The sequence below is a fragment of the uncultured Pontibacter sp. genome (assembly GCF_947502515.1).
Lineage (GTDB): Bacteria > Bacteroidota > Bacteroidia > Cytophagales > Hymenobacteraceae > Pontibacter.
This window is the reverse complement of record NZ_CANNAI010000002.1, coordinates 173,015-230,685: the sequence shown is the minus strand read 5'-3', so window position 1 is coordinate 230,685 and position 57,671 is coordinate 173,015. Positions and strand designations below refer to the sequence as shown.

Below are 57,671 nucleotides of genomic sequence, written 5' to 3'. Positions count from 1 at the left end.
TCAAGAGCGGACAGAGCGGCTTTGGCTCCACCCGGCTCTGAGGCCATACCTCCCGGACCAGTTATATCAAAACCGTGTGAGCCGGCAAAGTACAAATTGTCAAGCTGCACGAGTTCCGCCACATTCTGCCGATCGCGGCCGCTCACCACGGCTACCTTCGTGACAGTAGCCAGCTCCTGCAGGGCCTGCCGCATGTCGTCTGACAACACAGCCATTTCAGGGCGCTGCACAATGGGTGTCAGACAGCCGTCGTAGTCAAGGAAGATGGCGGGCGTTTTGCCATGAAACTGTGCTTTGAGTTCATTCAGTTGGTTGAGAGCCGAGGGAAGTTCGTGGGCCTCACGTTTCTGTATCATAGTGTTGGATTAGGGATATCGAAAATGCGGTTTATACCTTGGGGAATTCTTTGATGACAATATCAGCGCCATTTGCCTTTAGACCTTCAGTATCGTGATGACGGTCTATACCTACCACCAGCGCAAAGCCACCGGCTTTACCAGCTTTTACACCTTTGCGGGCGTCTTCAAACACAGCCGCCTCCTCGGGCGCTATACCTAGCCGGCGGGCCGCCTCTAAAAAAATATCGGGTGCCGGCTTGCCTTTCAGTCCCAGCTCAGCCGACTGCAGTCCATCCACATGCTCTTCAAAAAGCCGCTCTATACCTGCGGCATGCAGCACATCCACACAGTTTTTGCTCGCCGATATCACAGCCGTCCGCATGCCTTGTTGCTTCTGTCGCTTCAGCCAGGCAATGGTGTCTTCATATACATCCACGCCTTCCTGCTTCAGCAATTCCTGAAAGTACATATTTTTCAGATTCCCGAGCCCTCCAATCGTCTCCTCGCCTTCTTCGTCTTCTGGTGTGCCCTCCGGCAAAGTAATACCGCGGGAAGTCAGAAAATTGCGCACTCCATCGTAGCGGGGGATGCCATCAATGTGTTCCCTGTAGTCGGTTTCAATATCGAGTGGTTCGTATCGTTTTCCTTCTTTCTCACCACGCTGTTTCAGATACGAATCAAACATTCGCTTCCAGGCCTGGGCATGTACCCGGGCTGTTTGTGTAATGACACCATCGAGATCCAGAATCAGCGCTTTTATATTTTTGTCCTGAAGTAATTGCTGGAGGGTACTCATAATTCATTGGTTAGTTTAAAAGAAAGAATACCAGGGAAGTGATAAGCTGCCTGAACTGAATTGCTCCATTGACAGGCTGAAACCGGCACGTGAACAATTCAGATCAGGCAGAATTTTTACCCCTACGGAATACCTTCTGTGCGTTCATGTGGTGGTACATCCGGGCCCTGCTCCGGCCGGGTCGAGAGATGCTGTCCGCCGGTTACATACTTCGCATGAGTGGGAGGTGTTCTTTTACCGTCATCCTCGCGCAGTATCTTTGCTTTAGGGGAATTTTTATCAGTGGGTTGACCCTTTTCATCTTTCATAATCTGTAAGTTAAAATGTGTAATTCAGATAAACCTGATGCGAAAACTATAAAGCCCCGCATCAGTCTTTCCAATCTTAAACCTACGCAGCTACAAGTTAAATGATGCCGATTGCGAGCCCAGCTCCCAAAATACTGTATCTTTAAGCCTTAAATCCTGCTCATTCAAACAACCTTGCAGGAGCTTTCAGAGTAGTTTCAGCCGTAACCATCATACAAAATAAAACATGCTACACACCGACAACCCGACCACCACCGATGCCTGGAAAAAACTGGAAGATCACTTCGCCCAGCTAAAAGATCAGCACCTGCGCGATCTGTTTAAAGCTGATCCGCAGCGCTTCGAAAAGTTTTCCTTTGAAGTGGACGGCACACTGTATGACTTCTCCAAAAACCGCATTACCGAAGAAACGCTGGACCTGCTTGCCCAGTTGGCTGAGGAAACAAAGGTGCCCGCCGCCATCGAAAGCATGCTGCGTGGCGAGAAGATCAACGCAACCGAAGGCCGCGCCGTGCTGCATACCGCCCTGCGAAACTTCACCGATCAGGAGCTGCTGGTAGATGGTGAAAATGTGCTGGAGGAAGTGCGGGATGTGCAGCGCCAGATGAAGGACTTTTGCGACCGCCTGCACAGCGGTGAGTGGACGGGCTATACCGGTAAAAAAGTGCGGCATGTAGTGAATATAGGTATAGGCGGTTCTCACTTGGGCCCTCAGATGGTAACAGAAGCGTTGAAGAAGTACCAAAAGCCGGACATTGAGGTGCATTTTATCTCCAATGTGGACGGCACTGATGCTGCAGAGGTGCTCCGCAAAGTAGACCCCGAGACGACACTTTTCATCATCGCCTCCAAAACGTTTACGACAAAAGAAACCATTGCCAATGCCCATACGGCTCGCAGTTGGTTTTTGGAGACCGCCAAGGACGAGGCGCATGTGAGCAAGCATTTTGTGGCGCTCTCCACTAACACCGAGGCCGTTTCTAAGTTCGGCATTGCACCTGAAAATACCTTCCGCTTCTGGGATTGGGTAGGCGGACGTTTCTCACTTTGGTCGGCCATTGGTTTGTCGGTGGCCTGCGCCTTGGGCTATGACAGGTTCGAGGAACTGCTCCGTGGTGCCGAAGCCATGGACAAGCACCTGAAAAATACACCGATGCGCCGGAACATACCCGTGCTGATGGCTTTGCTGAGCGTTTGGTACACGAATTTCTTTGAAGCACAGTCACATGCCGTGCTGCCTTACGACCAGTACCTGCGTCTGTTGCCAGAGTACCTGCAGCAACTGCAGATGGAAAGCAACGGCAAGACCGCCATGCGAAACGGTGAGTTTGTGAACTTCCAGACGCAGCCTGTGATCTGGGGTGCGGCTGGCACCAACGGACAGCACTCTTTCTTCCAGCTGATCCACCAGGGCACGGTGCTTATACCTTCTGATTTCCTGGCTCCAGTCAACAGCCACAACCCGATTAGTGAGCACCACCCAATGCTGCTTTCCAACTTCTTTGCCCAAACCGAGGCCCTCATGAAAGGAAAAACCGAGCAGGAAGTACGTGCTGAGCTGGAAAAGAAAGGTATGACTGGTGAAGATCTCGAGCAACTAGTGCCGCACAAGGTATTCGAAGGCAACAAACCCTCTACCTCCATTATGTTCGACCTGCTCACGCCGTACGCACTGGGCAGCCTGATCGCCATGTACGAGCACAAGACCTTTGTGCAAGGCGTGATCTGGAACGTGTACAGCTTCGATCAGTGGGGTGTGGAACTGGGTAAGCAACTGGCCGGTACGATTGAAGAGGAAATACTGGGCAACAAGGAGGCTAAGCATGACAGCTCCACCGCCGGTCTGATCAGCTACTACAGACAAAAACGAAAATAGCGAAAACCTTGTAACGGTGCTGCGTTTAAAGAGTGAATTCACACCTTATGCAGCACCTATACCTTAAAACGGCGCTCCTGCTGCTTCTTACTCTAATGCTGAGCAGTTGCGCCGACAATGATTTTTACCAAAAAGACGCGTTAGTGCAGCCGGGAGAGTATGATCTGCCCCCGGCTGGCACTGACAGCGTATGGGTCGTGGCAGGTCGCCATTACGAACGCGGCTGGCTGCACCGCCTCTTCTGGGGTCGCCACCACCGCGACAGCTGGACTACTCCTGTAAAACTTCCCGTGTTCGATCTGTCACGCGTCAACGGCGGGATGGAGGTCATTAAAAAAGGGGGCGGCTACCAGACCAGCAACTTTCACCTTCAGGACAGCCTTGGCCGCATCTACGCTTTCCGCTCCATCGACAAAGACCCGGTGCAGGTGCTGGCTAAGTTCTGGCGTCCCACATTTGTCACCAATATACTGCGCGATCAAACCTCCTCTGCCACTCCCTACGGTGCCCTGATCATACCTGACTTAGCCAGTGCCGCCGGCATCTACCATACCTCTCCTACCCTCTACTATGTACCTACCAAAGATACTTTGTTTGGAGAACATGCCGGGGCGGTGCAGGGCAAGGTTTACATGCTCGAAGAGAAGTTTGAAGGTATAGCCGACACGCTGGGTATGTTCGGAGACGTGGCAGGTTTTGAAGGTTCTGATGATGCCCTGCGCAACCGCTATGAAACCAACACACACCACTTCGACCAGAAGGCCTTTGCTCGCGCCCGACTGCTGGATGTGCTGGTCGGTGACTGGGACCGCCACAAGGGCCAGTGGAATTGGGCGGCTTATCAGGAAGGACCGGCGGATATCAGGTATAAACCCATACCCAAAGACCGGGACCAGGTGTTCCTGAAAATGAACGATGGGGCTATACCTTTTATCGCCACCAGCAAACTAATCGCCCGCAAATTCAACTCATTTGGATCCAAGATCAAAGATGTGAAAGCTCTGATGATCAATGCCGAGTTTATAGACGAGCGCCTGCTCCATGAACTTACCCGCACGGATTGGATGGAAATAGCAGAAGAATTGAAGCGTATGCTCACAGATCAAACCATCGAAAAAGCAGTCCGAAATCTGCCACCTCCCATTTTCGCCCTCAGGGGAGAAAGCACTATCCAGAGCCTGAAAAACCGGCGCGATCAATTGCCGGAGGTAGCCGAAGAAATGTACGAAATCCTTGCCAGGCATGTGACCATCGCCGGCACAGATGAGAGCGACAGGTTTCATGTTAAACGACTGGATGATGAACGAACAGAAGTCATCTTAATTCGTCCTGCTCGGAACGGTATACCTGAGAGAGTGCTGTACCAGCGCATATTCTATAGAAAAGAGACTGAAAAGATCACGCTGCACGGCCTTAGTGGAGAAGACGAATTTTTGTTGGAAGGCGACGTAGCAGAAGGTATATTGGTGGAAGTATACGGAGGATTAGGTGAAGACGAAATCACGGACAGATCATCTGTAAAAGGCTGGCGCAAAATGACCCACGTCTACGACACCGAGCGCGGCAACGAAATCGATTTCGGCACAGAAGCCAAAGACCGCACCACCCGAGACGTGAGAGTGCACGCCTACGACCGGGAAGGGAATTAGGTAATTCAAACTTGTAGGGACAGTTCGCTATTCAATGCCATCAAATTAAGCAAATGTCTCTTTCGGTTTTACCAATCCGAAAGTTTTATCGAGGCCCCCTACCCCCACTGCAGATAGGACTGTTAGGTTCTGTCGAAAACTATCCTTTTGAGGGGATTATAGGGGTGTTGATTGCGTTGTAAAAGACTTTAAATGACTATGCCTAGATTAGCCTACAGTTGGAAACACCCCGCTGAGAGCTTCGCTCGCAAGTTTCGACTCGCGTCTCATTTGTCCTCAAAGGGAGAATCTGCTAGAACTCGACGGCCCTGCCCACTGCAGGGGATTTCCTAATCCCCCATGTGTCGGCACCGGTGGGTCTGGAGACCCGCACCAGTTCGGATTCGGATTAATAAATCCGAATCAGCTTCCTCTGAATCTTTAAGTTGACGGCATTAAGCCGCGACCTGTCCCTACATATTAAACTTTCAAACTCTTCTCGAGCATTTTAAGCACAAACTCTTCCATGCTGCTAAGGTGTTGGACTTTAGATTTTGTGGGATCATGCTTTTTGAGGAAGCCCATTAGCTTGTCCTCCCGAAATAGATTTACTACCTCCGGGTGGATGTAGTATTTGCTGCAAACAGTCGGTGTGTTTCCCAAGCCCTTCGCCACTTCTTTCACGGCCTCTTTTATACCTTTCTCCTTGTCGATCTCCGGGTCCTCTTCAATCACCCGCTCCAGGCACTCCACCATGCGCACTGTGCCACCCCAGGTCCTGAAATCCTTTGCTGTGAAATCATGGGCGGTCACGTCTCGCAGGTATTCGTTCACGTCGCCGGACTCAAGTGTTTGCCGCTCCCCGTCTTCATCGTAATATTGAAACAGGTCGTAGCCCGGAATATCCTTGCACTTCTTCACCAATTGCGCCAGACGCCGGTCTTTCAGGTCAATCTTCTGCTCCACCCCTTTCTTGCCTACGAATGAGAAGGTGACGGTGCTGCCGTTAAAAGTCACATGCCGGTCACGCAGTGTGGTGAGGCCGTAAGACTTGTTAGACTTGGCGTAGGCACGGTTCCCGATCCGGATGAGCGCATTATCCATGATCGATACCACCAGCGCCGTCACCTTGCGTTTGTCCAGCTTACGGGACTGGATGTCCTGCTGTACCTGTTCGCGCAGGACTGGCAGTGACTTGCCAAACGTAATCATACGACCAAATTTTGTCAGGTTGCGGGCTGTTTGCCACTCCGGATGATAGATGTACTGCTTCCGGCCTTTGTCATCACGGCCGGTCGCCTGCAGATGTCCGCGGGGTGTGGTGGCAATCCAGACTTCAGTCCAGGCTGGCGGTATTACCAGTTTTTTTATGCGCTCAAGTATTTTTTCATCTGTTACTTTCTCTCCCTTGTTATTGAGGTAATAGAAACCGGTACCGGCTTTTTTGCGGGTGATGCCCGGCTTTTCGTCAGAGGTATAGCGCAGCCCCGCCCACTCTGCCGAGAGAGCCGGGTCTTTATATAAATTGTGTAGTTCTTTCTTAGTCATCTGCTGAGGCATTAGGCGCCTCCTGCCCATAATACTTCAAACTTGTGCAAAAGTTATTCGCCTTACAGACCGTGCAACAGCTTTTGCTTATACCTCCTCAACATTTACCCTTATATTTGCTTCGGATAATAACATACCCATGACCATACATAAACAGATCTCTTACCTCTACGCCTTCTTTGGCGTGTTCATGCTGGGCTGTGGCGCAGTGGCCGTAGACGTGGCTGGCGAGCAGGCCCGTACTGCGCTGATCACAGGTATAGCCGGTGGTTTGCTGGCTTTGGTGGCCGGGCACTTTCTGAACCGCCGCAAGCGCTGGGCCTTTTTGCTGGGTACTGGTGAGGCTGGTCTGCTGACGTTGCTACTCGGATGGCGATCCGGCACCTATTTTATCCGCTTGCTCGAGATGGTGCAGGAAGCGCCGGAACCTAACTCCACCCAAACGGCAGGCATGGCTTTCCTGCTCACTACCGCCATGCTGGTAGTCGCGCTTCTGACTCTGGCAGTGTCTGTTATGTTCGCTAAGCAAGTGTTTGCCGAGACAAAATAGGTGTTCGTCTATATTTTTCTATAGCATTAAACCTTTATGTGTTATATTGGTCCTAACATAAGACCAATCGTTCACCTAAAAAGACTAATATGCTTCAGAAAATCGGTTTGAGTATCGTGCTCACGGCCAGTGTGGTCAGTGCAGCCGAGGCGCAGACAAAACTCGTGGAAAAGGTAACCAAGAAAAGCGATGAGCTGGTTATACCTTACGAAAAATACAAGTTGGCCAATGGCCTGACCCTGATCGTGCACGAAGACCACTCCGATCCGGTAGTACATGTGGACGTAACTTATCACGTAGGCTCCGCCCGCGAAGAAGTTGGCAAGTCAGGTTTCGCCCACTTCTTTGAACACATGATGTTCCAGGGCTCCGACAACGTGGCCGATGAAGAGCACTTCAAAATCGTATCTGACGCCGGTGGTACCCTGAACGGTACGACTAACCGCGACCGCACCAACTATTTCGAGACTGTGCCTAGCAACCAGCTGGAGACAGCCCTGTGGCTGGAGGCTGACCGCATGGGCTTCCTGCTCGACGCCGTAACCCAGAAGAAATTTGAGGTACAGCGCGAAACCGTGAAAAACGAGCGCGGTCAGAACTACGATAACCGTCCTTACGGTCTGGTGTACGAGAAAACATCGCAGCACCTGTACCCGCACGGTCACCCTTACTCCTGGACTACGATTGGTTACATCGAGGACTTGAACCGCGTAAACGTAGATGACCTCAAGAACTTCTTCCTGCGCTGGTACGGACCTAACAATGCTACTGTAACAGTAGGCGGCGACGTGAACCCGGCTGATGTGGTGAAACTGGTGGAGAAATACTTTGGCTCTATACCTGCCGGCCCGGCTGTGCAGGACATGAAGCCAATGCTGGCTTCTCTTACTGCTGACCGCTACATCTCTTACGAAGACAACATACGCTTCCCGATGCTGCGCATGACGTACCCGGTGCCTGAAGCTGGTCACAAAGACGAGCACGCGCTGGACGTACTGGCAGAGATCCTAGGACAGGGCCGTAACTCTATTTTCTACAAAAACTTTGTAAAAGAGCAGAAAGCAATGCAGGCTTCTGCCTTTAACTCTACTTCTGAGCTGGCAGGCGAATTTGGCATCACCATCATGGCCTATCCAAACAGCACGCTGGCTCAGATGGAAGAACTCCTTCGCAAGTCGATCGCTGAGTTTGAAACCCGCGGTGTGACCGACGAAGACCTGCAGCGCTACAAAGCCTCTGCCGAGTCGAGCCTGATCAACCGCATGGCGAGCGTGAGTGGCAAAGTATCACAACTGGCTGCTTATGAAACTTTCCGCAACAACCCGAACTACCTGCAGGAGGAAATTCGCCGCATCAACGCGCTGACCAAAGACGACGTGAAGCGTGTGTACAACCAGTACATCAAAGGCAAGCACGCCGTTATCCTGAGTGTGGTGCCAAAAGGCAAGCCGGAGATGGTGGCGAAAGCCGACAACTATACGGTTGACACCAACACGTCTGTAGCACAGCCGCAGGATTACAGCGGCCTGAGCTATACCAAGGCAGTTGACTCGTTTGACCGCAGCAAGCGCCCGGTAGCAAGCCAGGCCAAAGCGGTGAGCGTACCGAACTTCTATACCGCTAAGTTCAAGAATGGCATGAAGGTGATCGGCACTAAGTCGGATGAGATTCCAACTGTTACGCTGCAGCTGACTATACCTGGCGGACACCGTTTAATGGCTAATAATCCTGGAAAAGCAGGTATAGCTTCACTTACAGCGTCCCTGTTGAACGAGGACACTGAGAACTACTCGTCAGAAGCATTCACCAACGAGCTCGACAAACTGGGTAGCTCTATCCGCATCGGCTCTGGTACTGAAGACACCTATATAACAGTACAGTCGCTGAAGAAGAACCTGGACAAGACACTGGTACTGCTAGAAGAGCGCCTGTTCCGTCCGAAGTTCGCCGCTGATGACTTTGAGCGTTTGAAAAAGCAGCAGCTGGAAGGTATAGCCAACCAGTCGACGCAGCCAACAGCTATTGCCAGCAGCGTTTACAATAAGCTGCTTTATGGCGAGAACCACATCATGGCGATCCCAACTTCTGGTACTACGGAGTCAGTGAGCAGTATTACCCTGGACGATGTGAAGCAGTTCTACACTGCCAACTTCACGCCTACAGGAGCTGAGTTGGTCATCGTAGGTGATATCGATGAAAAGGAGATTGTAGGCAAACTGGGATTCCTTAAAAACTGGAAGAAGAAAAACGTGAGCATCCCTGCTGATGTGAAAGCTCCAGCCATTGCGGGTACTAAAATCTACTTCGTGGACAAGCCAGACGCAGCACAGTCAGAGATCAGAATTGGTTACGTGGCCCAGCCTTATGACGCGACCGGTGAGTACTACAGAACATCACTGATGAACTTTGTGTTGGGTGGTGCTTTCAACAGCCGCATCAACCTGAACCTGCGTGAAGACAAAGGCTATACCTACGGTGCCCGTTCAGGCTTCGGTGGTAGCCGTTTCGCAGGTCCTTACACGGCTTCTGCCGGCGTTCGCGCCGATGCCACTGCCGCTTCTGTAGTTGAATTCATGAAAGAGATCAACGATTATAGAACAAAGGGCATCACAGAAGAAGAGCTTCAGTTCATGAAGAACTCCATCGGTCAGTCAGATGCACGCCAGTACGAGACGCCTGCTCAGAAGGCGAACTTCCTGGGCCGCATCCTGCGCTACAACCTGAAGAAGGATTACGTAAGCAAGCAGACGCAGATACTGAACAACATCACGAAGCAGGAGATCGACGCCCTGGCTGCCAAGCACCTGCCGTCAGACAAGATGCACATCGTGGTTGTAGGCGACAAGAAAACCGTGTTGCCTGAGCTGCAGAAGCTGAGCTACGACGTGGTGGAGCTGGATACCAATGGCAACCCCGTAGGTACCTCATCCGTAAAATAGACCATACTACACTTGGAAAAAGCCCCTGAAATTCAGGGGCTTTTTTATTTGCACTATTTAGAACCTCCAGCCCTCTACTCCCACCCTCAAACCAAGGCTAATTTTAATCCGTAAGCGCATACTAAAATCTAATATCGTTAGTTCTAAGCAAATCGCAGGGTACCTTTTCAGAGCTTATACCTGCACAGCCTAAAAACATAGTTTCAATTTAATTACATGATGAAGTATATCAATCGTACGGCACCCTGGCTACTTGTTTTCGTCAGCGTGTTTTTCATGAGCAGCTGCAAAGACAATGAAGGTGTGATCTTCTCCACCCAGGATGACATCCGGTTAGGTGAGCAGGTATCACGGCAAGTAGACTCCACTTTTCGTGCCCAGGGCAAACTGCTGGAGCGCAACTCTAACAACGCCAATGTGCAGAAAGCCTATACCCACCTCGACCGCATCGTGAACCGAGTGCTTAACTCCGGGGAGATCAAGTATCGAAATGAGTTTGTCTGGTCCGTGAAGATCATCGATGACCGCGAGACTCTGAATGCCTTTGCAGCACCGGGAGGCCACATTTATGTGTATACCGGCCTAATGAAGTTTCTGGACGACGAGGACCACTTTGCAGGCGTATTAGCTCATGAAATTGCCCATGCCGACAAGCGCCATAGTATTCAGCAATTACAGCGTGAGTACGGCATCGCTATTTTGCTCTCGGTAGCACTGGGCAACAATGCGGGCACCCTGCAGCAAATAGCCGGTCAGTTGGCGGGCACACTGGCAGGCCTGCGTTTTAGTCGCGGAGCCGAAACCGAGGCAGACAATGCCTCTGTGGTATACCTGGACGGCACCGATTATTACGCCTGTGATGGAGCAGCCGGCTTTTTTGTGAAGCTGAACGACCAGGCGCAGGGCAGCAACCCGCCAGAGTTCCTGAGCACGCACCCGAACCCGGACAACCGCATTGAAAACATACAGCAGCAGGCGCGGCAGCGCGGCTGCTCCACGGACGGGGCCGCAAACACAGACTTTAATGAACTGAAAAGAAGCCTAAACTTATAACCAGCAAAGGTCTGCCGCAGGGCAGGCCTTTCTGTTTAAGCACCATACCTAAGCACTATGAAAAAGATAAAGAACACTGCTGCAAAAGCTGTCTTAAAAGTTGAAGAGAAGTTTGACACCCTGACTTTTAACCTGCGTCGCAAACTCAATATGTTTGGTCCGCTGCATATCATGACTTACCGCAGCTATGGTACTCCCACCCGCCTGTATGTAAAGGGCCGCGTGCTGGTTGACAAAGGCATCACGGAGTCAGAAGCAAATGACACGCTCTGGGAGAACATCCTGAACATGTATAAGCGATTCAACAGCCGGGAAATACCGGGAGCACGCGTCGAGCTATGTCTCGAAGACCAGAAACACGAGATCACGACGGATATTGAAGGCTATTTTGTGATGAACCTCGCCCCCGAAAAACCACTGCAGCTGGAGGACATCTGGCACACGATCAATATAAACCTGACAGATTCCCCAGTGGCGTTTGATGGTCCGGTAAAGGCGCAGGCGCATGTGCTGGTACCGCCCCCTGATGCAGAGTATGGCATCATCAGTGACATAGATGACACCATTGTGCGAACCGGCGCCACGAGCATGTTGCAGACTGGCCGGAACGTACTGCTTAACAATGCCCACTCGCGTATACCTTTTCACGGCGTGTCGTCCTTTTACAAGTCGCTCCAACTAGGGCGAAACGGGAAGCGCAACAATCCCTTTTTCTACGTCTCCAGCAGCCCCTGGAATACCTATGACCTGCTCTATCATTTCCTGGAGCTGAACGAGATCCCACAAGGTCCGCTCTTACTGCGTGACTTTGGGATGGATGAAAGCAAGCTCGGGGCCTCCGACCACATGAGCCACAAGTACAAGGAAATCGAAAATATACTGATTACCTACCCGGAGCTCAAGTTTATTCTGATCGGCGACAGCGGGCAGCAGGATGCCGAGATTTACACCGAGGTCGTGCGCAACCATCCGGGCCGGGTACTGGCTATTTACATTCGGGATGTAAACATCGAAAAGCACACTAAAAAAGTGGTTACAATCTTCGACGAATTCAAGGACAGTAAAGAAGTGGAAATGGTACTCGTGAAAGAAACCCTGGAAGCCGCCAAACACGCTGCCCAGTGTGGCTATATCTTCAATGAGGAACTCTCCGAAATCGCCAGAGAAACAGAAGTGGACGCTGCGGGAGATGAGTAAATTGATTGAGTGAATGTGTGGTTGAGTGAGTTAGTGATTTTGGGATGAAAGGTTAATTATTGATTGAATAGAATTCGAACAAAATATCTATTTGAATTCGACGTATGACACTTAATTTGATCAATTATCAATTCAATAAATAAACCACTCATCCACTAACTCACTCATTCACTAAATTCCTAACTGGAATGGTCCGCTACGATCTTCCAGCCCTCCGGAAAGCGTTTAATAATGATGGAAAAATGACCTTGCAGGTCGCCTAGTTCAGCTTCGCGCTGGAGGTGCCACTTACCTACTACCAGCATGTGGCCGACAGCCAGGTGGCGCATCTCTTTCAAATCGAAGGTCAGCTTGCCCATAGCCGTCGAATCAGGGTAGCTCTTGCGGTAGTTGTCAAGGGTCTTTTGCCAGCCGTAAGTCAGGCCGCTCTTACCTACAAACAGCAGGGAGTCTGATTTCCAGTAGTCTTGCATAAAGCAGTCAAGGTCGCCCTGGCTCCAACAAGCCGACTGCGAGGCCAGCATGTCACGTACCTGAGCTTCAGCTACCGCCCTATCCTGTGTAACTGGAGAATCTGTGGTAAGCTCCACCTGTTTTTCCTCCTGCTGACAGGCTGTGCCTGATAGGCCTATACCTAGGACCAGTGCGCAGATAAACTTATTTCTTCTCATCTTTTTCGGGAAGTATGGTTTTGATGTAAGTTGTTCCGCCCAGTCGGCCCATGGCGCGGGCTATGCGGTACTGCCGGCCCATCACGTAGGCCGATGGTCGCCCGGCAGAATACCGGATCGGGTTTGGAAGAACCGCTGCCAGTCGAGCCGCCTGCTGACGACCAACCTCCGAGGCAGGTTTCTTAAAGTATTCCTGGGAAGCAGCCTCTACACCGAACACCCCGTCCCCCATCTCTGCTATGTTCAGGTATACCTCCATAATGCGCTGTTTGCCCCAAAGCAGTTCGATCAGAAACGTAAAATAAGCCTCTACCCCTTTGCGCAGGTAACTCCGGCCATGCCACAGAAACACGTTCTTGGCCACCTGCTGACTGATGGTGCTCCCGCCTCTGATGTTGGTCTCTTTCTGATTGCGCTTGAACGCATCGGCAATGGCATTGAAGTCAAAGCCGTGGTGCTCCAGGAAAAGCTGATCTTCAGATGCCACTACGGCAAGTGGCAACTGATCCGACATCTCTTCCAAAGAAACGAACTTATACCTGATCGCAGGTTCATCCTTGCCCGCTGTTCCAGCCTCGGCACGGCGTTGAATCATATGCAGCGTTACTGGTGGAGCCACCCAACGGTATACCAACACCCACAGCACACTCAGGAGCACGAGGCTCAGCAAAAGCTTTGTAGTGACGAGCCTGATCTCGCGAAAGCCCAGCCGTTTCTTCTTCATTTTAAGAGGTTGAAAATAAGTGCGCAAAGCTAAGTGTTTTGGCTTATAATGCAACAAAAGCAACCTGACTGAATTAAGATACTTAACACGGCTCTGATCATACCCGTATTTCATATACAAAACCTCTACTTGCTTGTTATTAAGCTAAAGAATAGACCATGCAAAAGTATCTGCCTTTGTTTCCGTTGAATATCGTGGTGTTTCCGGGCGAGAAGCTGAACCTGCACATCTTCGAGCCACGCTACAAGCAGCTGGTCCACGACTGCATCGAAAACGAGGGCACTTTTGGGATACCTGCCTTCATCAACAATGGTGTAGGACTGTATGGCACGGAGATCAAACTGCTGCACGTCGAGAAAAAATACGACACCGGGGAGATGGATATACGCACCCAGGGACTGGGCATATTCAAGATACTGGAGTTTGACAGGCAGGCGCCGGGCAGGCTGTATGCAGGCGGCAAAGTAGAGGAAGTAGAGAACCTGGAGGATGAGGATATCGTGACGAAGATGAAGATACGAGAGAAACTACAGGAACTGTATACCGCCTTAGGTATAAGCAGTATCCTGATGGATCTACCTGAGAACTTCAGTTCTTTTGACGTGGCCCACCATTTAGGTCTCAATACAGAACAGGAATATACCTTATTGCAGTGTAACAGTGAGGCACTGCGGCAAGAGATGATCCTGCAGCACCTTGAACAGGTACTACCTATCGTGGCCGAAACTGAAAAGCTGAAGGAACGTGTCAAGCTCAATGGGCATTTCAAAAACCTCACACCACCCAACTTCTGATGCTGCTATACTTTATTCTCATACCTACTGTGCTATTTTTGGTATTTGGGCTTTTCAGCTACTGGCAGGAGCTCAAATACCGGAACAAGCCCTTCTACAAACTATCGGATGTAGGCTGGCGCAAGTGCCTGCCCAAACCCGAGGCCCGGTTGGTGCACAGCATCGCTTTTATGGGGGACGTTGGCTATGTGGCGACCGATGGCACCGACCCTGTAATGAAGCTATTAGGTGAATGGCAGGATACTATAGGACCAGACGGAAGCGTCCTGTTTCTGGGCGATAACCTGTACCCAGTAGGGCTTCCTGCTGAAACCCACCGCCACTACCCTGCCGCAAAAGAGCGCCTGGACTTTCTGTTGCACCAAATGGGAGCGTATGCAGGACGCAAGATATTTCTGAGCGGCAACCATGACTGGAACAAAGGGCGCAAAAAAGGACTGGAATATGTGCTGCGACAGGAAAAGTATGTGGTGGATACGCTGCAGGATGAATGCAGTTACCTGCCACGCCATGGTTGTCCGGGCCCGGATGCCATACAATTAGCCGACGGGCTGTTGCTGGTGATCATCAACACACAGTGGTGGGTGCAGCGCGGCGAAAAGCCCATGGGTCGCAAACAAGGCTGTCCCTATGATGATATCGAGGATTTCTTCCTGCGCCTGAACAAGATTCTAAGGCGAAACAGGCACCAGCGCATTGTCGTGGCCGCGCATCATCCGCTTTACAGCAATGCCCTTCACGGTGGCAAGTTCACGATCAAGCAGCACATATTCCCGTTGACAGCCGCGCACAAGCGCTTTTATATCCCACTGCCGATCTTTGGCTCGCTATATCCATTTTACCGCAAAATGTTCGGCGCCTATGAAGACATGTCGCACCGCAAATACCGCAAAATGCGCAAACGCCTGCTTCGTATCTTCCATCAGTACAGCAACATCGTGTATGTGGCCGGGCATGACCATAACCTGCAGCACTTTGAGGTACGGGACAACCATTACATCGTCAGTGGGTCCGGGAGTAAAACATCATTTGTGAAGAAGGGCGGCAAAGCTACCTTTACGCTGGAGCAGCGGGGCTTTTTTGTTCTGAACTATTATGATACCGGTGAGGTATGGATAGAAGCTCTGGCGGTGACAGAGGGGGAAAATGTCTCAAAACCCGGAGCCGTAGTTTTCAGGAAAGAGCTAGGCTCTGTACTGCAGCCAAAAGAGCAGACGCAGGAGGTATAATTTTTTATTATACCTCCTCTTCAGGTATAGGCAGAATGACTTTCAGACTCTTGGGGTGCATCGTTACTTTGATCTCCTCTCCTAACTCAGCCGGCTCCCCATCGATGTGCACTACTTCATGGTCGACGTTGTACACAGTAGCTTTGTGGCAGCTGATACGGCGGGTATAGACCGATCCGTCGATATTGTCAGTGTACATGCGGAACAGCAGCGCCGGAGCTGCCGCCTTCGGAAAAGGCTCGATCAGGCAGATCTCAAAACGGCCGTCGTTCAGAATTCCACTCGGGTTGATGGCGGCATTGCTCCCAAAGGCATTGGCATTGGCAATCGTAACCATAAAAGCCTCTCCCTCAAAATTCTCCGTATCCGTTTCAATGCGGTAGAACTTTGGTTCGTAGTTCATGTATTCCTGCAAGGCTATCCAGGCATAAGCTCCCGGGCCTCGCTTGTCACCCTCGCAGAATCGCTTTACGACGAGCGCATTGAACCCCAGGTCACTCAGGTGAATGGAAGGCTGGCCGTTCAGGTCAATGGTGTCAATGTTGCGTACCACGTGTTCATGAATCAGCTGCAGCGCCTCCTCTGTGTCCTGCGGTATACCCAGGTCTTTTGAGAGTCCGTTGCCTGAGCCGAGAGGGATGATGCCCAGGGGCGTCTTACTACCTATTAGCAGCGCCCCTACCAGACTAACGGTACCATCGCCGCCAACAGCAAACACCGCATCGAAATGATGCAGCTCGATTTGTTTCTTTACATGATCCTGATCTCCTGCACCAGTAGTCCGGTAAATGGTGCAGTTCAGCTGATGCTCGGCACAGGTAGTCCTTATCTCTTCCTCCAGCTCACTTTTGTCTATGTCGCCTGCGATGGGGTTGATAACAAATAGCAGGTTTCTAATCTTATCCTCTTGTTGCATGCTGCTGTTGTGGTGTCTTTGGGTGGTTTCAGTCTGATGGCTTATTCGATCAAACCAGCGGGCAAGCCGTTTGGATATTCCTGTTGGATGGCACGCTCTATTTCAGCTATACGGTTACCTGGGTTTGGGTGGGTTTGAGTGAACTCAGGACCACTGGCTCCACCGCTGGCCTCCTCCAAAATTCGCATCACCTCTATCATGGCCCGCGGGTCATAACCAGCCTCACCTGTCAGGCGCACCGCCAGCTTGTCCGACTCAAGCTCATCCTCCCGGCCATAGCGCATGTTCATTAGTTTCCCAATCATAGCAGCTGCCACGGCACCGGTTTGCGAGGCAGGATTATTCGGATCATAAGTGGCAATGGCAGCAGCGCCGGTGAGGCCCTGGGTGAGCTTTGCCTTGGCCAGTTGCTGGGCAGAGTGCCGTCCAACCACATGCCCTATTTCATGGCCCAGCACTCCTGCCAGTTGGGCTTCTGAACTGAGGCGACGCAGCAAGCCAGCCGTTATAAAGATCTGTCCGCCAGGCAAGGCAAAGGCATTTACTGTATTTTCATCAGCCAGAAGGTGAAAGTCGAACTTATAAGGTGTTTCTCTGACACGGGTACTTTGAACAAGGCGCTGCCCTATTTCATTTACTTGCGCCCTCGCCTCTTCGTCAGGGTGCAACCCACCATATTGAGATGCCATTTTGGGAGCGGTCTGCAGTCCCAGGGCGATCTCTTGCTCTACGGTCATGTCTACGTGCTGCATCTGGCCGGTATACTCATTTTCCTGCCTGTTGCACCAGTAAGTGACCAGTGATACCGCCGCGATCAGAACGGCGACGATCAACTTCATGACTGCTCTCATCTTACGCTTCTCCTTAAATTTTTAACTACCATTCGAATCCTTAGCCAACTATCGCAAAAAAGTGTCTGAGTCAGTCGGGTATGCTGCCTCATCATATACTTTTATTGCACTAAAAAGTATACGCAAGCGCGCGGAAAAAAACGAGCAGAAGAAGACATGTATAGGTAGAAGAAGTATAAATAGCTACCCTATTTTATATGAAATTCGTAATACATTAAAATTGCTGCGAAAGCAGCTTCAACTAAAATGAAATATCATGAATATGAAACGAACATTCGGTGCCATTCTGACCATACTAGGTATAATCGGCATCATCTGGGGGGCATATGCTTTTGTGATGGGAGGCGATGGTGCGGCTATTGGCCAGTACACGGCTGCTGTACCCTTTGTAGTAGGCCTGATCTTTTTCTTTGCGGGTATCAACCTAGTTAAAACGACGAAGGACCAGACCTAAATATCTAAACTTATAAACAGAAAATGCCACGCCGGATTATCGGCGTGGCATTTTCTGTTTTATTCGGCTGGCTTACTTGCTATGCACTAACGGGCGATGTACCCTGTAGCGCAGCGAAGCCCTCAACGGCTCGTTCTAAGTTCAGATAGTCCGAGGTATAGGCCTTGTCTGCACTGTGAATGTACAGCACGGTATTGTCCTTAATCAACTCGATCACGTCACCCGAAATAGCCCGTGGCACAGCCGGGCATCCCAGGCTACGACCTAACCGGCCATACTGCTTTACAAAATCATCGCTTACGTAGTCAGCACCGTGCAGCACGATGGCTCGCTCCATGGCTTTGGAGTTATACTGCTCATCCATACCTGATAAGCGTAGGGAAAGCCCATGCTTGCCATAGTAAGTCTTGTTGGTGAGGTAGAAGCCCATGCTACTCATGTTGGAGTTAGGCTCGTTCGAAAACTTCTCTGCTCTTACATTGCCTGTATTGCGGCCATGGGCCACCAGGTTGTTATAAAGCACTTTATTTGCATCCAGATCAATAATCCACATGCGCTTCAGGTTGCTCGGCTTGGTGAAGTCAACAACTGTGAGTATCTGCCTGTCAGTTGCCGTCAGACCGTCCTGCTTAAAGTTATGGTAACCGGTATATGCCCGCTCAAACACACTGAAAGAAAGTCCGGCAGTCTTTAAACCCGATCTGTTGTACACCTCCTGCACATGCTCATCAAAGGCAAGTTTTTTCTCGGCTAAGGACAAGCGGGCAAGTGAAGTGGAAGTCAGAACGGTTTCAGCCGTGCGTTCCTTCGGATCCGACTCATCGTGTCGGGCCCCACCAGGAGTGGCAACAAGCATGAAACTAAGGGCAAAAGAGGTGACAATAGCTCTTATCATAGGGTTATTCTACTTATAGGGTTTTACGCAATTACAGTACTAACAGGGAAAAACACAACAATTGTTCCCTTTTACCTTGTTTATATCCCATACGCGGCCTATTGTACAGCTCGCTGGCCCCACATATATGCTAAACGCTTGTGGTCCTGCAGCTTAGTATGTGTGGCAAGTATATTATTTCGGCTTATGCCGTTTTCTATTTTATAAATTGGTGCTTTTACTTGTATGCCAAAGTCGGATGCTGCAATTTTGAGGTAAGAGAATCACAGATGAAAACGTACTACTTCTATACCCTATTACTGATGCTGCTGTTGGGTTGCGCTGACCCGGCCCGCATTGAAGGCTTTGACAGCGATAAATGGCAGCAGGACAAGAGAGGCTGCCAAGGGCAACGCAGTACGATGGTGAAAGAGTTTGATGGAATACGACGCGAGCTTTACGGACGCCCGGAGGAGGAAGTCAAAGATTTACTTGGGAAACCCGATGCGGAGCAGTTGATGCGCCGTGGGCAGCGTGTATTCATTTACTACTTTGAACCGGGATCACATTGCAGTGAGCGAAACAAGCTCTCCGAGGCAAACCGGGCTGAGGTTCGTTTGAATGCGCTCAGCAAGGTGAGTGAAATCACCTACCTACGACCGCTACCCGTATCTAACTAATGACAAAGCCCACTATATGGTGGGCTTTGTTTTTTCAGGAGCAGAGACTGTTATTCTTCCTCTTCATTACCAGTCAGTAAATTGACGTGTTGACGTCCTTCCAGTTCCAAAAACTGTTTCAGCTGTTTTTCGGTCAAGATGCCAGCCATCACCTTGTCCAGCTGGATCTGTATCTCTCTGTAAGTACGTTGCAGTTTCAGTGGATCTTCCAGATTCATTTCAGCTTCAGCCATCCGCTGGTACCGCTCCTCATGTAACAGTTCTACCTGCATCAGTTGCTCTTCGCTCAGATTCAGTTCGCGCTTCATTTCCAGGATCGCCATCTGGGGGCCAGTCAGGTTGATAGCCAGTACTTTTTTGTCCAGATCGTCGTCCGATTCCTTAAGCCGCTGCGCTTGTGCAGTGCTAAGGGTGAGTCCTAGTATAATCAGTATGGGTATAATTCTTTTCATGGTATTCGGGTATTTCGCCGGTAAACGGCTACTCTCTGTTGTTTAGTATTATGAACGGAATTACATTACATTAGTTCAGCTCAAAAAGGCATATTTTTTATATTTTTCTAATAGCATAGCTTGGTGCAAATATTACATAAATAGCAAGATTTCAAAATGATTTTAAACTATAAAAACAACTTGTATTCAAAATCAGCTATATCGTAACTAAGCCACCCGATAACAGTATAAAAAGAAAAACCCTCGAAATAGTATTTTTAACAGTGGCTCCCGGTTCCGCAAAGGCGGCTCCCTCCATATAAAGTGAAATAACCATGAAAACCAAATATTATAATCCCAGTTCGCTTGAGGTTAACTTCGCAAAAGCATTTCAAGACCTGACGCAACAGCTCGAAGACAGGCTGGACGCGGGTAAAGTTGTCAATATCACCCCCATACATGATGCAGACAACCCGATGGTCATTTATAAACTAAAAGATGAGGAAGGCGATTTACATGAAGTAGTTGTACAAATTATACAGCGGCCCGACAACCTGGTAAGTTGAGACGGCAGTAAAATCCAAAAAGAGAGGCGGCCCGGAATTTTCCGGGCCGCCTCTCTTTTTGGAAATATCTTGTCTGCTATAAGCTTACATCTATCACGGGCTGCCGGGTACTTTGTGGTCGCGGCGCTTAAACCATTGCATGGCAATGAAGGCCACCATAAAGCCGGATATCACCCCCTCCAGCATCAAGACCATGAAGATCACAATACCAGGTGTGATGGCCATACGCCCACCGAAGAACTGCTCGCCGGCCAGCACATTTAGCAGCGCATCATCAAAAGCTTTGATGTAGATGACCATAAACACTGCGAACAGTACTGTTGCCAGGGCGGATGTGATAATGCCTGTACCAAGGCCAGAGAAATATCCGATGTTGCCTTGTCGGCTTATCTTATAAGCTCGAATGGCCATGGTAACACCTATTGCCATGATCACACCGTTCAGAAAGCGCAGCTCAATGACCTGCTCCAGGCCAACAAGCTTCATCAGCAAAAAGTAAACGATCAGTCCCAGTGCCGTGAACAGCCCGTATTTGAGGCCAATTTTTTCCATAGTGGTGTATCGGGTGTCTTATTCAAATTATTAAAGTGAATGTCGCTCATTAAATACGCTCTGGCACGGCATGGTCTGCACGTTTAAACCACTGCATGGCGACAAACGCGATGATAAAGCCCGGAATTGTACCGTAGATAATGGTTAGCACAAAAAGTGAAAGCACTGACAAACTTACCGGGAACAGTGAACTTGACTGCAGGTTAGCCAGGTATGCTGTATCCAGCCCGGTAACATACAGCACCAGGAAAAGAGCCAGTATGGTAGAGGAAACTACACCTGTGGTCGCTCCTATGGCCAAGCCCTGGAAATAGTTGATGTTCCCTCCTTTCGCCTTCTTAAATTGAGAAATAGCCACTGCTATACCAATGATCAGGAAGATGGAGCTAAGGAAGGAGAGTTCTATTCTGTTTTGCAGGTTAAGCAGGCGCATGATAAGAAAAAAGAGCACGTGCGCTATACCCACGAAAATACCATATTTAAGCGATACCTTTTGATATGTGATTTTTGATAATGCCATATGAATACTATTTTGATATAAATCCTAAGTTTTTAAAATGAACAGATTAGTTGCACGATTGGTTATAAAACAGAGCTTGCCTTGCGCAATGCTCTTCAAAGCAGGTGCAATCTGCCGTATATAATTAAATCAATATACTAGAGAAAGTGGCGTGGCGTTGTGATTTAAGCCATAAATTTTTCAGAATATAGCCCGAATCGCTTCATTTAAAAGCAATTAACCAACCCGTAGCTACGCCTTAGCCCATTGGTTTACAGCAATTTGAAAAAAAGACGGTTTTTATTTCGTAATTTTGCACCGCAATCGTTTCATATACTCATTTTAAGCTATCTATGATCAGCACCAACAATGTAAGCCTGTCTTATGGCAAGCGTACCCTGTTTGAAGACGTAACCATCAAGTTTTTGCCTGGCAACTGCTATGGCCTTATAGGGGCTAACGGCGCGGGCAAGTCTACTTTTCTGAAAATACTTTCCGGTGAAATTGATCCCAACACCGGGACTGTAGAGATACCAGCCAACGCTCGTCTGGCAGTTCTAAAGCAGAACCACTTCGAGTACGACGAATTCCCGGTATTGCAGACGGTTATCATGGGTCACAAGCGCCTGTTTGATATCATGCAGGAGAAAGACGCCATCTATGCCAAGGCAGACTTTACAGAGGCTGACGGCGAACGTGCAGCTGAACTGGAAGGCGAGTTTGCTGACCTTGAAGGCTGGAACGCTGAGTATGAGGCAGCAGAGCTCCTAAGCGGACTTGGCATTAGCGAAGACCTGCACTACTCATTAATGAAGGACCTGAGCGGTAGCGAGAAGGTACGTGTGCTCCTGGCGCAGGCCCTCTTCGGCAACCCGGACATCCTGCTGCTGGACGAACCTACCAACCACCTGGACGCTGAGTCGATCATGTGGCTGGAGAACTTCCTGGACAATTTCCAAAACACAGTGATTGTTGTATCGCACGACCGTCACTTCCTAGATGCTGTGTGTACGCACGTAGCCGACATCGACTTTGGCAAGATCAAGATGTTTGCAGGTAACTATGGCTTCTGGTACCAGTCAAGTCAGCTGGCTTTGAAACAGCGTGCTGATGCCAACAAGAAGACAGAAGACAAGCGTAAAGAACTGGAAGAATTCATCCGTCGCTTCAGCGCTAACGCTTCCAAGTCGAAGCAGGCGACCTCACGTGCTAAGTTGCTCGAGAAACTGACCGTAGAAGATATTCAGCCTTCATCACGAAAGTACCCATACATAGCTTTCAAACCAGAGCGCGAAGCAGGTAACCAGATCCTGCATGTTGAGAACCTGAGCAAGTCAGTTGACGGACAGCCGATCTTCACCGATATCTCATTCATGGTAGACAAGGGTGATAAAATTGCCGTGATTGGCCGAAACGATATTGCCGCTTCAACATTTTTCAAGATTCTATTTGAAGAAGAACAGCCTGATTCAGGCGAGTTCAAGTGGGGTACAACGATCACAGCTTCCTTCTTCCCGAAAGACAACCAGGAGTTTTTCGCTACCGACTTGAACCTGGTGGATTGGCTGCGTCAGTACTCTACCGAGAAAGACGAAAGCTTTATTCGTGGTTTCCTGGGCCGCATGCTGTTCTCGGGCGAAGAGTCGCTTAAGAAAGCCAACGTGCTGTCGGGAGGCGAAAAAGTGCGCTGCATGTTCTCGCGCATGATGCTGCAATCTGGCAACGTGCTCGTGTTTGACGAGCCTACCAACCACCTGGACCTGGAGTCGATCACGGCACTGAACAACTCTCTGCGTGATTTCGATGGCACCATACTGTTCTCCTCACACGACTTACAGTTTGTGGACACGATCGCTAACCGCATCATTGAGCTGACACCGGGTGGCATTATCGACAAGCGCATGGGCTACGAGGAGTACCTGTCAGATGATAACATCAAGGAGCTCCGCAAAAGAATGTACGCCACAGCCAAGGTATAGCGTATATACCTGCGACAACCTGTAATAAAGCAAGATATGCCGCTACGCTATAGCTACAAACTACTGGTACTGACCCTGTGCTGCCTGCTGGGCAGCACAGCGGCCATGGCCCAAGTTGAACCCGACACAGTGCGCCGCAAACGCGAGTTGCCCACAGGCCCCACGGTTGAACCGCAGCAACAGCAGCGACAACCCCGTGTGACACAGCCGCAAACCCAGCCAGAGGTAATCCGCCCGCAGGTGGTTCGCCCGGGCGAAGAGGCACCACAGGCGCTGATCGATCGCATGTTCTGGGGTGGCAGCTTCGGCCTGCAGTTTGGAACCTTCACCAATATATCACTACTACCTGTACTGGGCTATCGGGCTACTGAAACCTTTTGGCTAGGTATAGGCGGAGTTTATCATTACAGGAGATTTCGGGGCGACAGCATGCACAACTACGGCGGCCGGGTGTTTGCACAGCAGCAGGTATTTGAAAACTTCGTGATTCATGGTGAATTTGAGCAACTGAGCGTGGAGCTCCCACTGATGAATTACAATACAGGAGTTTACGAATTCAGCAGGCGCTTCATAGGTATACCGATGGCCGGACTCGGCTACAGGCAAAAAATTGGCGAACGGGGTGCAGCAGATATATTGCTACTTTACAACTTCAACGACTCCTATGCCTCCCCTTACTCAAATCCGGTTATTAGAGCTGGCTTTAGCTTTCCTTTCAGAAAGTAATCCCAAACAAAGCTATAAAACAGAAAAGGCTGCAATTGCTTGCAGCCTTTTCTGTTTTTGAGTTAGTATTATCAGCCCCGTATGAGTCGTAGCAGTACCACGATTACGGCGATCACCAATAAGATGTGAATCAATCCACCTACAGCATCAGGGAATCCGAGGAATCCGATCAGCCAAAAGATAACTAGCACAACGGCTATGATATACAATAAATTTCCCATAGTTTTAAATATTTTAATTTCGAAAATATAGTCTGTTATCCTATCTAACGTAGTTCCGCTATATAGGTTAAGCGCCTCGTATCAGTCGCAGCAGTACTGCGATAACAGCTAGCACTAATAGTACGTGGATAATACCACCTACGGCATCAGGGAATCCGAGGAATCCGATCAGCCAAAAGATAACTAGCACAACGGCTATGATATACAGTAAATTTCCCATAGTTGTTAAGTTTTAATTTCTCCTTTTCAATGCATTGAAAGCAAAACCGTCTGCTTTGTTTTCAAAACCAGCCTATTAACCAGCTTTGCATTTTTTTGTTTTAAGCTTTTTACGAGCCCTATACTTTAAAGGATGTATATAATCGCATTTTTTTGTATACTTTAAACCAATATTTTATTTATAAATTATTAAAGGCCACCTAAAATAGGTCGATATTCCTTTGATTTACAGTTAAATCAGCGCTTCGGTTACAAATAAAATTGCCTGACATAATTTTGTATAGAATATTAACTATACCTGGTACCTACAGGCACCCCATCTGGCTTTACAGGACCTTAAAAATTGAAGTCTTCCAAGAGAAATGTTTTTAAAACCGATGTTTGTCCGAATTCTGTTAGCTTTGTAATAGATTTTTAACTACACGCATATAGTACTATGAAGAAAATAGCAGTCATTGGTTCGGGCACTATGGGCAACGGCATCGCCCACGTGTTTGCCCAGAATGGTTTCTCAGTTTCATTGGTTGACATTTCGGAGGAGGCGCTCAATAAGGCACTCGCCACTATTACTAAAAACCTCGACCGCATCATGGCCAAAGGCAACCTGACGGAAGAGCAAAAAAGCCAGACACTGGATCGCATCAGCACTTCTACCGACCTTAGACAGGGTGTGCAGGAGGCTGACCTGATCGTAGAGGCAGCCACCGAAAATGTGGATCTGAAACTGAAGATTTTCAGAGACCTGGATGCCTTTGCCAAGCCAGAGGCGATACTGGCCAGCAACACCTCCTCTATCTCCATTACTAAAATCGCTTCGGTAACCAACCGCCCTGACAAAGTGATTGGCATGCACTTCATGAACCCGGTGCCGGTGATGAAACTGGTGGAGATCATCCGCGGCTACTCAACTTCTGACGAAGTGACCAGCCAGGTGATGGACATGTCGCTGCAGCTGGGCAAGGTGCCTACTGAGTGCAACGACTACCCTGGCTTTGTGGCCAACCGCATCCTGATGCCGATGATCAACGAGGCCATTTACTCCCTCTATGAAGGTGTGGCTGGCGTAGAAGAGATCGACACAATCATGAAGCTAGGTATGGCGCATCCGATGGGACCACTGCAACTGGCAGACTTCATTGGACTGGACGTATGTCTTTCTATCCTGAACGTGCTGCACGATGGCTTTGGCAATCCTAAATACGCACCTTGCCCACTGCTCGTGAACATGGTGCAGGCCGGCCACAAGGGCGTGAAGTCAGGGCAGGGCTTCTATTCCTGGACACATGGCACGAAAGAGCTGATGGTGGCGGACCGTTTCAAGAAAAAGCATTTCGCTCAATAGGATGGCACAGACCTTTAATGTAGTTGGCTGGTTTGAGATACCAGTGACGGATATGCCACGGGCCATTCGTTTTTACGAATCTATGCTCGGCTATACCTTACACTACCAACCGATGGGCGAAGAGGAAATGGCCTGGTTCCCCTGGTCAGATGAAGGCGCCGGTGCTCCCGGTTCTTTGGTAAAGAGCGAAAAGCATTATACTCCATCAACTGAGGGCACATTGGTATACTTCTCCTCCCCTTCAGGCGATCTGGCTAATGAACTGGCGAAGGTGGAGCAGGCAGGTGGGAAAGTACTGCAGGACAAAACCCTGATAGCAGAAGACATTGGCTTTATGGCCCTGTTCCTCGACACCGAAGGCAATCGAATTGCTCTGCATTCAAGAGGCTAAATTGAAGGGTCACCTTAAAAAACAGAAATCCCCCTGCTAATACAACAGGGGGATTTCTGTTAAATAAAGGGAAGTATAGAAGCTAAACGGCTACTGCGTTTTCACGAAGAGCATCGTTGAGCGAAGTTTTCAGGTCAGTACTCTCCTTGCGCTGGCCAATAATCAGGGCGCAAGGTACCTGGAAGTCACCTGCAGGGAATTTCTTGGTATAAGAACCAGGTATCACCACGGCACGCGGCGGCACATAGCCTTTGTACTCCTTCGGCTCGCTACCTGTCACGTCAATGATTTTGGAGCTGCCTGTGATAGTTACACCCGCACCGATCACGGCTTCTTTGCCAATGCGGCAACCTTCTACCAGGATGCTACGCGATCCGATGAAGGCTCCGTCTTCAATAATCACAGGTGCTGCCTGTACTGGCTCCAGCACGCCGCCCAAACCAACACCGCCACTCAGGTGCACATGCTTGCCTACCTGCGCGCAGCTACCTACAGTCGCCCAGGTATCCACCATCGTTCCCTCTTCTACGTAGGCGCCGATGTTCACGTAAGACGGCATCATGATCACGCCTTTGGCAAGATAGGCACCATAACGGGCCACAGCATGCGGTACAACACGCACACCCAGTTCGGCATAATTCTTCTTCAGAGCAATCTTGTCATGAAACTCAAACGGCCCCACTTCGATCGTTTTCATGGCCTGGATCGGGAAGTACATCAGCACCGCCTTCTTCACCCACTCGTTTACTTTCCAGTCGTCACCTGCCGGCTCTGCCACACGCAGACGTCCTTTGTCAAGCTCTTCTATGACAGCGCGAATCGCCTCAATCGTATTCTGTTCTTTCAGCAAGTCACGGTTTTCCCAGGCCTGCTCTATTATCTGCTGTAATGCCATGCTATTTTTCGTTTTTAGAGAATGAATGCGTAAAAGTATTAAATTTAGGCGATGTCTGAAAAGAGAATCCTGCTGGCCTCGCTCCTGAAACCTATAAATGATACCCGCCTTTATGAAAAGCTGGGTTCGTCACTAAGCAAATTAGCAGACGTGAGCATCCATTTAGCCGGTTACGCAGCGCCTATTCCTGCCGGGGCACCGGCCAACATGCACTTCCACCCGATCTTCCGGTTTCGCAGGCTGAGTGCCGGCCGTATAGCTGCCCAGCGTGATTACTACCGTATGCTGCAGCACATCAGACCACAGTTAGTCATTGTTAGCACACATGAACTGTTGCTACCCACCCTGCTGTATAAGGCCAGGTATGGCACCCGGATCATTTACGACATACAGGAGAATTATAGCCTCAACTTGCGTGCACAGCACAACTACAGCTGGCCTCTTAAGCACCTGCTGGCCTTGGCGGTACGGAATGTTGAAAATCTAGCAGCCAGCCACACTGATCACTTCCTGCTGGCTGAGACCAGCTATGCCGATGAACTACCCTTTATCAGCAACCGCTATACCTTTATCCAGAACAAGTACAAAGGCAATCCGATACAGCCTGCAACACCAGTCAGCCTGCCACCTGCCAGGCAGTTGCGCCTGCTCTACAGTGGCACTATAGCGGAGGAGTACGGGGTATGGGAAGCCATTGGGCTGGCAAAGCAACTGCAGGCGGTTCGGGGCAATGTGAAGCTGACCATTATCGGTTACTGTGCCAGCAGCCATACCTTGACAAAACTCAGAAAAGCCTGCCAGGCAATGCCCTACGTGGAGCTGATAGGCGGTGACAAACTGGTACCGCACCAGGACATTCTGCAGCAGGTACAAAGCAGCCACATTGGCTTGTTGCCCTATCGACCCAATGCCAGCACATTCCGGTGCATCCCTACTAAGCTATATGAATACATGGCCTTCGGACTACCTATTCTGATCCAGGAAAACCCTTTGTGGAAAGGTATAGTAGAGGGAAACGACGCCGGTATATCTGTTGACTTTAGCCAAATAAACGTAGACGAGCTTACCAGACAATTGACCACTAGCCCCTTTTATCGGTCAGGTATACCTGCTTCCATTTACTGGGAAAGCGAAGAAGTAAAACTGTTGCATGTCATCAACCAACTACTATCTCAGGTATAGACAGAATTAAAAATAATTTTTAGACGAATCTAAATTGAAATAGAATCAGTATATTTGTAAAGCTAAACCTTATATTATGCGAAATTCAAAGATAGCTGGCGTAGGCCATTATGTACCTGAGAAGGTGGTCACCAATTTTGATCTGGAGAAACTCATGGAAACTTCTGACGAATGGATCCGTGAGCGAACAGGTATACAGGAACGTCGCTACTTCCAGGAAGGAGTAGATACGACCTCCAATATGGGAGCCAAGGCATCCATGAAAGCACTTGAAATGGCAGGCCTGAAGCCTGAAGATGTAGACATGATCGTGTTTGCCACCCTCAGCCCGGACTATGTGTTCCCTGGCTCCGGGGTGCTCATGCAACGTGAAATGGGTCTGAAAGAGATTCCAGCGCTGGATGTGCGCAACCAGTGCTCTGGTTTTGTGTATGCCCTCTCAGTAGCGGATCAGTTCATCAAAACCGGCATGTATGACAATATCCTGGTGGTAGGCTCCGAGATTCACTCGAACGGCCTTGACTTCTCTACTCGCGGCCGTAACGTATCGGTGATCTTCGGTGATGGGGCCGGTGCAGTGGTCCTCACTCCTTCTGAAAGCAACGAGCGCGGCATCTTGTCCACGCACCTGCACTCCGATGGCGAGTTTGCTGAAGAGCTGGCTGTGATTGATCCGGGCAGTACCAAGAAGGACCGCCTGACGCATGAGATGATCGATGAAGGCACGATTTACCCTTACATGAACGGCAACCAGGTGTTCAAACATGCCGTGACACGCTTCCCCGAGGTAATTGAAGAAGCACTTAACAAAAATGGCTATAAGGCATCTGATGTAGATATGCTTATACCTCACCAAGCCAACCTGCGCATCACCTCTTATATCCAGCAGAAGATGGGTCTGCCAGCCGAAAAAGTGATGAGCAACATTCACAAGTATGGCAATACCACCGCAGCTTCTGTACCGATTGCTTTGAGCGAAGCCGTGCAGGAAGGGCGCATCAAAGAGGGAGACCTGGTATGTATGGCAGCTTTCGGTTCAGGCTTCACCTGGGCCTCTGCTCTTATCCGTTGGTAGTTTCTGATTTAGTGAATGAGTGAGTTAGTGAACGAGTGATTAAAAGGTTGGAAGGTTTGGAAGATGGAAAGTAGATGTGTGTTTTTGAGCAAATCTCGACCTTACTAATCATGTACTTAAAGTCGTTTGAATCGGTGCAAAACCACAATCAACAATTTAATCATACAACAATTAAAAACTCACTCATCCACTCAATCACTCATTCACCCAATAAAATCCATACCTGTGCATAGTTTTACTGAAGAAAACTACATCAAAGCCATATACAAGCTTTCGGATGGCGGCAACCGAGAGGTGAATACCAATGCCATTGCCGATGCGCTGGATACCAAGGCTGCGTCGGTAACCGATATGCTGCGAAAGCTCAGTGCCAAAGGTATAGCCGACTATGTGAAGTACCGTGGCGTGACACTGACCGGAAAAGGCGAACGGGTGGCTTTACAGATCATCCGCAAACACAGGTTATGGGAGGTTTTTCTGGTCGAGAAGCTGAAGTTCAACTGGGATGAAGTGCACGATATGGCGGAGGAGCTGGAGCACATCAACTCTGATCTGCTTATCAGGCGGCTCGATGAGTTCCTGGGTTATCCAAAATTTGACCCCCACGGCGACCCGATTCCTACGGAAGACGGCGAGATGAATACCAAGCAGCAGCGCCTGCTCGCTGAACTGGAAGTAAACAGCTCCGGAACCGTAGTAGGCGTCAATGACTCACAGCCGCTCTTCCTGCAGTACCTTGACAAAATGGGGATATTCTTGGGAGCCAAGATTAAAGTAATAGATAAAATACCTTACGACAACTCACTGGAAATAAACCTTGAAAACAAAAAAAACCTGGTCATCTCCAGCGAAGTAGCCCGAAATATTTTCCTTTCCGCCTAACATGAAATCCTCTGCTCTATTCCTGAGTCTGCTGTTGGTTCTGCTGTTGGGTACGGCCTGCACCCAGGTTGATACTCGAGGCGAAGTGCCGGCCGGAAAGCGGATGCGCATCGTGACCACGACAGGTATACTGAAGGACGCCGTTGTGAACATAGTAGGCGACGCGGCCGATGTAGAGGCGATCATGGGCAGCGGCGTAGACCCGCACTTATACAAGGCTACACAAGGCGACCTGAACAAGCTGACTGAGGCGGATGTCATCATCTACAACGGGCTGCATCTGGAAGGCAAAATGGGAGAAGTGCTGGAGAAACTGAGCCGCTATAAAACGGTCTTAGCCGCAACGGCAGGTATACCTGAGAGCCAGCTTTTAAAGTCTGCAGAATACGCCGACAGCCATGACCCGCATGTGTGGTTCGATGTGTCGCTCTGGATGCAGGTCGTCGGACACCTGAGCAGCGAGCTGCAGAAAAAAGACCCTCAGCATGCAACGGTATATCAGGCACAGACAGCGGCCTACCTGCGTGAACTCTCAGCACTGCACAACGAAACCAAAGCCGCCATTACTTCTATACCTGAGCAGCAACGCATCCTGATCACGGCGCATGACGCTTTTGGCTACTATGGCGAAGCTTACGGCATAGAGGTGCGCGGATTGCAGGGTATCTCCACCCTATCTGAGTTCGGACTGCAGGATGTGTCATCCCTGGTGAAATTCATTGTGGCCAACAAGATCAAAGCGGTGTTTGTGGAGTCTTCCGTGTCACCTAAGGCTATTGAGGCGGTGGTACAGGGCGCTAGCAAACGCGGGCACACCGTGCGTATTGGCGGCACGCTGTTCTCGGACGCCATGGGCGAAGAGGGAACCCCCGAAGGCACCTATAGCGGGATGGTGCGACATAACACGGATACAATTGTAACTTCTTTAAAATAAGAAGTCTATATTATGATACTTCAAGTAAAAAATCCAGTTGTAGAAGTACACGACCTGACGGTGAGTTACGACCGCAAACCGGTGCTGTGGGGCATTGACCTCACCTTGCCGGCCGGTGCACTTGTGGGTGTGATTGGCCCGAACGGTGCAGGCAAGTCTACCCTGATCAAGGCCATGATGAATCTGCTTCCAGTGAGCAGCGGCTATGTACGCATCTTCGACCAACCGCTGAAGCAGGTATACAGCCGCATCAGCTATGTTCCGCAGCGGGAGTCAGTGGACTGGGATTTTCCGGCTTCGGTGTTTGATGTGGTGCTGATGGGCAGGTATGGACAGCTGGGCTTGTTCAAACGTCCGCGCAAAGCTGACAAAGACGCCGCTATGGAGGCGCTCGAGAAAGTGGGGATGCAAGGTTTTGCCAACCGGCAGATCTCGCAACTTTCAGGTGGTCAGCAGCAGCGGGTATTCCTGGCACGGGCACTGGCCCAGAATGCAGACATTTATTTTATGGACGAGCCCTTTGCAGGCGTTGACATTGCCACAGAAACGGCCATCATCCAGCTGCTTCGCCAGATGCGTGATCAGGGCAAAACCGTGATTGTGGTACACCATGACCTGCAGTCCGCATCGGAGTACTTTGACTGGGTCGTGCTGCTCAACATGCGCCTGGTAGCCTCTGGCCCTACCGAACAAGTGCTAAACCAGGAACTGTTAGAACAAACCTACGGTGGTAAACTTACCCTGCTCAGCAAGGTAGGCGACCTCCTCCGTAAGCAGGAATTCCCGGCAAGGGAGAAGAGCTAGATTGTTTAATTGTTAATAGTTGTGATGCAGGACTTCCTAGAATTTTTCTCCTTCACTGATGCCAACATACGGTACGTGACGCTGGGCTCGGTGCTGCTGGCTGCGAGTTCTGCGGTGGTGGGCTGCTTCACGCTGCTGCGCAAGCGAGCGCTGGTAGGTGATGCTGTGGCACATGCCGTGCTGCCAGGTGTCTGCCTGGCCTTTATCCTGTCTGGTACCAAAAATCCGTTCATCCTGCTGATCGGCGCATTCGTGACAGGCTGGCTCTCGCTAGTGGTGATCGATTATATTACCTCCCGTTCACGGATTAAAGAAGACACGGCCATTGGACTAGTACTCTCGGTCTTCTTTGGTATCGGAATCCTCTTGCTCACCGCCATACAGCAGACCGGCAACGCCGCTCAGAGCGGACTTGACAAGTTCCTGTTTGGCAGTGCCGCTTCGCTCATCGGCGAAGACCTGATCGCTTTTGGTGTAGTAGCTGTGTTGCTTTTGGTAGCGGTGGTGCTCTTTTACAAAGAACTTACCCTGCTCTGTTTCGACCAGGCCTATGCCCGCACCATCGGTTTTCCGGTACGTGGACTGGAGTTACTGCTCACAACACTCACTGTTTTTGCTGTTGTGGTGGGTATACAGGCAGTGGGCGTTGTGTTGATGGCTGCTATGCTGATAACGCCCGCCGCTGCTGCACGCTTCTGGACCGAAAATCTTAGGGTGATGCTATTACTCGCTGCCATTATCGGTGCTTTTTCAGGTATAGCAGGCGCTTTCGTTTCCTACACCGCCCCTTCCATGCCAACAGGCCCCTGGATCGTACTGATCGTGTCGATGATCGCGATTCTGTCGTTTGCGCTGGCGCCTGGCCGGGGTTGGATAGCCCGAATTTTGCGTCAGCGGCGCAATAAGACGCGCATTCTGGAAGAAAACCTCCTCAAACTGCTTTACCAGTTAGGCGAACTTCGGCAAGACTATAGCAGCGCCCGGAGTTTGGAAGAATTACTTGAACGACGCAACATACCTAAAAAGGAAGCCTTAAGCGGATTGCAGAAGCTGAAGCGGCAAGGCTATCTGCAAAAAGAAGACAAACGCTGGCTGCTGACTACGGAAGGTGAGAAACGCGGCCGCCGGGTAGTGCGCCTTCACCGCCTCTGGGAGCTATACCTGACCCAGTACCTGAACTTAGCCTCCGACCACGTGCACGAAGATGCCGAAACCATCGAACATATCATCACGCCGGAACTGGAGCAGCGCCTCATCGAAGAGCTTAATTACCCTGATCTCGATCCACATAGTGCAAGAATACCTTAAGGGATTTAGTAAGTAACGAATGAGTGGCTGAGTGATATTGTGGTGTTTGTAGTTTGGGCTTTTAGATATAAGGAGTTGTAGGATTAGTTCGTAACAAAAGAGGATTTGAAAAAATTGGCAATATGATGATTCGTAAAATTTTTGAAGCAGCAAATCCTGTCCTTGCTCCAGTCCCTAGATAGTCAGTCAGCTAATGTTTATAACTGTTTCATTTCGAAATCTTCAAATCATTAAAAACCACTCATTCACTCCATCACTCATTCGCTAAATAAATAAACATGAACGCATTCTGGATCATATTGACGGGGAGTCTGGTAGCAACATGCTGCAGTCTGTTGGGTTGTTTCCTGATACTGCGGCGGATGGCCATGGTGGGCGATGCTATTTCGCATGCCGTGCTGCCGGGCATTGTGATCGCTTTTATGTTTACGGGCTCGCGTGACACAATTCCAATGCTAATCGGGGCCGGACTGCTGGGCGTGCTCACTACTTTCCTGATCGAGTTCTTCCACCGCTTTGCGCGGGTACAGGCCGATGCGGCCATTGGCGTTACATTCACCTGGCTGTTTGCCATCGGCATCATCCTGATTTCCGTATTTGCCGGTCAGGTGGACCTTGACCAGGACTGCGTACTTTATGGCGAGATAGCCTATGTACCGCTCGACCTGATCATCACCGAAGGAGGCCTGAGCATGGGACCGCGCACAGTCTGGATGCTGGCGGTAGTCACGCTGCTGATCGGCTTATTTATTGTACTAGGATATAAGGAGCTTTTCCTAACCACCTTTGACCCGGCTTTTGCGGCAGCCATAGGCATTTCCACTACCCTCTGGTACTACCTGCTGATGGGTGCCGTATCACTTACGACGGTGGCTTCATTTGAGTCGGTAGGTGCTATTCTGGTGGTGGCCTTTCTGGTTGCTCCTCCTGCCACGGCTTACCTGCTTACCGACGATTTCAAGACCATGCTGGGAACCTCGGTACTCCTGGGGATTATCGCCTCATTTGCCGGGTACTATCTGGCGGTTTGGCTCGATGGGTCTATTGCCGGCGCCATCGCTACTGTGACAGGTTTAGAGTTCCTCCTGGCCTTCCTGTTCTCGCCAAGCCATGGCAAACTGCGTAGACAAAAACGAGTACAGACTGTCGGACACTAGACTGAAGATAAGGTATAAAGCAATGTATATGGAAAGCAACTCTTTAGGCGTTCTGATTCAAAGATAACCCACTATGCTACAGAAAATCCTACTTTTGCCTTTGCTCATGCTTATACTGTCAGGCTATACTTGGCACAAGGCAGTGACGGCTGAGCCTATCACTCAGAAAGGCGCTACAATTAACTGGATCAGTATAGAAGAAGCCGCTGAAAAGATCAAGAAGCAGCCTCGCAAAGTTGTGGTTGACGTCTACACCGATTGGTGTGGGTGGTGCAAGAAGATGGATAAGTCTACCTTCACTGATCCTGCGGTGGTGGCTTACATTAACAAGAACTATTACGCCGTGAAGCTTGACGCTGAGGGCAAAAAGCCGATCACCCTCAATGGTCATACCTATACCTTCAAAGAGCAATACCGTGCCCACGAGTTGGCTGTAGCCCTGCTACAGGGACAGATGAGTTACCCGACTACCGTATACCTGGACGAAAAGTTTAACATGCTCACACCAGTGCCCGGGTACCTCGATGCAAACACTTTCCACCAGATCCTAACCTATTTTGGGGACAACCATCACAAGAGTAAAACCTGGGAAGAATATACTAAGAAGTAAATTCTGAAGGTGGAACCCACGTTTCATGCGGGGGTAGAATCTCCCTATTTCAAATACGCAGCATTACAGCATGAGAGTCGATTTTGAGCCTGATTTAACCGAGCTTAGAATCAGTGAAGCCTAAGGAAATCCATAGAGCAAGTCAGACAGCTCTTCAGATATCACGCTTCATTCCTGATAAATGCGTAATTTTACGGTTATAACAAGCAGCTATACCTTGACCAATCAGCTCATACATACCGATACCATTACAGCGGTAGCTACAGCGTCCGGAACAGGCGCCATCGCAGTGATCCGCCTTTCAGGCCCGGAGGCCATTACCATCACCAATTCAGTTTTCAAAGGAAAAGATCTCACTAGACAAGCCAGCCATACCATCCATTTTGGAACCCTCCGCGATGGCGAAAAAATCGTTGATGAAGTACTCGTTTCGCTGTTTGTGGCCCCTCACTCCTACACCAAAGAGAATGTGGTGGAGATTTCCTGCCACGGCTCCGACTTCATTGTGCAGCAGATTATGCAGCTGCTCCTGAAAAAAGGGGCTCGCCTGGCCAATGCCGGGGAGTTTACAAAACGCGCTTTCCTCAACGGACAATTTGACCTGGCCCAGGCCGAGGCCGTGGCCGACCTGATCGCTTCGGACTCCGCTCTTTCGCATGAAGTGGCCATGAAGCAGATGCGCGGTGGTTTTTCGCAGGAGATCAAGCGACTGCGGGCCGAACTAGTGCACTTTGCCTCCATGATCGAGTTAGAGCTTGACTTTGGCGAGGAAGACGTGGAATTTGCTGATCGTGACCAGTTGCGCACCCTGATCCTGAACATACAGCAGATCATTCGTGAGTTGCTCAAGTCATTTGAATTGGGCAATGTGATCAAAAATGGAGTCCCGACTGTAATCGTGGGTAAGCCAAATGCGGGCAAGTCCACCCTGCTCAACAAACTGCTCAACGAAGAAAAAGCCATTGTTTCAGATGTGCCGGGTACGACACGCGACTTCATCGAAGACGAAATTAACATTGGAGGTGTCACATTCCGCTTTATCGACACTGCCGGTTTGCGCGAGACAACCGACAAAGTAGAAGCCATTGGCGTGGAGCGCACCATGCAGAAGTTGAGCCAGTCCTCCCTGATTATTTACCTGTTCGACATCACTGAAACGACGCCTGCCGAACTACAAGCTGAGTTGGAAGTGCTCAATCCAAAAAAACTTCCTTTCCTGCCTGTCGCGAATAAGATTGATCAGGCCTCACAGGAGAAACTGGACTCTTTCGCAGGTATAGAAGGGCTGGTGCAAATCTCTGCAGCAGAGGGTGCCCATTTGGAAGACCTGAAACTTGCACTCGTTAATAAAGTAAACCTGGGCAAACTGAATACGCAACAGCAGACCATTGTAACCAACCTACGCCACGTAGACAGCCTGAACAAAACCTACGAAGCTCTGGATGATGTGCTGAACGGACTGGCCCTAGGCATGAGCGGCGACCTGGTGGCAGCAGATATCCGCCGGGCACTTTACAGCCTTGGCCAGATCACGGGCGAGATCACGACGGATGATTTGTTGGATAACATCTTCACGAAATTCTGCATCGGCAAGTAAAATATGTAAGTGAGTAGACTGTATAAAGTATCATAATAAGGAAACCATATTTTGAGTTAAGTAAACTTAATGCATGGCTTAACTTTATAAAAAGCATCTACCAGAATATCGGGTAGATGCTTTTTACTACTTGACTATATTATCTTATTTCCCTGATCCGAGAAAGTAAAGGCCATCTTTCCAAATGGTCTTTAAAAAAACTAGAGTCTCAGGATGCCCATTTAATTGTGCAGCCGATCGCTTTGGTTTTAGTGATCTCCGGTGATTTGTTGTTCTCGAGCGCCTCAATGGCATCCTCTACATAAAGCTTATCCGCGCTTACCGCATCCCTGGCGTTATTGTCAATAGAGCCAATATATACGACCTCGCGATCCTTATTTAACACATAAACATGGGGCGTGTTTGTAGCTCCATATGCCCTGGCAATCTCCTGTGTCTTATCCTGAACGTAAGGAAATTTGAACCCCTTTTCTTGGGCACGTTCAATCATATTGTCAAAAGAGTCTCCCCTTTTTTTCGAGCGTCATTGGAATTTATAGCAACAACAGGATATCCTTTAGCTGCGAATTTGGTATGCAGCGCTATAATACGATCTTCATACATTTTTGAAAAAGGGCATGTGTTGCAGGTAAAAATAACGATATACCCTTTGGCCCCTTCATAATCAGCCAATGATACCATTTGTCCATTCACATTTTTTAACCGGAAGTCACGTGCAGTGTCACCAACTGCATATCCACCAGTAACGTCTCCATTTTCATTATCTGCTTCAGAAGATGAACAGGCAAAAAAGATTAGCAGCGATAAGATCGCCATTAGGTTTACATTTTTCATAGAATTAATCTTTTAAGAGTTTATTAATATGTTCTTCAAGCTCAGCTTTTGTGAGTTCTCCTTCAAGTAAGACCCTTTGAGCAGTTGCATTTTGGATAAGGAGAGTTGCAGGGATGGCTCCAGACCAGGAAGGATCCACCTGGTCAATAAAAAGATTTGGGTCGGATTCGTCCAATAACCAAACGGGAGCGCCTATTTTTTTGCGCTGAAGGAACGCATTGACTTTGGTTCGTTCATCTGGAAAATCAAGGTTAACAAGCAGTACCTCAATTTTATGCGGGTCATATGCATAGCGCAGAGAATCTATGAAGGGCAACTCCTTCACACAAGGCTGACACCAGGTAGCCCAGAAATTGATAACCTTTACTTTCGTGTCAGTTCTTGTCACCATGTATTCCTGGAGCTCTGAAAATTTGATCACTTTCTCCAATTTGAAATCACGTGCAATGTCGCCAACTGATAAGTTGCCAGTGTTATGACCAACTTCAGATTCACTTTTTGAAGAGCAATAGGTAAAGACGATTAGCAGTGAGCAAATCGATAAAATATTTATGTATTTCATAGTCTTAAGTATTTCTGTTTCAATTGACAGCAGCTACTAAAAGCTGCTTCAATACATTCCATCCTTTTTTCATTATTCTTGCTTCTGAAGGCTCACCTCCCTGCTATTATCCATCCTTTTCAGGTCCATTAGCAGATGATTCGGATCAATACCGGCATAAGCGGGCTTGTGGGGTAGCTCCACCACAATAGTCTGCTTCCCGGAGCGGATGCGGTGCCATTCTAAGTAGAGCATTTCCCGTTCTTCCTTCTGCTCGCTAAGAGGTTTAAAAACTCCTATTTGAATCCAGTCATTCATTGGTACATTTGCTTCTACACCCAATGTATCCACGTTATATTTTCTAGCCTGCAAATCCAGGCTCACCTCCCAGTTGCCTGCCTTGTTTTTCTTGGCTGTAGATTTTTCTGTTTTCAAATCCCAGAATGTGTTAGCTGCGAATAGATCGTGCAAAAGATACTGGATTGAATCCGGGGTAACCTGTTTAAGCTCGCTGTAAAGATCCTGAGGGGTAGGTAGTGGCGGTGTCCCAGAGGCATTTTTCCTGAATAGTTTTCGCAGCGCCATACCTATTTGTTCCTTCCGTATATATTCACGCAGGGTATACAGCGCTAAGGGTGCCTTTTGGTAGATCAGATTATGATCGCTTGCCAGCAACAAGGGTTGAACAGCTCTTGATTGTGGGCTAAAGTATTCTTGCTGAATCATGCGCAGAAACCCAAGGAACTTTTCCTTCCCCTCGGCTTCCTCTATGATCTCCAGAGCGTAATACCAGGCGAGCGATTCAGTCAGCAATCCCTTCCCTTTGACTAAGGCTGGGAAAAGTTGATGTGCCCACCATTGATGCGCCACTTCGTGTGCGACAATGGAAAAGATTAGGTCAATCTCCCGTGGATCCTCCTCAGGGTTAAGAAGCGCGATCCCAGTCCTGTACCAAACATTAGTTGGGTGCGCATACATCCCTTTATTATAACCCGAATTCTCTATGAAACGAATTTCACTGTGCGGATAAGGACCCAGATGTTGGCTAAGGTAGCTCAACGATGCCTGTATGCCACGCATCATCCGCTCAGTGTTTTGCGAGTGGCCAGGGTGATAGAGAATTTCTATATTGACCGTCTGGGAAGAATCCGGGTGTTTCCATTTCCCTTTGAGCACTTCATATTCGGCCGAGAAGAATGCATACCTATTCGTGATGGGTGTCTCAGCGGAATAGTGGAAATAACTACGTCCGTTTTCCTCCCAGCTTCGTTGCAGTTTTCCCTGCGTTACTGCAATCTGCCCTTTCTCGGTGCCCACCACTGCTTCAAAATGGATACGTTCCTGTCCAGGTATGCCCATGCGTGCTTCATCATCATTAAGCCAGAAACCCTGATGTGCTGTGAGTCCTTGCTCAGCTCGTTCTATGGGGTCGTCAATTTCCCGTTCTCTTCGATAGCCAATGGATGGAATCCGGGCATTGTCGAAGTATGAGCCATTCTCCACGATGGAGGCATCAATAGCATAATTGGGGAAACCCTTTGGGTTAACACGTACTTGGAAATCTAGTTGTAGCGATTCTCCAGGAGCAAGGGGCTTTTGCAGCACATAAATATGGTGCCCCAGCTTACTGTCCACCAATACTGGTCTGGCAGCTGGATTAAAGCGTAACACATGACTTTCTATACCTGGCGCAGTCGCCAAATGGATCGTATCAATCGTTGATGTGGTCCTGTTTACAAAATGAGAACTACCGTGCATCTCTACTGCCCGTCTTTCAGGATAAATCTCCACATGAAGATTTGTTGCGGTCAACCAAGGCTGTGGGCTATTCATATACTTTCTATACAACTTCTCGTATGCTGCTTTCCACGCCTCTCCTTTTGGGGCAGCAGTCAGTGGATAAAGGATGCTGGTGTTGTAGAAGATGACACCACCCAAGATCAGAACAAGTAACCCAGCGAAGGCAGCAATTGCTTTTGTCGGGCGCGTTAGGCGACGACTCCCCTCCAGGAGCCTTTGTCTCAGACTGCTTTCTGCGCCTCGTGGCCAAAGAAGTGTTGCAACGACCGCTAACAGCAGCGCCCAGGCCGCCCAATAAAGTTTAAAAAGAAGCAAGGGTCTTAGGTATGGCTCCAATCCTCGTATTTCTGAATAAGTCCAGCCTGGGTCAGACCCATATACAAGCAGCCCGGGCTCTATACCCATGGCAGGTCCAAAATATAGAACTATAAGAAAAACCAGCGTAATCAGGTGAGCTATGTACTTCTGGTTGACTACGATATGAATCGCAAAGGATAGTAGTACCAGTAAGACATATTCAACAAACCGAATCCCAAACAGAATTTTCAGGTATAGGCCTACCTCAAAGTTGTAGTACCCCAATCGCACCTGGACTATCATTCCTGAAAAAATAATGAGTAACTGCAACACAGCCAGTGCAATGAAGAGACCAGCGAATTTGCCTGCGAATAAAATCCATACCGGCATGGGTGCCGCTCCTACAATCTCGTTCAGCCTTGTTTCCCGCTCCCGCCACACAAGTTCTCCCGCATAGTACAGGATGAGGAGCGGGACCAACAACCACATGGCATTGTATTCGATGTTTTCCAATAGAATTGAAAGATGCCCTGTAACAGGCAATTCGGGTACGAAGTGATATTCATTGAACCAGGAAGGGCTGGTGACCACCACAAAAATGGAGAAGCAGACAAAAATGATCCATCCCCTATCCATTATTACTTTAAATGACTCCTGGGTGATAGTTACAACCTGTAGTATGCGGGTTGCATACCCAAAGGTTTGTTTAGTCTGAGGAACTACAACAGACGCATTTTGCACACGCTGTTGGTTCTCAGCAATCGTAAAAAAGGAAAATAAGCAGTGCCATGGGCGATTTTTCTTATCAGCCTTAAAGACAGGCTGAACAGTGAAACGGAAATAGGTGAGCGTAAGAAAACCTAGCGCGACTGCGCACCATAAAAGGCGGTTTAGTAGCGTCCAGGTTTGTGTTGCTGGCATGCGTGTGTTCTTCTCTAAAGGAGTCCACAAACTCTTGAGTTCCTGAATTAAAGTGATTCCCAGTGGATCCATCAGCTTCGCAAGATTCCAATTCTTCAGCTCCACCGCCAGTAACTGCCAGGTGGCAAGCGCTGTGAACACCATAAATATGCCCACAAGGAAGCTTGAAATACCTCGTCGGCTCAATACAGCCACAGCAAACATGAGTGCTACGGCAACAAAAGTGGTTGGCAGCAGAAGCAATACATACGCACTGATATAAGCGGCTGGATTAAATGGTCCAGGAAGACCCACATGCTCACTAGGGAAAAAAGATGCCACCAAAAGGCCAAGCGGAATGGCGGTCATGACGAATGCACCAAGGGCAAAGGCGGCGAGGTAACGGCCTCCCAGGTAGACAAGCTTGCTGACAGGTGCGGCATAAAGCAGCGGATGCATCCTGGTTGCTAGGTCCCTGGCCGCTGCATTGCCAGCAAGTGGAGCCAGGATCCAAACCCCCAAAATGAAGCCTATCACGGTAATCTTGGAGATAAAATAAGGTGAATTTCGGGTATAGCCACCAATGAGCATCTCTTCGATAAAGATGTCACGAGCCATAAAGAAAGAAACTACGAGCAGAAGCAGGAAAAAGAACCAGGTCGAGATGCTGCGCAACTGATAAGCAACCTCGTAGCGAAAAGTTTCCCAAAGTTTCATACCAGCACCTCCTTTGTCTCTTGAACCAGGTTCTTTCGGAAGTCCTGAGCGATTACGGTAAAATAGACATCCTCCAGATCGGGGGTTATAGATTCGAAGTCACTCCCAGGGGAGGCTTCGCTAAAGATGTGTACCACAGTCCGCCCACCAAGAAGTTTTGTGGAAATGATATGATGTGCTCGCTCCAGCTCTGGCAATTCCTTCCTTTCTATCACCCGTCGCCATACTTTCCCCCTTAAGTCTTCAATAGCCTGTTGGGGTTCAGCTTCCAGCAATATCTGTCCTTTGTTGATCACAGCCATGCGTGTACAAAGTTCCGAGACATCCTCCACGATGTGCGTAGAGAGAATGACAACGCTGTTCTCGCCCATTTCACTGAGCAGATTGAGAAACCGTAACCGTTCGGCGGGGTCAAGTCCTGCTGTCGGTTCGTCTACAATGATCAACTTTGGGTTTCCCAGCATGGCGACAGCCACACCAAAACGCTGGCGCATCCCACCTGAGAAGCCTCCAAGCTTTTGATTGCGCACATCCCACAAATTGGTTTGCCGAAGTAGTGCCTCTACAACTTCTCTCCTAGCCTTTTTTTCCCTTATCCCTTTGAGCACAGCAAAATAGTTTAGTAGTTCTTCTGCTCTTGCTTTAGGATGTAGCCCAAATTCCTGTGGAAGATACCCCAGCGTTTGTTGCACCCGCTCTTTCTGCTTCAGTACATCAATGTCCCCAAAGTGAATAGTACCTTCATCCGGATCCTGCAAGGTAGCCAGGGTTCGCATCAGTGTAGATTTACCAGCACCATTTGGACCCAGCAGGCCATACATGCCAGGTGGTATCGTGAGTGAGATATTCTGAAGCGCCTTAACACCATTCGCATAGGATTTAGACACGGTCCGTATACTTAAAGAAATTTGATCTTTCATAATTCTAAGTACCTTGATGACAGAACAAAGGAGCAGGTACCGATGCAGAAAGCAAAATGCGATATACTAATGCTGAGAAAAGTCGACAAACAGATCGTAAACTTCTGCCAAATCACTTACAGATGGAAAGACTGATTTTGTAGATTATAACTGGCGCTGGTCGATTAGACGAGAGAGGAATGGCAGGATAAAATACCTTTGTCTTATGAATAGAATCAAAAAAGTTTTAGCGCTTGTTCATGTCATTATCTGGGCTTTTGCTTTGGTAAATTTTACCCTGGAGGTTTTGGTGAATGACAGGCCCTTCAGGCCGCAGGCACTATTGATAGGACTCTATGTTTTTTATGCCCATTTATACACCTTTACGAAATGCCTGAATAAGAGGAAGTTTAAAACCTATCTCGGGCATCTGACCTTAATTTTTTTGACAGGGCCCCTTCCCTTTTTACTGTTTGCTTTCTTTATAGCTGGAAAGTTTAACACCTGGATGGGTTTTCTGAACTACTATGGTGACTCTTTATCGATCGTTTTCATCTTTATCGTTGCCAGCACTATTGTTGGAATTATTCAGAACCTAATTATCAATACAGTAAAAAAAGAGCAACTGGAGAAACAGGTCATCAATAGCGAGCTCGTTTATTTAAAGTCACAGATCAATCCGCATTTCCTGTTCAATACCCTCAATAACATCCATACCTTAGTTTACACGCAGGATCCCGCAGCACCTGAGGCCATGATGCGTTTGTCGTCCCTGATGCGCTATATGATCTATGAATCCAATGCGTCAACTGTCCCACTTTCCATTGAAATAGATTATCTAAAGGACTACATAAGTCTGCAGCAGCTACGGTATAAGGCATCCCCCATTGTAGACTTTCAGGTAGAGGGCAATACAGAGACCTTCCAGGTTGCACCGCTGTTATTCATTCATCTTCTGGAGAATACTTACAAACATAGTCCGTCCCGATTAAAACCAGGCTCCATAAAGGTGAGGATAGCGGTAAAAGAGAATCTACTTACTGCCACTTTTCAGAATCCAATCGGGAAAAAATCTGGTTCCTTATTGGAAGAACCAGGTGGCATTGGCTTTTCAAATATTCAAAAACGCCTGCAATTACTTTACCCGAATCAGCATAGTCTGGTAATCAATAAAAATGATGAAATTTTCACAGCAGAATTAAAAATCACGAATCTTCATACACAGATCCATGAGAAAAAAGCTCAGTTGTTATATAATTGATGATGAGCACCTGGCTCAGAGAATACTGGAAAAGTATGTAGCAAAAGTTTCCTTTCTGGAGCTGAAAGGAAGCTTTGAGAGTCCGCTGGATGCAGTTGACCGAATGGACGAAGACAAGCCCGACCTGCTGTTTCTAGATATAAATATGCCTGATCTGGATGGACTGAGTTTTATTCCTATGCTCAATCCCAAGCCGATGATCATCCTGACCACTGCCTACGATCAGTATGCCCTTAAAGCCTTTGATCTGGAAGTGAAAGATTACCTGTTAAAGCCCATATCTTTCGAGCGCTTTTATAAAGGAGTACTACGCATTTACCAGGAGTTAAACCCCCAGCACCAAGCAGAGCAAATAGAAGCAACCGCAACGCAAAAAAACGAGCAGGAATACGTTTTTATAAAAGCAGGTACGCGTATTCAAAAGGTTGCTATCCGCGACATTTTATTCATTGAGGGAATGAAGGATTATCTCCGAATCCATACCAACAAAGAGAAGATGATGACCTTGATGAGTTTTGCTAAGTTACAGGAACTGCTACCTGACAAGAAATTTTCCCGTGTGCATAAATCCTTTATGGTTGCCATCGACAAAATTGATCACATTGAAAAAAACAGGATCAGCATAGCTGATCAAATGATCCCGATTAGTAATACGTATGCAGATGCTTTCTACAAAGTGTTGCGAGATTTTAAAGACTTGTGATTCCTGTGAGGCTGATTTCATAACTAAATAGCCGTTCGCTATCTTAATCGAAAAATGTGTTAACTATTCCATGAATGCCTGATTACTGCTACTAATCAGGTATTTTTATTTCAACGACTCTCTCTTTCAAGCTATTTAGCCTGGCATTTACTAGTTCATATGGCAGAACGGCAACCTTAAGAAAAACGCTGAAGGATATCGATTCTTTTTAACCATCCGCAACATGCTAATTTAGGTATAGCTTGCTTTGCTTATAGTGCAAAAATTCATATCATTACGTAGCATTTTTTCTTTAAAATTAATGCTCAAGGAGCCTTTTTAAAGGTGTATTCCAACTACCCTGATTTTGCCCTTCTTTTACCTATGCTATGAATATAAAATATCCCTATTCTGCACCACTTCAGCACCTGTTTCAGCTGAGTATTTGCCTATGTATACTTTGCGTGTTCAGTTGCCGCAGCAAAAGCGATGAATTGCGGCTGCAAAACAAGAATTTTGAGCAGGAAATTGCCCGGGAGCAGAACCTGGTTTTCACGTTCGACAAAGACCTGGTGGGTGATTCGCTTTTGAACCAGTGGGATACGATTCCCTACCTGACTATCTCACCAAAGGTGGCAGGCAAGTACAAATGGACCGCCCCGAACGAGCTCGTCTTCTCACCAGACAAGCCCTTTGCCCCTACTACCAATTACAAAGCAGAGCTAACCGAAAATCTGCTTCGGCACACGACTGAAAAGTACAAGATACCCGCCGGTCAGGGCCTTACTTTCCATACTCCCTACCTCAGGCTGCAGCACATCAAAAGCTATTGGGTAGCCAACGAGAACAACCCGAACCAGCTCGAGGCCAGTTTACAGCTGGACTTTAACTATCCGGTACTTTTCCAGGAATTGCGGGAGCATCTAAAGGTATATGCTGGAAATAAAGAACTGCCCATAGAGCTGGCTAGCGGTAACCGAGACAACGTCACCATCCGGGTTAAAAATGTGGCAGGACAAGAGGATAAAGAGATCCCGCTGCGACTACAAATTGCCAAGGGCTTGAGCGTGGCGGGAAGCACCTCTCAGACTGACCAGACTATTGAGCGGGATGTACTCTTACCAAGCCGCCAGCGTATGATGGTAGCAGAGGTGGTGACAGCATTGGAAGAAGGTCAGGAGCGCATTTATATCCTTACCACGCAGCCTGTTACCAATAGCAATATCAGCAACCTGATCGAGGTTAGCCCACGACGGGAGTATACAGTGGAGCGCCTGCAAAACGGTTTGGTACTGAAAGGTAACTTCAACCAGAACAGCACCTATACCCTTACCCTCTCCGGTGACCTGGCAGGTATGGCCGGAAAGCCGATGGGCCAGCCTTACCGGCACAGCGTCACGTTTGCCACCACACAACCAAGCATCAGTTTTGCCAATGGCAAGAGTATATACCTCAGCAGCCAGGGTGCCCGCAACATTGCCCTTAACCTAAACCAAGTGCCGCGCATTAAGGTGAGTATCAGCAAGGTATACGAAAACAACATTCTGCACTACCTCCGCGAGGGCAAAATGTACGACGGCTACTACGACGAGGAAACGGAAGAGTACTACTCCAGCTCCTACTACGATGTGAACGAAAACAACGGCAACACGCTTTTCGAGCGCGAGTACAACACCGAAAGCCTGCGCAAGCAAGGCAGCTCCTACCTGCTCAACCTCAACCTGCACGACCTCGATTTCGACAGCCAGTTCAAGGGCCTGTATGTGATCACCGTCGCCAGCACCGATAAAAACTGGCTGAAGGATTCTAAAATTGTGTCGGTGTCGGATATCGGTTTGATCGCCAAGCAGGGCAAAGATGAAGTAGTCGTATTTGCAAACTCTATTCGCGAGGCCAGCACCCTGGAGGGTGTGGAAGTTCGCTTTATCAGCACCAACAACCAGGTGGTGCACAAAGCTACAACTGACAAAGACGGTGTAGCCCGGTTCAGCAACACCGGCACAGCAGCACCGGACTTCAAAATCGGCATGATTACGGCCCGCAAAGGAGACGACTTCAATTACATGCCTTATAGCCAAACGCAGGTGAATACCTCCCGCTTTGAAGTGGGTGGCAAACGCCTGACGGATCTTAACTACGATGCCTTCATCTACGGCGACCGCGACCTCTACCGCCCCGGCGACACCATTCATGTCAACACCGTGGTGCGCACCCCGGACTGGAAAACGGTGGCTGGACTACCGATCAAAACGAAACTACTGCTGCCTAACGGCAAAGAGTACCGCAGCACCAAAGGCAAGCTCAACAATCAGGGCGCCAGCGAAACCAGCTTCATCCTGAACGGAGCCGCTGTTACCGGCACCTATACCTTGGAGGTATACTCCGGTAACGATGTGCTGCTGAATTCTAAGAAGATTGGGGTGGAAGAGTTTATGCCCGACCGCCTGAAGGTAACGGCTGAACTGAACAAGAAAACATATAATGCAGGCGAAAAACTGATACTAAACCTCACGGCGCAGAACCTGTTCGGTCCGCCAGCCGCTAACCGCAACTATGAAACGCAGCTTAGCCTGAAAAAGAAAAGCTTCGAGGCCAAACGCTACCCTGACTATACCTTTGATATCCATACTTCCGGCTCCATAAACATCCAAACTAGTACCAGACAGGGCCAGACGGATGCGCAGGGTAAAGGGCAGGAAACTTTTGAACTGGAGGACTTCAAAGACATCGGCTTACTGGACGGCTCACTTTATACCACTGTTTTCGATGAAACTGGCCGACCAGTCAACCGCCTCAGCAAGTTTGACGTGAGCACGCAACAGGCTTTTTTCGGTATTCGGAACTTTTATGACTATGTGAGCACACGCAGCGCACTTAACATTCCGCTTATCGCTCTCGATCGCACCGGTTCGCCAGTTACGGCCACTGCCAGAGTGCAACTTGTGCGCTATACCTACGAGTCGGTGATTGCACGTCATAGCGACGAGTACAGCTACAGATCGCAGCGCAGGGAGCAGGTGATTATTAATCAGGATATGCAAATACTTGCAAGTGGCGCTGTGTTTAACTTTACGCCTGTTACTTCCGGGCAGTATGAAATTCGTGTGATGCGTCCGGGAGCCTATAACTACGTAGCGCAGGAGTTCTATGCCTACGGCTGGGGCGATACTGAGAGTACTTCCTTTGCCGTGAACACAGAAGGCGAAGTGGATATCTCACTCGACAAAGAAAAATACGAGGTAGGCGACCAGGCCAAGGTTTTGTTCAAGTCTCCTTTTGCCGGAAAGATCCTGGTAACGGTGGAGCAGAACAAAGTGCTGAGCTACTACTACCTCAAAACGGACAAAAAAGCTGCATCGCTTACCCTGCCGATAAAAGACGAGCACCTGCCAACGGCCTACATCACAGCTATCGCATTGCGCCAGGTAAAAGACAGCCAGATGCCGCTGACCATTGCCCGTGGCTTTAAACCAATGACGGTGACCAAAAAAAGTACGAAGCTGAGTGTATCGATACTTGCCCCAGAAACATCCCGCTCCAGCAGAGTGCAGCAGGTGAAGGTAAAAACTGCTCCAAACGCCGAGATAACGCTGGCTGTGGTAGACGAAGGTATCCTGCAGATCAAAGATTACCAGACCCCGGACCCGCACGCCTTTTTTTATCAGAAACGGGCGCTGGAGGTAACGGGCTATGACCTGTACCCTTTCCTGTTCCCGGAACTAGGTACCCGCTCCAGCACAGGCGGCGATGGCTACGATCTGGCAAAGCGCATCAATCCGTTGACCAACAAACGGGTGAAACTGGTCTCGCTGTGGAGCGGGCAGTTAAAGGCAAATGCTAGTGGCGAAGCAACCGTAAACGTGCGTATACCTGAGTTTTCAGGTGCAGTGCGCATTATGGCCGTGGCTTACAAGGACAATGCCTTTGGCTCTTCCGAAAAGATGATGCGGGTTTCAGATCCGGTCGTGATCAGTACGGCGCTGCCTCGTTTTGTGAGCCCAAGGGATACGCTACTGGTGCCGGTAACACTCAGCAATACGACCACGAGCAAAGCCACAGCTGCCAGCACGATTTCGGTGACAGGTCCTTTGCGTGTGGTGGGAGAAACCAGGAAATCAACAGGTATAAACCCTAACACAGAAGCACAGGTTACTTACAAACTTGTAGCAACACCTGCCATTGGTCAGGCAACGGTGAAGGTGACGGTTAATGCGCTGAACGAGTCTTTTGCCAGCAACACCGATATCACGGTTCGTCCTATCGCACCGCTGACCAAAGTAACAGAGTCCGGAAGTGTGAATGACGGTGCTACAGCCGACATCAAACTGGCCAACGACTTTATACCTTCGTCGGTGTCAGCGAAACTGGTGGTGAGCCGTTCGCCGCTGGCACAGTTTACGGATGACATTACCTTCCTGCTGCGCTACCCGCATGGTTGTCTGGAGCAGACCACTTCCACAGCTTTCCCGCTGCTCTACTACACTGACCTGGCCCGTTCGCTGCAACAGGACCAGAAGAGCCGCAGCTTTAACCCCAACTACCTGGTGCAGGAGGCCATCACCAAAATTGAGCTGATGCAGCAGTACGACGGCGGCTTCACTTACTGGCCTGGCGCCACCTACACCGACTGGTGGAGCAGCACCTATGCCACACATTTTTTGCTGGAAGCGAAGAAAGCCGGCTTTCCGGTAACGCAGGATGTCTTGGACAAAGCGGTGCGCTACCTGCAGCAAAAGGTAAAAGGCAAGGCCATGGAAGAGTACCGCTATTACGATGCCAACCGCCAGGTGCAAAGCAAGTACATCGCCGCCCGCGAGACCACTTACTCGCTCTATGTGCTCAGCATCGCCGGCACGGTAGATTGGTCTACCATGAACTACTACAAAGCCAAGCCTGAGCTACTTTCGATAGATGCCCGTTACCTGCTGGCCAGCACCTATGCGATGAACGGCAGCCGCGAGAGCTTCAACCAGATTCTGCCCCGCTCCTTTTCCGGCGAGACATCGGTCCGTGCCCTCGGTGGCAGTTTCTACTCCCCGATACGCGACATGGCCATTTCGCTGAATAGTTTGATTGAAGCTGATCCGGATAACCCACAGATCGGTACGCTGGCACGGCATTTATCCGATGAACTTCGTTCCAAACGCTGGTACAACACCCAGGAACGCGCCTTCGCTTTAATGGCCTTGGGCAAGCTTTCGAGCAGAAACCAGGGCGACCAAACGGCGCAGGTATACCAGAACGGTAAAGCTATCGGCTCTTTCTCTGGCAATGACCTGACGCTCACCAACAACATTGGCAGCGGCCCGATCAGTATTCGAGGTAAGGGAGCAGGCACGCTCTACTATTTCTGGGAACTGGAAGGCATCAGCCAGAGCGGCGATGTGAAAAAAGAAGACAACTATCTGAAAGTGCGCAAAACCTTCTTCGACAGGAATGGCAGGGAGATCACCAACAACACCTTCCGGCAAAATGACCTGGTGGTCGTGCGTGTGGAACTGCAGTCTTTGGATGGTAGAAGTATTCCGAACGTGGCTATTACCGACATGCTACCAGCTGGCTTCGAAATAGAAAACCCACGCCTAATGACTGCCCGTGAATTCGGCTGGATAGAAGCGCAGAAGCCCGCTACGCCAGACCATATTGATATCCGCGATGACAGAATTAACCTCTACGCCACGGCAAAACCGGAGCAGCAGTATTTCTTCTACCAGGTAAGAGCAGTGTCGAAGGGAACATTCCAGTTAGGTCCGATCGGAGCCGATGCCATGTATAATGCGGAGTATCATAGTTACTCGGGGGGTGGGGTTGTGAATGTGAGGTAAGAGAGTTTGGATTAATGGCGCGAGCTCCCACGCTCATGACTTGTTATCGTGGGGGCTCTAGCCCCTATTGATAAAATAATTAACAAAATGGGCCAGAGGCCCCACCATAATAGACACGAGCGTGGACGCTCGCGCCATGGGAACTAAATGACAACGCAAAAATCAACTTATACCCTATTCCAACGGCTGCTCACTTACAGCAAGCCTTGGCTCCGGTATACATTATACCTTGCGCTAGCGTTATGCCTTGCATTCACCCTACTCAACTACCTCTACCCACTCAAAGTAAACATCTCCTACTCCCCCATAATCACCGCCTCAGACGGCAGCGTGATCAACGCCTTTCTGAGCCGGGATGATAAGTGGCGGATGCAGCTGGAGCCGGACGAAATAAGCCCTGTATTGAAGAAAGCGGTGCTGCTGAAGGAGGACAGGTATTTTTATTACCATCCCGGTGTCAACCCCTTTGCCATTAGCAGAGCCTTTGCCAATAATCTGCTGCAAAATAAAAAGACCTCCGGCGCTTCCACCATTACCATGCAGGTTGCACGGCTGCTTTACCCGCAAAAACGCACCTATGTCAACAAGCTGTACGAGATGTTTCGGGCACTGCAGTTGGAGTGGCATTACAGCAAAGACGAGATCCTGCAGCTATACCTGAATCTGGTGCCATTCGGTGGAAACATTGAAGGCGTGAAGGCAGCATCTGTGCTTTATTTTCAGCAGTCGCCCAGGCAGTTGAGTCTGGCGCAGGCGGTCACGCTGACGGTTATTCCAAACAAGCCTTCTTCGCTGCGGATCGGAGAGCAGAATGAGCGGATCGTGGACTTCCGAAACAAGTGGTTGCGCTACTATAAGGAGCAGGAGGCTTTCCCGATTGCGGAAGTTGAGGATGCTTTGCTGGAGCCGCTGGAGGCTCGTAGGCAACAGGCTCCCAAGGTGGCACCGCACTTCGCCTATCGTATGTTCCGCAGGTATAAAAACCAGCCGATCATCAAAACTACACTCAACCGGCAGGTACAGGAAAAGGTGGAACAATTGGCCTACAACTACATGCAGCGACTCCGCTACCAGAACATCCACAATGCGGCTGTACTGGTGATTAACAACCAGACCCGGGCTGTTGAAGCCTATCTGGGATCGGCCGATTTTAATGACTTTGGGCACCACGGGCAGGTGGATGGCGTGCGGGCAGTTCGCTCCCCGGGCAGTACTTTAAAGCCATTCCTCTACGCCGCTGCTTTCGACAAAGGCCTGCTTACACCTAAAACTGTCATCACCGATGTGCCTGTAGATTATGCAGGGTACCGTCCGCAGAACTACTTTGGCAACTACAATGGCAATGTCACCATCGCACATGCGCTGGCTACTTCGCTCAACGTGCCGGCGGTAAAGGTGCTCGATCAGTTGGGCGTTTATACCTTTGTGCAGAAGCTGAAGCAGGCAGAATTTTCGGAGATGAAACGCAAGGGCAACCAGCTCGGTCTGTCGCTGATCCTGGGGGGCTGTGATGTAAAACTGGAGGAGCTGACGCTCCTCTATTCCGCTTTTGCCAACCAGGGCAGGTATAGCCCCATCAGATGGCTGCAACAGGATACGACAAAACTGGAAACGCAACTGCTATCTCCGGGATCGGCTTACATAACGAATCAGATCCTGACGCAGCTCACACGCCCTGACCTGCCGCACAATGCGCATAACAGTCCGAACCTGCCAAAGATCGCCTGGAAGACCGGCACCTCCTATGGCCGCAAAGATGCCTGGAGCATTGGCTATAACAAAAAGTACACGGTGGGTGTATGGGTAGGCAATTTCTCCGGTGAAGGAGTACCCGAACTGAACGGCACTGACTCGGCCACTCCCCTGCTTTTCGACATCTTCAACAGCATCGACTATAACTCCACTGACGGATGGTTTCAACAACCCAAGGGCATTGGTTTAAGAGCGGTATGTGCCGAAAGCGGCAGCCCGGCCAACAGTTTCTGCCGAAACCAGGTGCTGGATACATTCATCCCCGGCATCTCCTCTACCCAAAAGTGCAACCACCTGAAACGCATTGCTGTTTCTGAGGACAAAAGTCATAGCTATTGCACCAGCTGCCAGCCAGCGACAGGTTTTGTGCAGCAGCTATACCCGAATCATGCTCCGGAACTGCTTACCTTTTTCGATGCGGAGCGGATTCCCTATACGCCAATTCCGGCACACAACCCGCACTGCAGCCGTGTTTTCAAAGAGTTTGCACCCCTGATTACCTCTCCCACCGCTGGTATGGAGTATTTACTGGAACAGGAAGAGCGTCAGCAACTGATGCTGCACAGCAATGCCCACAATGAGGTGAAACAGGTATACTGGTACATCAACGACAAATTTCTCAAAGCCACAGCCGCCAACGAAAAGGTGTTTTTTGAGCCGAAAAAGGCCGGCAGGTATAAGATCTCCTGCACCGATGACCAGGGAAGGAATACCGATAGTTATATCACGGTGAAGTTTCTGTAGACCGCAGCAAATTAATCTTCTATGGCTTCTATACCTTGTTGCTTTAGTTGCTCCAGGTGGTCTTTCATCGCCTTTAGTTGCTCCGCGGGATGCCCCTGCCATTCCGTCACTTCACCAGTTACCCGAAGCGGACTCCGGGAGCGGTATGATTTGGTCGGATTTCCAGGGTATTTCTTGTCCGTTAAGTTAGGGTCATCTTCTATCGTGCCGGTCGGTTCCACGGTATAAATTCTGCCGGGGCCATCTCCGTAGGAAAGTTCGGCTCCCCAAATAGCGGCATCCATGGTGGCAGTCAGGTAAACATAAGTTGCTTTTTTCCGCTTCCCGTAATTCGAACTGAAACCGGGTTCAATCAAATCTCCTGACTTCAGGTTAGCTTTCGTACCATGATAGAATAGTACTGAACCCTGAATATCCTTTTCCTCACTGCTTACTGATTTCATCTTCAATTATTCTTTGTGATTACTACTCCCAGAATATGATTGGTCTACGTTAAAAATACATGCGTAAGCCCAGTTACTGCAGAAGTACACAGGCTCTTAGGGCTTAATAGCTTCACTTTACACTAACTCTAATATAGGAAAATTTTCAGCTATTATAATCTGGAAAAGACCAGATTTCGCCCTAGGTCGTCCAACACTTTCTATACCTTCATTTCTTCCTGATAACACATCTGTAAAAATGCCTGCATTATACTATTGTAACCAGCCATGTTAGCACCAACACTCATTCTATATTTTACTATATTGGGAGTCTTGATAAATTACTAGCTGAAAGCACAACCTGTAAATTGTTTCAGTCAACTAACTGGCTACTAAACCAGCATCGCATCTTTATGAAAAAACAATTACGCTCCATTGCCTTGGTTATCATGCTTTGCATACCTTCTACGCTACTGGCACAACAAAAGAAGCAGAAGTTTGAGCCCGAAGAGCTGGCCAATCCGCTGATGGGCACGGACTCCAAGGTAAGCCTGTCGAATGGCAACACCTACCCTGCCGTGGCTGTGCCCTGGGGCATGAACCTGTGGACGCCACAAACCGGCAAGATGGGAAACGGCTGGGCCTATACCTATGATGCGGACAAGATCAGAGGATTTAAACAGACGCACCAACCTTCACCCTGGATGAACGACTACGGCCAGTTTGTGATCATGCCGGTGACAGGCAAATTGCGCTTCGATCAGGATGCAAGGGCCAGCTGGTTCTCACACAAATCGGAGGTAGCAAAGCCTTACTACTACAGCGTATACCTGGCCGACCACGATGTTACCACTGAGTTTACGCCTACGGAGCGTGCCGCCCAGTTCCGCATTACCTACCCAAAATCCGACAGCTCCTTTATTGTGATCGATGCGCTAGACAAAGGCTCTTATGTGAAGATTATACCTGGCGAGAACAAAATTGTGGGCTATACCACCAAAAATGCCCGCAGCAATCCAGTTGATTTCAAGAACCACTTCGTTATCTATGCTGACAAGCCTTTTACAATAGCCTATACCTGGCACGACTCGACACTGGTGAAAGACAAACTGGAAATGAATGCTAATCATGCGGGCGCTATTGTCGGGTTCAAAACAGTGAAAGGCGAGCAGGTGAATCTGCGGGTGGCTTCTTCCTTTATCAGTCTGGAGCAAGCTGAATTGAACCTGAAGCGTGAGCTCGCTAATGACAATTTTGAAGCGACTAAACGGAAAGCCAAATCACTTTGGAACGAAGCCATGAGCCGCATCACGGTAGAGGGTGGCACGGATGAGCAGATGCGCACTTTCTACAGCTGCCTTTATCGTACGCTGTTTTTCCCTCACAAAATGTACGAGCTCGATGCCAGCGGCAACCCGGTACACTACAGTCCTTATGACGGTAAGGTATACCCGGGGTATCGCTTTGCGGGCACGGGTTTTTGGGACACCTTCCGTGCCCTATACCCTTTCCTGAATCTGGCTTACCCGAGCATCAACAAAGAAATGCAGGCTGGTCTGGTAAACGACTACAAAGAAGGTGGCTGGCTGCCGGAGTGGTCCAGTCCGGGATATGCCAACATCATGATCGGCAACAACTCGGCTTCTGTGGTGGCCGATGCTTATTTGAAAGGCCTGCGTGGCTATGACATCGATAAACTGTACGAAGCCCTGCTGCACGGTGCCAACAACGAGGGACCGATCACGGCCATCGGTCGCGCTGGTGCACCTTACTACAACAAACTCGGCTATGTGCCTTATGATGTGAAGATAAACGAAAATGCGGCCCGTACCCTGGAGTATGCCTACGATGACTTTGCCATCTATCAACTCGCCAAAGCGCTCAACAGGCCACAGGAAGAAATCAAACTTTATGCGAAGCGAAGCCAGAACTACCGGAATCTGTTCGATCCTGCCACCGGACTCATGCGCGGCAAGAATCAGGACGGCACGTTTCAGTCTCCCTTCAACCCCTTCAAGTGGGGCGATGCTTTTACCGAGGGCAACAGCTGGCACTACAGCTGGTCCGTGTTCCATGACGTGCAGGGGCTGATTGACCTGATGGGTGGCCGGCAAAACTTCGTAGCCAAGCTGGACTCGGTGTTCACGCTGCCGCCGGTCTATGACGAGAGTTACTATGGTAGTGTGATTCACGAAATACGCGAAATGCAGATCGCTAACATGGGACAGTATGCCCACGGCAACCAGCCCATCCAGCACATGATTTACCTCTATAACTATGCCGGAGCGCCTTGGAAGGCGCAGTACTGGGTACGCGAGACCATGAATCGCATGTACCAACCCACTCCCGACGGCTACTGCGGCGATGAGGACAACGGACAGACCTCTGCCTGGTATGTTTTCTCAGCCATGGGCTTCTATCCGGTTACCCCAGCCGTGAATCAATATGTGATTGGTGCGCCCTTGTTCAAAAAAACAACGATAAAACTCGAAAATGGCAAAACGTTCGTGATCGAAGCGCCGTCTAACAGCAAGGAAAATCTGTATGTGCAGAAGGCCACCCTCAACGGAAAAAAGCACGAGCAGAACTGGATCTCCCACGAAGACATCCTGAAGGGCGGTAAACTTAAATTTGAGATGGGAGCTAAGCCTGACACGAGCCGTGGCACACAGGAAAGTGCAGCGCCCTATTCTTTCACCAACGATAAAACTGCAACGCAGCACCTGAAATAAACCTTATAAACACTAAACTATACCTGATGCCATCCATCACGCCTATCGCAACTGAAGAAGTAGCTTCTCAGCCAAAAGAGTCTTCGCGGGACTATAAGAATTATACTTCGCCGCTGATCGTCGTTACGCTCCTGTTTTTTATGTGGGGCTTCATCACCTGCATGAACGACATCCTGATACCTAAACTACAGGAGGTGTTCACGCTGCAGCTCTGGCAGGCCATGCTGATTCAAACTGCCTTCTTTGGGGCTTATTTTATCGTTTCGTTCGTCTACTTCTTGCTTTCAGTCAGCAAGGGTGACCCTATCCAGAAGATCGGGTATAAAAATGGTATCATCATCGGTTTGATCGTGGCGGCGCTGGGCTGTACCTTGTTTTACCCGGCGGCCGTGTTTCACAGCTACGGCTTCTTCCTGATGGCTTTGTTTGTGCTGGCATCCGGCATTACAGTGCTGCAGATCACAGCCAATCCTTATGTAGCTATTCTGGGTTCGCCTGAAACATCTTCCAGCCGCATGAATCTGTCGCAGGCGCTTAACTCATTTGGCACCACGATCGCTCCCATCATTGGTGGTTACCTCATTTTCGACCAAGTGGCATCTGCTGAGATAGATACTGCAGATTCTGTCAAACTCCCCTACCTGGGGCTGGCTGCTCTTTTGCTGCTACTGGCCGTTCTAATTAAAGTGGCGAAGCTGCCGCGTTTGGAAGGAGGCGGTAAAATTGAACGGGGTGCTGGGGCCACAAAGTATCCGCATCTGGTACTGGGCATCATCTGTATTTTCATGTATGTGGGCGGCGAGGTGAGTATTGGCAGTGCACTTATCAATTATATTAAGCTTCCGCAGATCACAGGCTTGTCAGAGTCAGAGGCGAAGCATTACCTGGCTTTTTATTGGGGTGGAGCCATGATCGGTCGCTTTTTCGGTGCTGTAGCGCTGAGCACTTTCAAGCGCACAGGCAAGTTTGCTGTAATTGCACTTATAGCACTGGTTACTTTCCTAACAGTATACGTGCTGTATGACCTCAACCAGGCATTGATCATATTGGGTTTGATCGTACTGAACGTGGTTGTATTGCTCCTGGCACGTTTTATACCTAACCGCACTGTGGGTCTGTTTGCCATGGCCGTGATCGGGCTGCTACTGATCGGTGTGCTGGCTGAAGGTTCGCTGGCCATGTGGGCGATCATTGCCATCGGTCTGTTCAACTCCATTATGTTCCCAACTATTTTTGACCTGGCCATTAAGGGACTCGGCCGCCACACCAGCCAGGGCTCATCGCTGTTGGTCATGGCAATTGTGGGCGGTGCCATCGTACCGCCGCTACAGGGTCTGTTTGCCGACCTGAGTGGTGACCTGCAACTCTCCTTTATCATCCCGATGATCTGCTACGCCTACATCGTTTATTATGGCTTTGTGGGGTATAGAGTGAAGGAGGCCCAGATATAGCGCGAGCCAGTGATAATA

At 49.3% G+C, this 57,671-nt stretch carries 51 protein-coding genes and 1 pseudogene (1 of these 52 cut by a window edge); 30 read left to right on the top strand and 22 right to left on the bottom strand.

Annotated elements, in window-relative coordinates; translation table 11 throughout:
• From otsB to Q1A54_RS05710, 3 genes are all read right to left on the bottom strand, one after another.
• Nucleotides 1-356 carry the 5' end (the start) of a trehalose-phosphatase gene (gene otsB, locus Q1A54_RS05720; protein WP_299985778.1) on the bottom strand. It extends 466 nt beyond the left edge of the window, so only the first 356 of its 822 coding nucleotides appear in the window; the start codon lies at nucleotides 354-356; its stop codon lies off the left edge, out of view.
• Nucleotides 357-387: 31 nt separating this feature from the next.
• Entirely contained in the window at nucleotides 388-1,134 is a 747-nt protein-coding gene (locus tag Q1A54_RS05715) for an HAD family phosphatase (RefSeq protein WP_299985776.1), read from the bottom strand.
• A 122-nt stretch (nucleotides 1,135-1,256) separates the two neighbouring features.
• Complete coding sequence (locus Q1A54_RS05710; protein ID WP_299985774.1) at nucleotides 1,257-1,442, bottom strand: hypothetical protein; 186 nt, start codon at nucleotides 1,440-1,442, stop codon at nucleotides 1,257-1,259.
• 226 nt (nucleotides 1,443-1,668) lie between these two features.
• On the opposite strand from Q1A54_RS05710, the gene pgi reads away from it, so the two are divergent.
• Nucleotides 1,669-3,318, top strand: a complete 1,650-nt coding sequence (gene pgi / locus Q1A54_RS05705; protein ID WP_299985772.1) for a glucose-6-phosphate isomerase — start codon at nucleotides 1,669-1,671, stop codon at nucleotides 3,316-3,318.
• 47 nt (nucleotides 3,319-3,365) lie between these two features.
• Entirely contained in the window at nucleotides 3,366-4,967 is a 1,602-nt protein-coding gene (locus Q1A54_RS05700) for a hypothetical protein (RefSeq protein ID WP_299985771.1), read from the top strand.
• Between the two features lie 459 nt (nucleotides 4,968-5,426).
• On the opposite strand, the gene Q1A54_RS05695 is transcribed toward Q1A54_RS05700, so the two are convergent.
• Nucleotides 5,427-6,494, bottom strand: a complete 1,068-nt coding sequence (locus tag Q1A54_RS05695) for a DNA topoisomerase IB (RefSeq protein WP_299985769.1) — start codon at nucleotides 6,492-6,494, stop codon at nucleotides 5,427-5,429.
• A 139-nt stretch (nucleotides 6,495-6,633) separates the two neighbouring features.
• Between Q1A54_RS05695 and Q1A54_RS05690 the strand changes: the two genes are divergently transcribed.
• The 4 genes from Q1A54_RS05690 to Q1A54_RS05675 all read left to right on the top strand — a co-directional run bounded on the left by Q1A54_RS05690 (nucleotide 6,634) and on the right by Q1A54_RS05675 (nucleotide 12,233).
• On the top strand, nucleotides 6,634-7,044 hold the full coding sequence (locus Q1A54_RS05690; RefSeq protein WP_299985767.1) for a hypothetical protein: 411 nt from the start codon (nucleotides 6,634-6,636) through the stop codon (nucleotides 7,042-7,044).
• A gap of 89 nt (nucleotides 7,045-7,133) precedes the next feature.
• Nucleotides 7,134-9,983: a pitrilysin family protein gene (locus Q1A54_RS05685; RefSeq protein ID WP_299985765.1), complete on the top strand. Its 2,850-nt coding sequence runs from the start codon at nucleotides 7,134-7,136 to the stop codon at nucleotides 9,981-9,983.
• Nucleotides 9,984-10,199: 216 nt separating this feature from the next.
• Entirely contained in the window at nucleotides 10,200-11,036 is an 837-nt protein-coding gene (locus Q1A54_RS05680) for a M48 family metalloprotease (protein ID WP_299985763.1), read from the top strand.
• A gap of 57 nt (nucleotides 11,037-11,093) precedes the next feature.
• On the top strand, nucleotides 11,094-12,233 hold the full coding sequence (locus Q1A54_RS05675) for a phosphatase domain-containing protein (protein ID WP_299985761.1): 1,140 nt from the start codon (nucleotides 11,094-11,096) through the stop codon (nucleotides 12,231-12,233).
• A 179-nt stretch (nucleotides 12,234-12,412) separates the two neighbouring features.
• Here the strand turns inward: Q1A54_RS05675 and Q1A54_RS05670 are convergent, their stop codons facing one another.
• Nucleotides 12,413-12,904 (bottom strand): DUF4440 domain-containing protein, encoded by a 492-nt coding sequence (locus Q1A54_RS05670; RefSeq protein WP_299985759.1) that lies wholly within the window; start codon nucleotides 12,902-12,904, stop codon nucleotides 12,413-12,415.
• Nucleotides 12,891-13,628, bottom strand: coding sequence for a monofunctional biosynthetic peptidoglycan transglycosylase (mtgA, locus tag Q1A54_RS05665; protein WP_299985757.1), 738 nt, complete (start codon nucleotides 13,626-13,628; stop codon nucleotides 12,891-12,893). The genes Q1A54_RS05670 and mtgA overlap by 14 nt, the downstream gene beginning before the upstream one ends.
• Nucleotides 13,629-13,786: 158 nt before the next feature.
• Between mtgA and Q1A54_RS05660 the strand changes: the two genes are divergently transcribed.
• Both Q1A54_RS05660 and Q1A54_RS05655 read left to right on the top strand, forming a co-directional pair.
• Nucleotides 13,787-14,422 (top strand): LON peptidase substrate-binding domain-containing protein, encoded by a 636-nt coding sequence (locus tag Q1A54_RS05660; protein ID WP_299985755.1) that lies wholly within the window; start codon nucleotides 13,787-13,789, stop codon nucleotides 14,420-14,422.
• Complete coding sequence (locus Q1A54_RS05655) at nucleotides 14,422-15,651, top strand: metallophosphoesterase (protein WP_196114708.1); 1,230 nt, start codon at nucleotides 14,422-14,424, stop codon at nucleotides 15,649-15,651. The genes Q1A54_RS05660 and Q1A54_RS05655 overlap by 1 nt, the downstream gene beginning before the upstream one ends.
• Before the next feature lie 7 nt (nucleotides 15,652-15,658).
• Here Q1A54_RS05655 and Q1A54_RS05650 read toward each other — a convergent pair whose 3' ends face one another.
• The gene (locus Q1A54_RS05650) at nucleotides 15,659-16,567 is read right to left on the bottom strand and encodes a diacylglycerol kinase family protein (protein ID WP_299985752.1); all 909 of its coding nucleotides are present in this window, start codon (nucleotides 16,565-16,567) and stop codon (nucleotides 15,659-15,661) included.
• A 41-nt stretch (nucleotides 16,568-16,608) separates the two neighbouring features.
• Nucleotides 16,609-17,418 carry a M48 family metalloprotease gene (locus Q1A54_RS05645; RefSeq protein ID WP_299985750.1) on the bottom strand — a complete coding sequence of 270 codons (810 nt, stop codon included), beginning with the start codon at nucleotides 17,416-17,418 and terminating at the stop codon, nucleotides 16,609-16,611.
• A gap of 262 nt (nucleotides 17,419-17,680) precedes the next feature.
• On the opposite strand from Q1A54_RS05645, the gene Q1A54_RS05640 reads away from it, so the two are divergent.
• Nucleotides 17,681-17,872: a hypothetical protein gene (locus tag Q1A54_RS05640; RefSeq protein WP_200805479.1), complete on the top strand. Its 192-nt coding sequence runs from the start codon at nucleotides 17,681-17,683 to the stop codon at nucleotides 17,870-17,872.
• 79 nt (nucleotides 17,873-17,951) lie between these two features.
• On the opposite strand, the gene Q1A54_RS05635 is transcribed toward Q1A54_RS05640, so the two are convergent.
• The gene (locus Q1A54_RS05635) at nucleotides 17,952-18,767 is read right to left on the bottom strand and encodes a murein L,D-transpeptidase catalytic domain family protein (protein WP_299985747.1); all 816 of its coding nucleotides are present in this window, start codon (nucleotides 18,765-18,767) and stop codon (nucleotides 17,952-17,954) included.
• A 269-nt stretch (nucleotides 18,768-19,036) separates the two neighbouring features.
• Between Q1A54_RS05635 and Q1A54_RS05630 the strand changes: the two genes are divergently transcribed.
• Nucleotides 19,037-19,426: a hypothetical protein gene (locus Q1A54_RS05630; protein ID WP_299985745.1), complete on the top strand. Its 390-nt coding sequence runs from the start codon at nucleotides 19,037-19,039 to the stop codon at nucleotides 19,424-19,426.
• Between the two features lie 50 nt (nucleotides 19,427-19,476).
• Here the strand turns inward: Q1A54_RS05630 and Q1A54_RS05625 are convergent, their stop codons facing one another.
• Nucleotides 19,477-19,878, bottom strand: a complete 402-nt coding sequence (locus Q1A54_RS05625) for a hypothetical protein (protein ID WP_299985743.1) — start codon at nucleotides 19,876-19,878, stop codon at nucleotides 19,477-19,479.
• 314 nt (nucleotides 19,879-20,192) lie between these two features.
• On the opposite strand from Q1A54_RS05625, the gene Q1A54_RS05620 reads away from it, so the two are divergent.
• Nucleotides 20,193-20,423 carry a hypothetical protein gene (locus Q1A54_RS05620; protein ID WP_007660813.1) on the top strand — a complete coding sequence of 77 codons (231 nt, stop codon included), beginning with the start codon at nucleotides 20,193-20,195 and terminating at the stop codon, nucleotides 20,421-20,423.
• A gap of 93 nt (nucleotides 20,424-20,516) precedes the next feature.
• On the opposite strand, the gene Q1A54_RS05615 is transcribed toward Q1A54_RS05620, so the two are convergent.
• A complete protein-coding gene (locus tag Q1A54_RS05615) occupies nucleotides 20,517-20,975 on the bottom strand; it encodes a DUF4199 domain-containing protein (protein ID WP_196114701.1) in 459 nt (152 codons plus the stop codon).
• A 49-nt stretch (nucleotides 20,976-21,024) separates the two neighbouring features.
• Nucleotides 21,025-21,495 (bottom strand): DUF4199 domain-containing protein, encoded by a 471-nt coding sequence (locus tag Q1A54_RS05610; protein WP_196114700.1) that lies wholly within the window; start codon nucleotides 21,493-21,495, stop codon nucleotides 21,025-21,027.
• Between the two features lie 332 nt (nucleotides 21,496-21,827).
• On the opposite strand from Q1A54_RS05610, the gene Q1A54_RS05605 reads away from it, so the two are divergent.
• Together Q1A54_RS05605 and Q1A54_RS05600 are read left to right on the top strand one after the other, a co-directional pair.
• Entirely contained in the window at nucleotides 21,828-23,453 is a 1,626-nt protein-coding gene (locus Q1A54_RS05605) for an ATP-binding cassette domain-containing protein (RefSeq protein ID WP_299985739.1), read from the top strand.
• 36 nt (nucleotides 23,454-23,489) lie between these two features.
• Complete coding sequence (locus Q1A54_RS05600) at nucleotides 23,490-24,179, top strand: hypothetical protein (protein WP_299985737.1); 690 nt, start codon at nucleotides 23,490-23,492, stop codon at nucleotides 24,177-24,179.
• Between the two features lie 71 nt (nucleotides 24,180-24,250).
• Here the strand turns inward: Q1A54_RS05600 and Q1A54_RS05595 are convergent, their stop codons facing one another.
• Entirely contained in the window at nucleotides 24,251-24,400 is a 150-nt protein-coding gene (locus Q1A54_RS05595; protein ID WP_007660460.1) for a lmo0937 family membrane protein, read from the bottom strand.
• 67 nt (nucleotides 24,401-24,467) lie between these two features.
• Nucleotides 24,468-24,620 carry a lmo0937 family membrane protein gene (locus Q1A54_RS05590; protein WP_007660459.1) on the bottom strand — a complete coding sequence of 51 codons (153 nt, stop codon included), beginning with the start codon at nucleotides 24,618-24,620 and terminating at the stop codon, nucleotides 24,468-24,470.
• A 435-nt stretch (nucleotides 24,621-25,055) separates the two neighbouring features.
• Between Q1A54_RS05590 and Q1A54_RS05585 the strand changes: the two genes are divergently transcribed.
• Together Q1A54_RS05585 and Q1A54_RS05580 are read left to right on the top strand one after the other, a co-directional pair.
• Entirely contained in the window at nucleotides 25,056-25,961 is a 906-nt protein-coding gene (locus Q1A54_RS05585; RefSeq protein ID WP_299985735.1) for a 3-hydroxybutyryl-CoA dehydrogenase, read from the top strand.
• A gap of 1 nt (nucleotide 25,962) precedes the next feature.
• A complete protein-coding gene (locus tag Q1A54_RS05580) occupies nucleotides 25,963-26,352 on the top strand; it encodes a VOC family protein (protein ID WP_299985733.1) in 390 nt (129 codons plus the stop codon).
• A gap of 82 nt (nucleotides 26,353-26,434) precedes the next feature.
• On the opposite strand, the gene Q1A54_RS05575 is transcribed toward Q1A54_RS05580, so the two are convergent.
• The gene (locus tag Q1A54_RS05575) at nucleotides 26,435-27,247 is read right to left on the bottom strand and encodes a 2,3,4,5-tetrahydropyridine-2,6-dicarboxylate N-succinyltransferase (protein WP_196114695.1); all 813 of its coding nucleotides are present in this window, start codon (nucleotides 27,245-27,247) and stop codon (nucleotides 26,435-26,437) included.
• Between the two features lie 51 nt (nucleotides 27,248-27,298).
• Between Q1A54_RS05575 and Q1A54_RS05570 the strand changes: the two genes are divergently transcribed.
• The 9 genes from Q1A54_RS05570 to mnmE all read left to right on the top strand — a co-directional run bounded on the left by Q1A54_RS05570 (nucleotide 27,299) and on the right by mnmE (nucleotide 36,796).
• Nucleotides 27,299-28,429 (top strand): glycosyltransferase, encoded by a 1,131-nt coding sequence (locus Q1A54_RS05570; protein ID WP_299985731.1) that lies wholly within the window; start codon nucleotides 27,299-27,301, stop codon nucleotides 28,427-28,429.
• A gap of 76 nt (nucleotides 28,430-28,505) precedes the next feature.
• A complete protein-coding gene (locus tag Q1A54_RS05565) occupies nucleotides 28,506-29,504 on the top strand; it encodes a beta-ketoacyl-ACP synthase III (protein WP_007658843.1) in 999 nt (332 codons plus the stop codon).
• Between the two features lie 225 nt (nucleotides 29,505-29,729).
• Complete coding sequence (locus Q1A54_RS05560) at nucleotides 29,730-30,386, top strand: metal-dependent transcriptional regulator (RefSeq protein WP_196114693.1); 657 nt, start codon at nucleotides 29,730-29,732, stop codon at nucleotides 30,384-30,386.
• A 1-nt stretch (nucleotide 30,387) separates the two neighbouring features.
• A complete protein-coding gene (locus tag Q1A54_RS05555; RefSeq protein WP_299985727.1) occupies nucleotides 30,388-31,320 on the top strand; it encodes a zinc ABC transporter substrate-binding protein in 933 nt (310 codons plus the stop codon).
• A 12-nt stretch (nucleotides 31,321-31,332) separates the two neighbouring features.
• The gene (locus Q1A54_RS05550) at nucleotides 31,333-32,124 is read left to right on the top strand and encodes a metal ABC transporter ATP-binding protein (protein WP_196114691.1); all 792 of its coding nucleotides are present in this window, start codon (nucleotides 31,333-31,335) and stop codon (nucleotides 32,122-32,124) included.
• Nucleotides 32,125-32,148: 24 nt separating this feature from the next.
• Complete coding sequence (locus Q1A54_RS05545; protein WP_299985724.1) at nucleotides 32,149-33,432, top strand: iron chelate uptake ABC transporter family permease subunit; 1,284 nt, start codon at nucleotides 32,149-32,151, stop codon at nucleotides 33,430-33,432.
• A gap of 278 nt (nucleotides 33,433-33,710) precedes the next feature.
• Nucleotides 33,711-34,589: a metal ABC transporter permease gene (locus tag Q1A54_RS05540; RefSeq protein WP_196114689.1), complete on the top strand. Its 879-nt coding sequence runs from the start codon at nucleotides 33,711-33,713 to the stop codon at nucleotides 34,587-34,589.
• A 73-nt stretch (nucleotides 34,590-34,662) separates the two neighbouring features.
• Entirely contained in the window at nucleotides 34,663-35,199 is a 537-nt protein-coding gene (locus tag Q1A54_RS05535) for a thioredoxin fold domain-containing protein (protein ID WP_299985720.1), read from the top strand.
• A 181-nt stretch (nucleotides 35,200-35,380) separates the two neighbouring features.
• Complete coding sequence (gene mnmE, locus Q1A54_RS05530) at nucleotides 35,381-36,796, top strand: tRNA uridine-5-carboxymethylaminomethyl(34) synthesis GTPase MnmE (protein ID WP_299985718.1); 1,416 nt, start codon at nucleotides 35,381-35,383, stop codon at nucleotides 36,794-36,796.
• 208 nt (nucleotides 36,797-37,004) lie between these two features.
• On the opposite strand, the gene Q1A54_RS20355 is transcribed toward mnmE, so the two are convergent.
• The 6 genes and pseudogenes from Q1A54_RS20355 to Q1A54_RS05510 form a co-directional block, all read right to left on the bottom strand.
• Complete coding sequence (locus Q1A54_RS20355; RefSeq protein ID WP_366915800.1) at nucleotides 37,005-37,181, bottom strand: hypothetical protein; 177 nt, start codon at nucleotides 37,179-37,181, stop codon at nucleotides 37,005-37,007.
• Nucleotides 37,182-37,211: 30 nt separating this feature from the next.
• Nucleotides 37,212-37,286, bottom strand: a pseudogene (locus Q1A54_RS20350) (thioredoxin family protein); the annotation flags it as partial.
• Nucleotides 37,283-37,630: a redoxin domain-containing protein gene (locus tag Q1A54_RS20345; RefSeq protein WP_366915788.1), complete on the bottom strand. Its 348-nt coding sequence runs from the start codon at nucleotides 37,628-37,630 to the stop codon at nucleotides 37,283-37,285. The pseudogene Q1A54_RS20350 and the gene Q1A54_RS20345, both read right to left, overlap by 4 nt.
• Nucleotides 37,631-37,634: 4 nt before the next feature.
• On the bottom strand, nucleotides 37,635-38,192 hold the full coding sequence (locus Q1A54_RS05520; RefSeq protein ID WP_299985715.1) for a TlpA disulfide reductase family protein: 558 nt from the start codon (nucleotides 38,190-38,192) through the stop codon (nucleotides 37,635-37,637).
• Between the two features lie 72 nt (nucleotides 38,193-38,264).
• The gene (locus Q1A54_RS05515) at nucleotides 38,265-41,885 is read right to left on the bottom strand and encodes an ABC transporter permease (protein ID WP_299985713.1); all 3,621 of its coding nucleotides are present in this window, start codon (nucleotides 41,883-41,885) and stop codon (nucleotides 38,265-38,267) included.
• Nucleotides 41,882-42,793, bottom strand: a complete 912-nt coding sequence (locus Q1A54_RS05510) for an ABC transporter ATP-binding protein (protein ID WP_299986907.1) — start codon at nucleotides 42,791-42,793, stop codon at nucleotides 41,882-41,884. The genes Q1A54_RS05515 and Q1A54_RS05510 overlap by 4 nt, the downstream gene beginning before the upstream one ends.
• A gap of 217 nt (nucleotides 42,794-43,010) precedes the next feature.
• Between Q1A54_RS05510 and Q1A54_RS05505 the strand changes: the two genes are divergently transcribed.
• The 4 genes from Q1A54_RS05505 (at nucleotide 43,011) to pbpC (ending at nucleotide 53,048) form a co-directional block, all read left to right on the top strand.
• On the top strand, nucleotides 43,011-44,045 hold the full coding sequence (locus Q1A54_RS05505; protein ID WP_299985711.1) for a sensor histidine kinase: 1,035 nt from the start codon (nucleotides 43,011-43,013) through the stop codon (nucleotides 44,043-44,045).
• Entirely contained in the window at nucleotides 44,014-44,748 is a 735-nt protein-coding gene (locus Q1A54_RS05500; protein ID WP_299985710.1) for a LytTR family DNA-binding domain-containing protein, read from the top strand. Before Q1A54_RS05505 ends, Q1A54_RS05500 begins: the two co-directional genes overlap by 32 nt.
• A gap of 473 nt (nucleotides 44,749-45,221) precedes the next feature.
• Nucleotides 45,222-50,552 (top strand): MG2 domain-containing protein, encoded by a 5,331-nt coding sequence (locus Q1A54_RS05495; protein ID WP_299985708.1) that lies wholly within the window; start codon nucleotides 45,222-45,224, stop codon nucleotides 50,550-50,552.
• A 147-nt stretch (nucleotides 50,553-50,699) separates the two neighbouring features.
• Nucleotides 50,700-53,048 (top strand): penicillin-binding protein 1C, encoded by a 2,349-nt coding sequence (gene pbpC, locus Q1A54_RS05490; protein WP_299985706.1) that lies wholly within the window; start codon nucleotides 50,700-50,702, stop codon nucleotides 53,046-53,048.
• Nucleotides 53,049-53,059: 11 nt separating this feature from the next.
• On the opposite strand, the gene arr is transcribed toward pbpC, so the two are convergent.
• Nucleotides 53,060-53,491: an NAD(+)--rifampin ADP-ribosyltransferase gene (arr, locus tag Q1A54_RS05485; protein ID WP_299985704.1), complete on the bottom strand. Its 432-nt coding sequence runs from the start codon at nucleotides 53,489-53,491 to the stop codon at nucleotides 53,060-53,062.
• Between the two features lie 392 nt (nucleotides 53,492-53,883).
• On the opposite strand from arr, the gene Q1A54_RS05480 reads away from it, so the two are divergent.
• Nucleotides 53,884-56,202 carry a GH92 family glycosyl hydrolase gene (locus tag Q1A54_RS05480; protein ID WP_299985702.1) on the top strand — a complete coding sequence of 773 codons (2,319 nt, stop codon included), beginning with the start codon at nucleotides 53,884-53,886 and terminating at the stop codon, nucleotides 56,200-56,202.
• A 26-nt stretch (nucleotides 56,203-56,228) separates the two neighbouring features.
• On the top strand, nucleotides 56,229-57,653 hold the full coding sequence (locus Q1A54_RS05475; RefSeq protein WP_299985700.1) for a sugar MFS transporter: 1,425 nt from the start codon (nucleotides 56,229-56,231) through the stop codon (nucleotides 57,651-57,653).
• Nucleotides 57,654-57,671 lie beyond the last annotated feature (18 nt).

Bases quoted from the DNA above. Each gene is read 5' to 3' on its own strand.
- Q1A54_RS05715 (WP_299985776.1), bottom strand. From the start codon at position 1,134: ATGAGTACCCTCCAGCAATTACTTCAGGACAAAAATATAAAAGCGCTG.
- Q1A54_RS05710 (WP_299985774.1), bottom strand. From the start codon at position 1,442: ATGAAAGATGAAAAGGGTCAACCCACTGATAAAAATTCCCCTAAAGCA.
- pgi (WP_299985772.1), top strand. From the start codon at position 1,669: ATGCTACACACCGACAACCCGACCACCACCGATGCCTGGAAAAAACTG.
- Q1A54_RS05700 (WP_299985771.1), top strand. From the start codon at position 3,366: ATGCAGCACCTATACCTTAAAACGGCGCTCCTGCTGCTTCTTACTCTA.
- Q1A54_RS05695 (WP_299985769.1), bottom strand. From the start codon at position 6,494: ATGACTAAGAAAGAACTACACAATTTATATAAAGACCCGGCTCTCTCG.
- Q1A54_RS05690 (WP_299985767.1), top strand. From the start codon at position 6,634: ATGACCATACATAAACAGATCTCTTACCTCTACGCCTTCTTTGGCGTG.
- Q1A54_RS05685 (WP_299985765.1), top strand. From the start codon at position 7,134: ATGCTTCAGAAAATCGGTTTGAGTATCGTGCTCACGGCCAGTGTGGTC.
- Q1A54_RS05680 (WP_299985763.1), top strand. From the start codon at position 10,200: ATGATGAAGTATATCAATCGTACGGCACCCTGGCTACTTGTTTTCGTC.
- Q1A54_RS05675 (WP_299985761.1), top strand. From the start codon at position 11,094: ATGAAAAAGATAAAGAACACTGCTGCAAAAGCTGTCTTAAAAGTTGAA.
- Q1A54_RS05670 (WP_299985759.1), bottom strand. From the start codon at position 12,904: ATGAGAAGAAATAAGTTTATCTGCGCACTGGTCCTAGGTATAGGCCTA.
- mtgA (WP_299985757.1), bottom strand. From the start codon at position 13,628: ATGAAGAAGAAACGGCTGGGCTTTCGCGAGATCAGGCTCGTCACTACA.
- Q1A54_RS05660 (WP_299985755.1), top strand. From the start codon at position 13,787: ATGCAAAAGTATCTGCCTTTGTTTCCGTTGAATATCGTGGTGTTTCCG.
- Q1A54_RS05655 (WP_196114708.1), top strand. From the start codon at position 14,422: ATGCTGCTATACTTTATTCTCATACCTACTGTGCTATTTTTGGTATTT.
- Q1A54_RS05650 (WP_299985752.1), bottom strand. From the start codon at position 16,567: ATGCAACAAGAGGATAAGATTAGAAACCTGCTATTTGTTATCAACCCC.
- Q1A54_RS05645 (WP_299985750.1), bottom strand. From the start codon at position 17,418: ATGAGAGCAGTCATGAAGTTGATCGTCGCCGTTCTGATCGCGGCGGTA.
- Q1A54_RS05640 (WP_200805479.1), top strand. From the start codon at position 17,681: ATGAAACGAACATTCGGTGCCATTCTGACCATACTAGGTATAATCGGC.
- Q1A54_RS05635 (WP_299985747.1), bottom strand. From the start codon at position 18,767: ATGATAAGAGCTATTGTCACCTCTTTTGCCCTTAGTTTCATGCTTGTT.
- Q1A54_RS05630 (WP_299985745.1), top strand. From the start codon at position 19,037: ATGAAAACGTACTACTTCTATACCCTATTACTGATGCTGCTGTTGGGT.
- Q1A54_RS05625 (WP_299985743.1), bottom strand. From the start codon at position 19,878: ATGAAAAGAATTATACCCATACTGATTATACTAGGACTCACCCTTAGC.
- Q1A54_RS05620 (WP_007660813.1), top strand. From the start codon at position 20,193: ATGAAAACCAAATATTATAATCCCAGTTCGCTTGAGGTTAACTTCGCA.
- Q1A54_RS05615 (WP_196114701.1), bottom strand. From the start codon at position 20,975: ATGGAAAAAATTGGCCTCAAATACGGGCTGTTCACGGCACTGGGACTG.
- Q1A54_RS05610 (WP_196114700.1), bottom strand. From the start codon at position 21,495: ATGGCATTATCAAAAATCACATATCAAAAGGTATCGCTTAAATATGGT.
- Q1A54_RS05605 (WP_299985739.1), top strand. From the start codon at position 21,828: ATGATCAGCACCAACAATGTAAGCCTGTCTTATGGCAAGCGTACCCTG.
- Q1A54_RS05600 (WP_299985737.1), top strand. From the start codon at position 23,490: ATGCCGCTACGCTATAGCTACAAACTACTGGTACTGACCCTGTGCTGC.
- Q1A54_RS05595 (WP_007660460.1), bottom strand. From the start codon at position 24,400: ATGGGAAATTTATTGTATATCATAGCCGTTGTGCTAGTTATCTTTTGG.
- Q1A54_RS05590 (WP_007660459.1), bottom strand. From the start codon at position 24,620: ATGGGAAATTTACTGTATATCATAGCCGTTGTGCTAGTTATCTTTTGG.
- Q1A54_RS05585 (WP_299985735.1), top strand. From the start codon at position 25,056: ATGAAGAAAATAGCAGTCATTGGTTCGGGCACTATGGGCAACGGCATC.
- Q1A54_RS05580 (WP_299985733.1), top strand. From the start codon at position 25,963: ATGGCACAGACCTTTAATGTAGTTGGCTGGTTTGAGATACCAGTGACG.
- Q1A54_RS05575 (WP_196114695.1), bottom strand. From the start codon at position 27,247: ATGGCATTACAGCAGATAATAGAGCAGGCCTGGGAAAACCGTGACTTG.
- Q1A54_RS05570 (WP_299985731.1), top strand. From the start codon at position 27,299: ATGTCTGAAAAGAGAATCCTGCTGGCCTCGCTCCTGAAACCTATAAAT.
- Q1A54_RS05565 (WP_007658843.1), top strand. From the start codon at position 28,506: ATGCGAAATTCAAAGATAGCTGGCGTAGGCCATTATGTACCTGAGAAG.
- Q1A54_RS05555 (WP_299985727.1), top strand. From the start codon at position 30,388: ATGAAATCCTCTGCTCTATTCCTGAGTCTGCTGTTGGTTCTGCTGTTG.
- Q1A54_RS05550 (WP_196114691.1), top strand. From the start codon at position 31,333: ATGATACTTCAAGTAAAAAATCCAGTTGTAGAAGTACACGACCTGACG.
- Q1A54_RS05545 (WP_299985724.1), top strand. From the start codon at position 32,149: ATGCAGGACTTCCTAGAATTTTTCTCCTTCACTGATGCCAACATACGG.
- Q1A54_RS05540 (WP_196114689.1), top strand. From the start codon at position 33,711: ATGAACGCATTCTGGATCATATTGACGGGGAGTCTGGTAGCAACATGC.
- Q1A54_RS05535 (WP_299985720.1), top strand. From the start codon at position 34,663: ATGCTACAGAAAATCCTACTTTTGCCTTTGCTCATGCTTATACTGTCA.
- mnmE (WP_299985718.1), top strand. From the start codon at position 35,381: ATGCGTAATTTTACGGTTATAACAAGCAGCTATACCTTGACCAATCAG.
- Q1A54_RS20345 (WP_366915788.1), bottom strand. From the start codon at position 37,630: ATGAAAAATGTAAACCTAATGGCGATCTTATCGCTGCTAATCTTTTTT.
- Q1A54_RS05520 (WP_299985715.1), bottom strand. From the start codon at position 38,192: ATGAAATACATAAATATTTTATCGATTTGCTCACTGCTAATCGTCTTT.
- Q1A54_RS05515 (WP_299985713.1), bottom strand. From the start codon at position 41,885: ATGAAACTTTGGGAAACTTTTCGCTACGAGGTTGCTTATCAGTTGCGC.
- Q1A54_RS05505 (WP_299985711.1), top strand. From the start codon at position 43,011: ATGAATAGAATCAAAAAAGTTTTAGCGCTTGTTCATGTCATTATCTGG.
- Q1A54_RS05500 (WP_299985710.1), top strand. From the start codon at position 44,014: ATGAGAAAAAAGCTCAGTTGTTATATAATTGATGATGAGCACCTGGCT.
- pbpC (WP_299985706.1), top strand. From the start codon at position 50,700: ATGACAACGCAAAAATCAACTTATACCCTATTCCAACGGCTGCTCACT.
- arr (WP_299985704.1), bottom strand. From the start codon at position 53,491: ATGAAATCAGTAAGCAGTGAGGAAAAGGATATTCAGGGTTCAGTACTA.
- Q1A54_RS05480 (WP_299985702.1), top strand. From the start codon at position 53,884: ATGAAAAAACAATTACGCTCCATTGCCTTGGTTATCATGCTTTGCATA.
- Q1A54_RS05475 (WP_299985700.1), top strand. From the start codon at position 56,229: ATGCCATCCATCACGCCTATCGCAACTGAAGAAGTAGCTTCTCAGCCA.